The organism is Aminivibrio sp., assembly GCF_016756745.1.
Classification (GTDB): Bacteria; Synergistota; Synergistia; order Synergistales; family Aminobacteriaceae; genus Aminivibrio.
This window is the reverse complement of sequence record NZ_JAESIH010000055.1, coordinates 56,751-113,766: the sequence shown is the minus strand read 5'-3', so window position 1 is coordinate 113,766 and position 57,016 is coordinate 56,751. Positions and strand designations below refer to the sequence as shown.

Annotated in this window: 53 protein-coding genes (2 of these 53 only partly in view); 42 read left to right on the top strand and 11 right to left on the bottom strand. The window is 62.0% G+C overall.

Annotation, left to right across the window (positions count from 1 at the left end; genetic code table 11):
* On the bottom strand, positions 1–598 hold the 5' portion of the coding sequence (locus tag JMJ95_RS09200) for an amino acid racemase (protein WP_290684724.1). 107 nt of this gene lie to the left of the window's left edge; 598 of the gene's 705 nt are visible here — the first part of the coding sequence; the start codon lies at positions 596–598; the stop codon falls past the left edge of the window.
* A gap of 185 nt (positions 599–783) precedes the next feature.
* Here JMJ95_RS09200 and JMJ95_RS09195 point away from each other — a divergent pair, with 185 nt between their 5' ends.
* From JMJ95_RS09195 to JMJ95_RS09145, 11 genes are all read left to right on the top strand, one after another.
* Entirely contained in the window at positions 784–1,602 is an 819-nt protein-coding gene (locus JMJ95_RS09195; RefSeq protein ID WP_290684722.1) for a phosphate ABC transporter substrate-binding protein, read from the top strand.
* A gap of 87 nt (positions 1,603–1,689) precedes the next feature.
* Positions 1,690–2,553, top strand: coding sequence for a phosphate ABC transporter permease subunit PstC (gene pstC / locus JMJ95_RS09190; RefSeq protein WP_290684720.1), 864 nt, complete (start codon positions 1,690–1,692; stop codon positions 2,551–2,553).
* 1 nt (position 2,554) lies between these two features.
* Complete coding sequence (pstA, locus tag JMJ95_RS09185) at positions 2,555–3,409, top strand: phosphate ABC transporter permease PstA (protein WP_290684718.1); 855 nt, start codon at positions 2,555–2,557, stop codon at positions 3,407–3,409.
* A 13-nt stretch (positions 3,410–3,422) separates the two neighbouring features.
* Positions 3,423–4,181, top strand: a complete 759-nt coding sequence (pstB, locus tag JMJ95_RS09180) for a phosphate ABC transporter ATP-binding protein PstB (protein ID WP_290684716.1) — start codon at positions 3,423–3,425, stop codon at positions 4,179–4,181.
* A 23-nt stretch (positions 4,182–4,204) separates the two neighbouring features.
* Positions 4,205–4,894, top strand: coding sequence for a phosphate signaling complex protein PhoU (gene phoU / locus JMJ95_RS09175; protein ID WP_290684714.1), 690 nt, complete (start codon positions 4,205–4,207; stop codon positions 4,892–4,894).
* Between the two features lie 3 nt (positions 4,895–4,897).
* On the top strand, positions 4,898–5,590 hold the full coding sequence (locus JMJ95_RS09170; protein ID WP_290684712.1) for a response regulator transcription factor: 693 nt from the start codon (positions 4,898–4,900) through the stop codon (positions 5,588–5,590).
* Positions 5,587–7,353 carry an ATP-binding protein gene (locus tag JMJ95_RS09165; RefSeq protein ID WP_290684710.1) on the top strand — a complete coding sequence of 589 codons (1,767 nt, stop codon included), beginning with the start codon at positions 5,587–5,589 and terminating at the stop codon, positions 7,351–7,353. Before JMJ95_RS09170 ends, JMJ95_RS09165 begins: the two co-directional genes overlap by 4 nt.
* 175 nt (positions 7,354–7,528) lie before the next feature.
* Positions 7,529–8,392, top strand: a complete 864-nt coding sequence (locus JMJ95_RS09160) for an IclR family transcriptional regulator (protein ID WP_290684708.1) — start codon at positions 7,529–7,531, stop codon at positions 8,390–8,392.
* Positions 8,393–8,441: 49 nt separating this feature from the next.
* Entirely contained in the window at positions 8,442–8,681 is a 240-nt protein-coding gene (locus JMJ95_RS09155) for a hypothetical protein (RefSeq protein WP_290684706.1), read from the top strand.
* Between the two features lie 30 nt (positions 8,682–8,711).
* The gene (kduD, locus tag JMJ95_RS09150; RefSeq protein WP_290684704.1) at positions 8,712–9,473 is read left to right on the top strand and encodes a 2-dehydro-3-deoxy-D-gluconate 5-dehydrogenase KduD; all 762 of its coding nucleotides are present in this window, start codon (positions 8,712–8,714) and stop codon (positions 9,471–9,473) included.
* 11 nt (positions 9,474–9,484) lie between these two features.
* A complete protein-coding gene (locus JMJ95_RS09145; RefSeq protein ID WP_290684702.1) occupies positions 9,485–10,498 on the top strand; it encodes a Zn-dependent oxidoreductase in 1,014 nt (337 codons plus the stop codon).
* 68 nt (positions 10,499–10,566) lie between these two features.
* On the opposite strand, the gene JMJ95_RS09140 is transcribed toward JMJ95_RS09145, so the two are convergent.
* On the bottom strand, positions 10,567–11,472 hold the full coding sequence (locus tag JMJ95_RS09140; protein ID WP_290684700.1) for a DMT family transporter: 906 nt from the start codon (positions 11,470–11,472) through the stop codon (positions 10,567–10,569).
* A 239-nt stretch (positions 11,473–11,711) separates the two neighbouring features.
* Positions 11,712–11,960, bottom strand: coding sequence for a hypothetical protein (locus JMJ95_RS09135; protein WP_290684698.1), 249 nt, complete (start codon positions 11,958–11,960; stop codon positions 11,712–11,714).
* Positions 11,961–12,030: 70 nt separating this feature from the next.
* Here JMJ95_RS09135 and JMJ95_RS09130 point away from each other — a divergent pair, with 70 nt between their 5' ends.
* Positions 12,031–13,191 (top strand): iron-containing alcohol dehydrogenase, encoded by a 1,161-nt coding sequence (locus JMJ95_RS09130; RefSeq protein WP_290684696.1) that lies wholly within the window; start codon positions 12,031–12,033, stop codon positions 13,189–13,191.
* A gap of 61 nt (positions 13,192–13,252) precedes the next feature.
* Here JMJ95_RS09130 and gyrB read toward each other — a convergent pair whose 3' ends face one another.
* Complete coding sequence (gene gyrB / locus JMJ95_RS09125) at positions 13,253–15,157, bottom strand: DNA topoisomerase (ATP-hydrolyzing) subunit B (protein WP_290684755.1); 1,905 nt, start codon at positions 15,155–15,157, stop codon at positions 13,253–13,255.
* Positions 15,158–15,165: 8 nt separating this feature from the next.
* Entirely contained in the window at positions 15,166–15,378 is a 213-nt protein-coding gene (locus JMJ95_RS09120) for a hypothetical protein (protein WP_290684695.1), read from the bottom strand.
* A 518-nt stretch (positions 15,379–15,896) separates the two neighbouring features.
* Between JMJ95_RS09120 and JMJ95_RS09115 the strand changes: the two genes are divergently transcribed.
* The 3 genes from JMJ95_RS09115 to amrB all read left to right on the top strand — a co-directional run bounded on the left by JMJ95_RS09115 (position 15,897) and on the right by amrB (position 20,971).
* Entirely contained in the window at positions 15,897–16,799 is a 903-nt protein-coding gene (locus JMJ95_RS09115; protein ID WP_290684694.1) for a YitT family protein, read from the top strand.
* Positions 16,800–17,382: 583 nt separating this feature from the next.
* A complete protein-coding gene (locus tag JMJ95_RS09110; protein ID WP_290684692.1) occupies positions 17,383–20,124 on the top strand; it encodes a DUF3160 domain-containing protein in 2,742 nt (913 codons plus the stop codon).
* Entirely contained in the window at positions 20,105–20,971 is an 867-nt protein-coding gene (amrB, locus tag JMJ95_RS09105; protein WP_290684691.1) for an AmmeMemoRadiSam system protein B, read from the top strand. Before JMJ95_RS09110 ends, amrB begins: the two co-directional genes overlap by 20 nt.
* Positions 20,972–21,359: 388 nt before the next feature.
* Here amrB and JMJ95_RS09100 read toward each other — a convergent pair whose 3' ends face one another.
* Together JMJ95_RS09100 and JMJ95_RS09095 are read right to left on the bottom strand one after the other, a co-directional pair.
* Positions 21,360–24,929: an exodeoxyribonuclease V subunit beta gene (locus JMJ95_RS09100; protein ID WP_290684690.1), complete on the bottom strand. Its 3,570-nt coding sequence runs from the start codon at positions 24,927–24,929 to the stop codon at positions 21,360–21,362.
* A 3-nt stretch (positions 24,930–24,932) separates the two neighbouring features.
* Positions 24,933–27,839, bottom strand: coding sequence for a PD-(D/E)XK nuclease family protein (locus JMJ95_RS09095; RefSeq protein WP_290684754.1), 2,907 nt, complete (start codon positions 27,837–27,839; stop codon positions 24,933–24,935).
* 229 nt (positions 27,840–28,068) lie between these two features.
* Between JMJ95_RS09095 and JMJ95_RS09090 the strand changes: the two genes are divergently transcribed.
* The 12 genes from JMJ95_RS09090 to JMJ95_RS09035 all read left to right on the top strand — a co-directional run bounded on the left by JMJ95_RS09090 (position 28,069) and on the right by JMJ95_RS09035 (position 38,449).
* Entirely contained in the window at positions 28,069–28,311 is a 243-nt protein-coding gene (locus JMJ95_RS09090; protein ID WP_290684688.1) for a type II toxin-antitoxin system Phd/YefM family antitoxin, read from the top strand.
* The gene (locus JMJ95_RS09085; protein WP_290684686.1) at positions 28,304–28,570 is read left to right on the top strand and encodes a type II toxin-antitoxin system YoeB family toxin; all 267 of its coding nucleotides are present in this window, start codon (positions 28,304–28,306) and stop codon (positions 28,568–28,570) included. The genes JMJ95_RS09090 and JMJ95_RS09085 overlap by 8 nt, the downstream gene beginning before the upstream one ends.
* 163 nt (positions 28,571–28,733) lie before the next feature.
* Positions 28,734–28,913, top strand: coding sequence for a hypothetical protein (locus JMJ95_RS09080; protein WP_290684684.1), 180 nt, complete (start codon positions 28,734–28,736; stop codon positions 28,911–28,913).
* Between the two features lie 63 nt (positions 28,914–28,976).
* Positions 28,977–29,108: a hypothetical protein gene (locus JMJ95_RS09075; protein ID WP_290684682.1), complete on the top strand. Its 132-nt coding sequence runs from the start codon at positions 28,977–28,979 to the stop codon at positions 29,106–29,108.
* 22 nt (positions 29,109–29,130) lie between these two features.
* Complete coding sequence (locus JMJ95_RS09070; RefSeq protein WP_290684681.1) at positions 29,131–31,020, top strand: indolepyruvate ferredoxin oxidoreductase subunit alpha; 1,890 nt, start codon at positions 29,131–29,133, stop codon at positions 31,018–31,020.
* The gene (locus tag JMJ95_RS09065; RefSeq protein ID WP_290684680.1) at positions 31,017–31,580 is read left to right on the top strand and encodes a 2-oxoacid:acceptor oxidoreductase family protein; all 564 of its coding nucleotides are present in this window, start codon (positions 31,017–31,019) and stop codon (positions 31,578–31,580) included. Before JMJ95_RS09070 ends, JMJ95_RS09065 begins: the two co-directional genes overlap by 4 nt.
* Before the next feature lie 57 nt (positions 31,581–31,637).
* Positions 31,638–32,426 carry a tripartite tricarboxylate transporter substrate-binding protein gene (locus JMJ95_RS09060; protein WP_290684678.1) on the top strand — a complete coding sequence of 263 codons (789 nt, stop codon included), beginning with the start codon at positions 31,638–31,640 and terminating at the stop codon, positions 32,424–32,426.
* A gap of 108 nt (positions 32,427–32,534) precedes the next feature.
* On the top strand, positions 32,535–33,023 hold the full coding sequence (locus tag JMJ95_RS09055) for a tripartite tricarboxylate transporter TctB family protein (RefSeq protein ID WP_290684676.1): 489 nt from the start codon (positions 32,535–32,537) through the stop codon (positions 33,021–33,023).
* A gap of 3 nt (positions 33,024–33,026) precedes the next feature.
* Positions 33,027–34,526, top strand: coding sequence for a tripartite tricarboxylate transporter permease (locus JMJ95_RS09050; RefSeq protein WP_290684674.1), 1,500 nt, complete (start codon positions 33,027–33,029; stop codon positions 34,524–34,526).
* A 34-nt stretch (positions 34,527–34,560) separates the two neighbouring features.
* Positions 34,561–35,712, top strand: a complete 1,152-nt coding sequence (locus JMJ95_RS09045) for a hypothetical protein (RefSeq protein WP_290684672.1) — start codon at positions 34,561–34,563, stop codon at positions 35,710–35,712.
* A 284-nt stretch (positions 35,713–35,996) separates the two neighbouring features.
* Positions 35,997–36,635, top strand: a complete 639-nt coding sequence (locus JMJ95_RS09040; RefSeq protein WP_290684670.1) for an HAD family hydrolase — start codon at positions 35,997–35,999, stop codon at positions 36,633–36,635.
* On the top strand, positions 36,632–38,449 hold the full coding sequence (locus JMJ95_RS09035; protein ID WP_290684669.1) for a thioredoxin domain-containing protein: 1,818 nt from the start codon (positions 36,632–36,634) through the stop codon (positions 38,447–38,449). Before JMJ95_RS09040 ends, JMJ95_RS09035 begins: the two co-directional genes overlap by 4 nt.
* On the opposite strand, the gene JMJ95_RS09030 is transcribed toward JMJ95_RS09035, so the two are convergent.
* Positions 38,446–39,831, bottom strand: coding sequence for an MATE family efflux transporter (locus JMJ95_RS09030; RefSeq protein WP_290684668.1), 1,386 nt, complete (start codon positions 39,829–39,831; stop codon positions 38,446–38,448). The two genes, JMJ95_RS09035 and JMJ95_RS09030, sit on opposite strands and share 4 nt — an antisense overlap.
* Positions 39,832–39,962: 131 nt before the next feature.
* Here JMJ95_RS09030 and JMJ95_RS09025 point away from each other — a divergent pair, with 131 nt between their 5' ends.
* The 3 genes from JMJ95_RS09025 to rpoD all read left to right on the top strand — a co-directional run bounded on the left by JMJ95_RS09025 (position 39,963) and on the right by rpoD (position 43,051).
* Positions 39,963–40,892 (top strand): chemotaxis protein, encoded by a 930-nt coding sequence (locus JMJ95_RS09025; protein WP_290684667.1) that lies wholly within the window; start codon positions 39,963–39,965, stop codon positions 40,890–40,892.
* Positions 40,889–41,539, top strand: a complete 651-nt coding sequence (locus tag JMJ95_RS09020) for a hypothetical protein (RefSeq protein WP_290684665.1) — start codon at positions 40,889–40,891, stop codon at positions 41,537–41,539. The genes JMJ95_RS09025 and JMJ95_RS09020 overlap by 4 nt, the downstream gene beginning before the upstream one ends.
* A gap of 312 nt (positions 41,540–41,851) precedes the next feature.
* Positions 41,852–43,051: an RNA polymerase sigma factor RpoD gene (rpoD, locus tag JMJ95_RS09015; protein ID WP_290684664.1), complete on the top strand. Its 1,200-nt coding sequence runs from the start codon at positions 41,852–41,854 to the stop codon at positions 43,049–43,051.
* A gap of 43 nt (positions 43,052–43,094) precedes the next feature.
* Here rpoD and JMJ95_RS09010 read toward each other — a convergent pair whose 3' ends face one another.
* Together JMJ95_RS09010 and JMJ95_RS09005 are read right to left on the bottom strand one after the other, a co-directional pair.
* Positions 43,095–44,474, bottom strand: coding sequence for a cobyrinate a,c-diamide synthase (locus JMJ95_RS09010; RefSeq protein WP_290684662.1), 1,380 nt, complete (start codon positions 44,472–44,474; stop codon positions 43,095–43,097).
* Positions 44,471–44,989: a cob(I)yrinic acid a,c-diamide adenosyltransferase gene (locus JMJ95_RS09005; protein WP_290684660.1), complete on the bottom strand. Its 519-nt coding sequence runs from the start codon at positions 44,987–44,989 to the stop codon at positions 44,471–44,473. The genes JMJ95_RS09010 and JMJ95_RS09005 overlap by 4 nt, the downstream gene beginning before the upstream one ends.
* 204 nt (positions 44,990–45,193) lie before the next feature.
* Between JMJ95_RS09005 and JMJ95_RS09000 the strand changes: the two genes are divergently transcribed.
* From JMJ95_RS09000 to JMJ95_RS08950, 11 genes are all read left to right on the top strand, one after another.
* Positions 45,194–45,400 carry a dodecin family protein gene (locus JMJ95_RS09000; RefSeq protein WP_290684658.1) on the top strand — a complete coding sequence of 69 codons (207 nt, stop codon included), beginning with the start codon at positions 45,194–45,196 and terminating at the stop codon, positions 45,398–45,400.
* 239 nt (positions 45,401–45,639) lie between these two features.
* Entirely contained in the window at positions 45,640–47,112 is a 1,473-nt protein-coding gene (locus tag JMJ95_RS08995) for a cobyric acid synthase (protein ID WP_290684657.1), read from the top strand.
* Entirely contained in the window at positions 47,109–47,999 is an 891-nt protein-coding gene (locus JMJ95_RS08990) for a hypothetical protein (protein WP_290684655.1), read from the top strand. The genes JMJ95_RS08995 and JMJ95_RS08990 overlap by 4 nt, the downstream gene beginning before the upstream one ends.
* Positions 47,996–48,919 (top strand): adenosylcobinamide-phosphate synthase CbiB, encoded by a 924-nt coding sequence (gene cbiB / locus JMJ95_RS08985; RefSeq protein ID WP_290684654.1) that lies wholly within the window; start codon positions 47,996–47,998, stop codon positions 48,917–48,919. Before JMJ95_RS08990 ends, cbiB begins: the two co-directional genes overlap by 4 nt.
* The gene (locus JMJ95_RS08980; RefSeq protein WP_290684653.1) at positions 48,903–50,000 is read left to right on the top strand and encodes a histidinol-phosphate transaminase; all 1,098 of its coding nucleotides are present in this window, start codon (positions 48,903–48,905) and stop codon (positions 49,998–50,000) included. The genes cbiB and JMJ95_RS08980 overlap by 17 nt, the downstream gene beginning before the upstream one ends.
* Positions 50,000–50,545 (top strand): bifunctional adenosylcobinamide kinase/adenosylcobinamide-phosphate guanylyltransferase, encoded by a 546-nt coding sequence (gene cobU, locus JMJ95_RS08975; protein ID WP_290684651.1) that lies wholly within the window; start codon positions 50,000–50,002, stop codon positions 50,543–50,545. Before JMJ95_RS08980 ends, cobU begins: the two co-directional genes overlap by 1 nt.
* A gap of 68 nt (positions 50,546–50,613) precedes the next feature.
* Positions 50,614–51,696 (top strand): nicotinate-nucleotide--dimethylbenzimidazole phosphoribosyltransferase, encoded by a 1,083-nt coding sequence (gene cobT / locus JMJ95_RS08970; protein ID WP_290684649.1) that lies wholly within the window; start codon positions 50,614–50,616, stop codon positions 51,694–51,696.
* A gap of 6 nt (positions 51,697–51,702) precedes the next feature.
* A complete protein-coding gene (cobS, locus tag JMJ95_RS08965) occupies positions 51,703–52,431 on the top strand; it encodes an adenosylcobinamide-GDP ribazoletransferase (RefSeq protein WP_290684647.1) in 729 nt (242 codons plus the stop codon).
* 242 nt (positions 52,432–52,673) lie between these two features.
* Positions 52,674–54,356 (top strand): hypothetical protein, encoded by a 1,683-nt coding sequence (locus JMJ95_RS08960; RefSeq protein ID WP_290684645.1) that lies wholly within the window; start codon positions 52,674–52,676, stop codon positions 54,354–54,356.
* A 17-nt stretch (positions 54,357–54,373) separates the two neighbouring features.
* Positions 54,374–54,874 carry a hypothetical protein gene (locus tag JMJ95_RS08955; protein ID WP_290684643.1) on the top strand — a complete coding sequence of 167 codons (501 nt, stop codon included), beginning with the start codon at positions 54,374–54,376 and terminating at the stop codon, positions 54,872–54,874.
* Positions 54,875–55,022: 148 nt separating this feature from the next.
* Positions 55,023–55,373 carry a DsrE family protein gene (locus JMJ95_RS08950; protein ID WP_290684641.1) on the top strand — a complete coding sequence of 117 codons (351 nt, stop codon included), beginning with the start codon at positions 55,023–55,025 and terminating at the stop codon, positions 55,371–55,373.
* Positions 55,374–55,384: 11 nt separating this feature from the next.
* On the opposite strand, the gene JMJ95_RS08945 is transcribed toward JMJ95_RS08950, so the two are convergent.
* Positions 55,385–56,005: a histidine phosphatase family protein gene (locus tag JMJ95_RS08945; RefSeq protein WP_290684639.1), complete on the bottom strand. Its 621-nt coding sequence runs from the start codon at positions 56,003–56,005 to the stop codon at positions 55,385–55,387.
* A gap of 100 nt (positions 56,006–56,105) precedes the next feature.
* Between JMJ95_RS08945 and JMJ95_RS08940 the strand changes: the two genes are divergently transcribed.
* A protein-coding gene (locus JMJ95_RS08940; protein ID WP_290684637.1) for a 2-hydroxyacid dehydrogenase crosses the window boundary here: on the top strand, positions 56,106–57,016 show its 5' portion. 79 nt of this gene lie beyond the right edge of the window; the window shows 911 of its 990 coding nt (coding positions 1–911); the start codon lies at positions 56,106–56,108; its stop codon lies beyond the right edge, outside the window.

The following is a 57,016-nucleotide window of genomic DNA, read 5'->3' as shown; positions in this document are numbered from 1 at the left end:
AGGCCGCGCATATGGGAAGATCCCGTTCCTCCCACAGCGCCAGCACCACGCCTTTCAGCAGCTCCCCCCCCTCCGTCTTCCTGTTCGACTTTACCAGTTCGATGCTTTTCTGCACCTTCCGCTGAACTTCCATGGAGGGGACAAAGAAGGGGTAATTCCTCTTTTCCGCATATCCCTGGTAGAGCCCGCTGTCCATGGTCCCCCTCGTGGCAAGGAGCCAGGCCCCTTTAGGGCTCATCCGCTCCGCCGCGGCCACGGTCTCGTCGATGATGTGGACGAGGGGTACGGGCAGTTCGTCCCGGAAGCGGTCGATGAAGAAGTGGGCCGTGTTGCAGGGCACCGCGAGGAAATCGGCTCCCCATCCCGCGAGGGTGAGGAGGTTCTTCTTCAGCCGCTCCGTGGGGTCCTCCCCCGTGCCGAGAATGGCACTGCTCCGGTCGGGCACCTGGGGGTCGGAGAGCAGGTAGGTCACGGCGTGCTCCTGGTCCCGGGAGACGGGTGCCCGTTCCGCCAGGAGCCGGAGAAACTCCGCCGCCGCCGCCGGTCCCATGCCGCCGAGCACACCGAGAATTTTATCGGGCTGTTTCTTGTTCACCATGAAAACACCTCCGGAGAGTTTTGTCTCTACATTATATATCATGCACGGGAGGAGAGGGGCGAAGATGTTTCACAACCGTTACATTACCGTGCGGCATCTGTTACCTATCCGGCCTATACTGTCCTCATCGGTCGGGGATGGTCTCCGGCGAACAGACAGAAAAAATCAAGGAGGTTCTTTCGGCAATGAGAAAAACGGCAGCGATTCTCGCGGGAATAGCGATCCTCTCCCTTTCGGGCATGGCCTTCGGGGCTGAAATCGTCATGAACGGTTCCACCACGGTTCTCCCCATCGCCCAGGCGGCGGCGGAGAAGTACATGGCGGCCAACGAAGGCGTGAAGATCAGCGTCTCCGGTGGCGGCAGCGGCAACGGCATCAAGGCCATCATCGACGGAACCACCGACATCGCCAATTCCTCCAGGTTCATCAAGCTGGAGGAGGTCAAGACGGCGGTTGAGAAAGGGACCTATCCCGTTCCCTTCGCGGTGGCCATGGATGCCCTGCTCCCCATCATCCACCCCGACAACCCGGTCCGGGATCTTTCCATCGACCAGCTCCAGGCGATTTATTCCGGTAAGATCACCAGCTGGAAGGACGTGGGCGGAGAGGACAAACCCATCGCCGTGGTCGGACGGGACACCAGTTCCGGCACCTACGAGACCTGGCAGGAGATCGTTCTCAAGAAGGAAAGAGTGTCCCCCAGGGCCCTGATCGTGGCCTCCTCGGGAGCCATGCTCACCACCGTGGCCAAGAACAAGTACGCCATCGGCTACGACGGTATCGGCTACATCAACAACACGGTGAAGCCCCTCATGGTGAACGGAAAGAAAGGTTCAGTCGAGACTGTCCTTGACGGTTCCTACCCCATCGCCCGCTTCCTCTACATGTTCACGAAAGGTTGGCCGACCGGCGAGATCATGAAGTTCATTAACTACATGCTCGGTGACGAAGGGCAGAAAGTGGTCGCTTCCACGGGGTTCGTACCCATGAGGATCCTGAAGTAGCGGATGCCGGAATCGGAGAGCGGATCCGGCGCTCCCTCCCCCGGCCGGGGGCGGGAGCGCCGTTTTAATGATGAAAGAGGGATTGTCATGAAAGACAGGCTGCCGGGAACCATCGTGAAGGGAATTTCAAGTGCGGGGATACTTGTTATGCTCTTCATTCTGTACTTCCTTTTCCGGGAGGGGCTTCCCGTGCTCAGGAGCGTCACGCTGAAAGAACTGTTTTGGGGCGACTTGTGGTACCCCGCCGAATCCCCCCCCATATTGGGCATGTTCCCCCTCATCGCCGGCACCTTGGCTGTGACGGGGCTTTCTTCCCTCCTGGCGGTTCCTTTCAGCCTTCTCATCGCCGTTTTCGTGTCTGAAATGGCTCCCCGTCCGATCAGGGAATTTCTGAAGCCGATCCTCGAGCTTCTCGGCTTCTTTCCGTCCATCGTTCTCGGTTTCATCGGCATGGCGGCCCTTGCCCCCTGGCTGCAGGAAACCTTCGACATGCTTTCGGGACTGAACCTCCTCAACGCGTCCCTCCTGCTGGGCATTCTTACCATTCCGGTGGTGAGCTCCCTTGCCGAGGAAGCCCTGGGTGCAGTCCCCCAGGACCTTCGGGACGCTTCCTACGCCCTGGGTGCCACCCGCTGGGAGACTACCCGGAAAGTGGTCATCCCCTCGGCCCTTCCGGGAATACTGAGCGCATCCCTCCTTGGGGTCATGCGGGCGATGGGAGAGACCATGGTGGTCCTCATGGCCGCCGGCGGAGCGGCTATCATCCCCAAGTCCGTCTTCGACCCCGTCCGGCCGCTCACCTCTACCATAGCCGCTGAAATGGGGGAGACCCCGGTGGGCTCTCCCCACTACTCCGCTCTTTTCTTCGGAGGCATGATTCTCTTGGTCATGACCCTGACGGTGAACCTGCTCTCGGCCTGGATCGAGAAAAAGGGAAAGATGGTGAAGTAGTATGGATCGCCGGCAAATAGCGGACAAAATCATGACCTTCCTCTGCTGGGCCTCCGGGCTCATCCTGACAGCCTTGGTCTTTTCTATCCTGGCCTTCGTCTTCGTTCGCGGGTATTCCGTTCTTTCCCTGGACTTCCTCCTGGAGCCGCCCCGGGACAGCATGACCAAGGGAGGCATACTGACCCCCCTCGTGGGAACCATTCAGCTCGTGGCGGTGGCCATGGCTTTCGCCATTCCCGTCGGGGTGGCCACGGGACTCTACTTCGCCGAGTACGCCCGGGACGATCTGTTCACCCGCATCCTTAGGCTGGCCATCCGGTCCCTTGCCGGGGTGCCCTCGGTGGTCTTCGGGCTTTTCGGACTCTCCCTCTTCGTTATCCTGTTCCAGTTCGGGCCAAGCCTTCTTTCAGCCGCGCTGACCCTGGCATGTCTGACTCTTCCGCTCATGGTCACCGCATCGGAGCAGGCTTTTCTCGCCGTGCCCCAGGATTACCGGGACGGGTCCTACGCCCTCGGGGCCTCGAAATGGCAGACCATCCGGCGGGTGGTGCTTCCTTCGGCGGCACCGACGGTCATTACCGGGATCATCCTCAGCATCGGCCGGGTGGCTGGGGAGACGGCGCCCATCATGTTCACCGGCGCGGCCTTTTTCGCTCCCCATATCGCGAAGAGCCTCTTTTCCGAGGTGATGGCCCTGCCGTACCACATCTACGTTCTCGCCACGGCGGGAACCTTCATCGAGGAAACCCTCCCCATACAGTACGGAACGGTTCTCGTTCTTCTTCTTCTCGTCCTGGGAATCTGCTCCGTGGGGATATACATGCGGTCCCGGCTTCGCCGGAGGATGCGCCGATAAGAGGGGGAGAACAATGGAAAAAGTACAGATCAGCGCGAAAAACGTGAATCTCTATTACGGGGCCGCCCGGGTGCTGAAGGATGTCTCAGTGGACATCCTGGAAAAAAACGTGACGGCCCTCATCGGCCCTTCAGGCTGCGGGAAAAGCACCTTCCTGAGGTGCATCAACAGGATGAACGATTTCATCCCCTCCGCCCGGTTCGAGGGAGAAATCCGCATCGACGGCATCGACATCTACGACAGGGGAACGGACGTGATCGCCCTGCGGCGGAAGGTGGGCATGGTGTTCCAGAAGCCCAACCCGTTCCCCATGTCCATCTACGACAACGTGGCCTACGGTCCGCGCCTTCACGGCATCCGGAACAGGGAAAAGCTCGACGAAATCGTCCGGAGCAGCCTCGCCGGCGCCGCCCTGTGGGACGAGGTGAAGGACAAACTCAAAAGCCCCGGCACGGGCCTCTCGGGAGGGCAGCAGCAGCGGCTCTGCATCGCCCGGGCCATTGCCACGGAACCGGCCGTACTGCTCATGGATGAGCCCACGAGCGCCCTGGATCCCCTGGCGACCGCCCGCATCGAAGAGCTGGTGAGAGAGCTCAAGAAGAACTATACTGTGGTCATCGTGACCCACAACATGCAGCAGGCCGCCCGTATTTCCGACAAAACGGCATTCTTTCTTCTGGGCGACCTCGTGGAATACGACAGCACGCCGAAGATGTTCACGTCGCCCGGGGACAAGCGGACGGAAGATTATATCACCGGAAGGTTCGGCTAGGGGCCGAGGGGGAGGAAGAGGCAATGAACGAAGTCAACCTGAGAAAGCAGCTCGAAGAGGACCTCGGGGAGCTGAAACGGATGATCCTCCGGCTCGGGAGGATGGCGGAAGAAGCCATCTCCAGGGCGGTCTGGGCGCTGAAGAACCAAGATACGGACGTCGCCCGTTCTGTCATCGAAAAGGACGACGAACTCGACGAACTGGCCGAAGGAGTGGACAGCGCCTGCATGCATTTCACCGCCCGATACCAGCCCCTCGGCGAGGATCTTCGGGCCGTGACCTCCATTATGCATATGGCCATAGACCTTGAGCGGGTCGGCGACTACGGCGGCAACATCGCCAAGGTAGCCCTGGACCTGGCCGGGCAGGAACTCATCAAGCCCCTCATCGACATTCCCCGCATGGTGGATGCCCTCGCCGCCATGGTGGAAAAGGCGCTTGCCGCCTTCGATACGGAAGACGCGGAGGCCGCGAAGGCCGTATTCCCCATGGACGATCTTCTTGACGACCTGGAAAAGCAGATCATGAGGGAACTGTTGCTCCTGATGATGGAAAACCCCCAGCGAATCGGGCAGGCAACCCTGCTCCTGAACGTGGCGAGAACCCTGGAACGGGCGGGTGACCACATCACCAACGTGGCGGAACGGGTGGTGTATATTTACACCGGCAAACCCGTGAAGGCCTCCGCTTTCCGGCGGCCGAAGGAGCGGTGAGCCGTGCCGGGGCAGAGAATACTTATCGTCGAGGACGAGGAGGCCATCGTGGAGGTCGTGTCCCAGACCTTGCGGCGGCACGGCTATGAAACGGCCGCCGCCGCGGACGGAGACAGCGCCCTTGAAATGGCGTTCTCCCTGAGGCCCGACCTGGTGATCCTGGACCTTATGCTGCCGAAGATGGACGGGTGGGAGGTCTGCCGCAGGCTCAAGGCGGACCGGCAGACCGCTTCCGTCCCCGTCCTTATGCTCACCGCCCGGAGAGAAGAGCGGGACGTGGTGGAGGGACTGGAAATCGGCGCCGATGACTACATGAAAAAACCCTTCTCCCTGGCGGAGCTGGCTGCCCGGGTCAAGGCCCTTCTCCGGAGGGCCGATCCCGGCGAAGGAGGCAAAATCGTGGAGGACGGCGACCTCCGCATAGAAGTCGACGGGGAAACGGCCCTGCTCCGGGGGACGCCCCTGGACCTCAGCCCCACGGAATTCCGCCTCCTCGAAGCACTGGCCAGGAGAATGGGGCGCACCGTTCCCAGGGAGGAGCTGCTGTCGAAAATCTGGAGCTTCTACGGCGGCGACACCAGGACGGTGGACGTCCACATTTCCCGCCTCCGGAAGAAGCTTGACGACGGAAAACGCCCCGCCCTGGCGGTCAATTCCCTCCGGGGAAGAGGCTACCGCCTGGTATGGGAGGAATGACGGCCTTGCTGACCCTGAAGAAAAAAGTGATTTTCCTGGTAGCCGCCGTGGTTTTCTGTGCCTTCGGCATCAGCTGGGCCCTGCTGTACGGCGTGGTGCGGGACGGGATCGTCAGGCAGAGCGCCCTGGAGCTTTCCCGCCAGACGGCTCTGCTCTCCGTCTCCCTGTCGAAGGAGGGACTCCCCGGCTTTCTGAAGGATCTCGCCCGCTGGGAGGGGATTCTGCGGGGGAGGGTCACCCTCGTGGATGCGGGGGGCGCCGTTCTCGCCGATACGGAAAGAGACCCCTCCGGCATGGACAACCACCTTTCCCGGCCCGAGGTCAGGGAAGCCCTGTCCGGGGGCGAGGGGAAGGCCCTGCGGTACAGCGCCACCACGAACATGTACTATCTCTATTTCGCCCGGAGAGTTTCCCTTGACGGGGGGCGGACAGCGGTCATCCGGTCCGCCTACCCTCTGGAGTACCTTTCTGCGGCGTTTGCCGAGACCCGGAACAGGTTCCTTCTCTACCTCTTCGTCGCCGTGGCGCTGATCGTAGCCTTCGGCGCCGGCATGGTCCGTCTCTTTTTCCGTCCGCTCGACCGGGTCGTCGAGTCCGCGGGCAAAATTGCCCAGGGAGAGGAAGTCCGCTTCCCCATCATGGCCGAACCGGAACTGCAGCGGCTTTCCAACGCCCTGGACGGCATGTCCGCCCAGCTCAGGGGCACCATGGAGGAGCTCCGGTCCGAACGGGAGGACCTCTCCCGGATCGTCACGGCGCTCCCGGTGGGCGTTGTCCTGCTTGACGACGGCAGAAGGGTCCGGTACATGAACGGGGTCGCCACCCGGCTGCTTGCCGTGCGGGGGGACGTATCGCCCGGGACCCCGGTGGAGAGGATACTCCCTTCCGGCGAAATGTACGGACTTATCGAGGCGCCCCAGGAAGGCGGGGAGCAGAGCAGGGTGTTCGACCTGCCCGAACTTGACGGAAGATGCCTCGGAATAACCTCCAGGAAGACGGCGACGGGGGTGCTTCTCGTGGTTACGGACCTTACAGAGGAGCGGCGGATCGAGCAGTCCCGGAGGGATTTTGTCGCCGACGCCGGGCACGAGTTTCAGACACCTCTGACCGCCATCCGGGCGGCGGCCGAGTACCTTCTTGAAGCGCAGGAGGAGGAGACGGCGGAGCAGCGGAAAAAATTCCTTACCTCCATCATCACCCAGCAGGAACGAATGAGCAGGCTGGTGGACGATCTTCTTTTGCTCTCGAGGATGGAATCGGAACCGCCCCTCCGGGATGAGGAGGAGGCTGACCTTTCCCTCCTCGTCACCGGGGTGGCCGACCAGTGCCGGAGCCACCCCTTCGCATCCCTGATCGCCGTCGAAACGGATGTGCCTCCACAGGCGCCGGCTGTTGTCAGGCCGGCGGACCTGACGAGAGCCCTTTCGAATCTCGTGGAAAACAGCCTGAAGTATGTCCGGGAGAAGTTCGGGACCAGCGAGGGAGGCCGGGTGACCCTGACCCTCCGGGAGGACGGGGATTTCTGGAGTATTCTTGTTGCCGACAACGGTCCCGGCATTTCTCCGGAGACCGCCCCCGTGCTCTTCGAACGGTTCCGGCGGGGAGATGCCTCCCGGTCCAGGGGCGAGTGGGGCAAGGGAGGTTACGGCCTCGGCCTCGCCATAGCGAAGAGGATATTGATCCGGGCGGGAGGGGATCTTCTCTTCCGCCCGTCGGAGACAGGAGCCCTCTTCGAGGCCCGTGTTCCCGTGAAACACGCCTGAAAAAATCCGCAGGTGCCGATCCGGCCCGGAGCTCCATCCGGGCCGGATTTGTTTTATGGGTTGATTTTTTGTTTCATGGATTGGGAAAAATAAAGTTGACAGGTCCCGCCCCCTGTCGTAACGTAGTGGTGGTTGTTTCATCCAAAGAATCGTCATTTTGGCAGGTGGAATTTTTATGGCAAAGAAAGCAAGGACAGACGGAAACAGCACCGAAACAGCGGAAGTTTTGAACGTCGCGGTAACCTGGAAGAAGAAAGACGACGAGGCCGCCGGGAAGGAGTCCGGCGGTTCCATCCGGGTTCTCGACAGGGCGATAGGTGTCCTCGGCTTCCTGGCCGAGACCCGGAGGCAGGTCGGCATTACGGAGATCGCCGATGCCGTCGGCCTCTCCAAGGCCACGGTCCACCGCATTCTCTCCACCCTCCGGGAGTACTCGGTGGTCCTGAAGGACGATAGCGGACGGTACCAGATGGGGCCTTCCGTCCTGTTCTGGGCGGACGCGTACCGCCACCGCGCCGGTCTCGCGGAGATTTCCCGCCCGTGGCTCCGGCGCCTGTGGGAGGAGAGCCATGAAACGGTCCACCTCTTTATTTACGAGGGGGGGGAGGCTTATTACCTGGACAAACTCGACAGTCCCCATCCCGTGGGGATGCGTTCCCGCATAGGAGCCAAGCGGGACCTGTACAGCACGTCCGGAGGCAGGGCAATCCTCGCGGCCCTTCCCGAAGCGGAGGTGGACGCTTACCTCGACAGGACGGAGCTGCTTCCCCGGACGGAAAACACCGTAACGGACAAGGAGGAGATCAAGGCGCTGCTTGCGGCCGGAAGAAAAAGGGGTTTCTGCGAGGAAGTGGAGGAGAACGAGGAGGGCATCCGGTGCGTGGGCGCCGCCATTCTCGACCTCAGGGGCTGCCCTGTGGGGGCGGTGAGCATAAGCGCCCCGGCCTACCGTTTCAGCGACAGCCAGTCTCTCGCCTTCGGCGCAAAAATCCGGGAGACGGCCCTGGCCATTTCCAGGGAACTGGGATACCGGGGATAACCGGAGCAGCGAGGAAGGAAAAACAGACAAAAGGACGCAGGTGTATGCGGTGACCTGCTTTCCTTCACTTTTCCCCACCGCGAATTTATTATACGAGGAGGAACTCAAGATTGTCGGCTCCAGGATGAACTGCCGCCGGTTCCCCCAGGTCATTGAATGGTTCGAAAAGGGCCTGGTGAACCCCGACCCCCTGATCTCGGCGGTCTACCCCTTCGAGAAGATCAACACGGCCTTCAGGGATATCCTGGAGGATCCGGAAAAGTACCTCAAGGTGCTCATTACCTATTGACGGCAATATGCGAAAGGAAGGCGAAAAGAAATGATACTCGATTCGTTCAGGCTCGACGGCAAGGTGGCGGTCGTAACGGGCGCGCGGAAAGGCCTTGGCTTCGGCATTGCCGAAGGCCTCGCCGAAGCGGGGGCGGACATTGTGGGCGTGGGACCTCTTCCCATGCCGGAGACGGAAAAGGCGGTGACATCCCTCGGCAGGAAATTTCTCTACGTGGAGGCCGATCTGACCTCCCAGAAAAGGATCCCGGATATCGTGGCGGAGACCGTTGCCGGCCTCGGCTCGCTGGATATCCTTGTGAACAACGCGGGCATCATCCGCCGGGCGGACGTCCTGGAGTTTTCGGAGAAGGACTGGGACGACGTGATGAACGTGAACCTCAAGAGCCTGTTCTTTCTCTCCCAGGAGGCGGCCCGGCAGATGGAGAAACAGGGCAGGGGCGGTAAGATCGTGAACATCGCCTCCATGCTCTCCTTCCAGGGGGGCATCAGGGTTCCCTCCTACACGGCGAGCAAAAGCGCCGTTGCAGGACTGACGAAGCTCCTGGCCAACGAACTGGCGAAGCACGGGATCCAGGTGAACGCCATTGCCCCCGGCTACATGGCCACGGACAATACGGAGCCCCTCCGGAAAGATCCCGTCAGGCACGAGGAGATCCTTGCCAGGATCCCCGCGGGCAGGTGGGGTACCCCCGACGACCTCAAGGGCGCGGCGGTCTTCCTTTCGTCCGCCGCTTCCGACTACGTAACGGGCTACATCGTCGCCGTGGACGGCGGCTGGCTCTCCAGGTAGGAAAGCGGACCATGAAAGTCGTGTATGTAGCGGAGCCCCACAGTCTTGAAATCCGGGAAGTTCCCGTCCCCGAGCCGGGAAGGGGAGAAGTGCTCGTCCGGGTTCGTGCCGGGGGCATCTGCGGCTCGGACATGCATATCTACCACGGCACCAACCCTCTCGCGAAATACCCGAGGGTCATAGGCCACGAGTTTGCCGGAGAAATTGCGGCTGTAGGGGACGGTGTGACTGAATACGCCCGGGGGGATCACGTGGCGGTGGATCCTGTCGTCGGCTGCGGAACCTGCTATCCCTGCTCCATAGGCCGCCCCAACGTGTGCGAGCGGCTGGAAGTCTTCGGTGTCCACAGGGATGGGGGGTTTGCGGAATATATTGCCCTCCCCGAAAAAAACCTTCACAAAATTCCCTTCGACTGGTCCTTCGAAAAGGGGGCCCTCGTCGAGCCGTTCACCATCGCGGCGAACGTCCTCTCCAGGACGGAGTGCTCGGGAAGCGACCGGTTGCTTGTCCTGGGCGCCGGCCCCATAGGCCGGGTGATCCTGCAGGCGGCCCGGAGGCTCGGAACGGCCTGCGCCGTGGCCGACATCGTGGACGTGCGGCTTGAGAAAGCCCGCTCCCTCGGGGCGGAGCTCGCGGTCAACACCCGGGAGGCTTCCCTGGAGGATACCATGGCTGAATGGACCGGAGGGGCAGGGGTTCCGCTCATCATCGACGCCGTAGGCAACCCCGACCTGTTCCCCTCCCTTCTCCGCATGGCATCCCCTGCGGGCCGGATAGGCCTGCTCGGGTTCTCGAAGGAGCCTTCGTCTTTCGTCCAGCTCGAGGCGGTGAAGAAAGAGCTCTCCATTTTCGGCTCCCGGCTCAACCGGAACAAGTTCCCCGAGGTCATCTCGTGGTTTTCCGACGGTTCGGTACATCCGGAACTCCTCGTGTCCCACAGGTTCCCCTTCGAACAGGTCCGGGAGGTAATGAAGTTCATCGAGGAAAACCCCTCGGAGGTGTGCAAGGTCATCCTGGAGTTCTAGACGACGGGCAGGAAAAGCCGCGCCCCCGCGCGAAAAAGGCGCAGGGGCGCGGAGATTACCGAAGGGCATCAGGTGCTGACGGTAAGCACTCCCCCGAGGATGCAGAGAATGCCCGCCCACTGCACGGGCCGCATGGACTCGTGGAACAGAACCACCGCCATGCCCGCCGCGATCAGGGGGCTCGTTGCCGTGATCGGTGTTGCCACCGATACCGGGATGATCCTGATGGCCAGGGCGAAAACGTACCCACCGGCGGCGAGGCCGAAGATTCCGGCGGCGATGGCGTAAGCCCGGATTGCCCTGGGCGCCGTCAGCAGGTGGAGCCGCTTTTCAGGATTTTTTCTCGTCCGCCAGGCCCAGATGCCCCAGGACACCGCGAAGAGGAACAGGGCACGCCACAGGGTGACGGATGCGGCGGGGAGGTCGTGGACGGACAGCAGCCATTTCTGGAGCACCATGACGGCGGCCCAGCTGAAGGCGGCCGCCAGGGCGAGAAGGAAGCCCTTCCACGATGCAGTTTCCGCCCCGGCGTCGGCGGTCTTCCGGCCTCCGGATTTCAGCATCAAAAGCCCTGCGATCATGACGCCCGTGCCCAGGACGAGGGGAAGGGTAATTGACTCCCCGAGCCAGAAGAAGGAGATGGCGGCGACGAAGAGGGGATAGCAGCAGGTGGTTCCCACCGCCCTGCTCACACCGATGAGTTCGAGGGACTTGAAATAGCAGAGGTCTCCGAGAACGTTTCCCACGAGGATGTTCAGGAAGACGAAGAGAAGCAGCCGGGAAGGAAAGCGCCAGATAATGAAGGCGTTCGGGTCGAGAATACAGAAAATCAGCGAAGCCGCCACAAACCCGATGGTACGGGAGGCGGCCATTTCGGTATGGTCCAGGAAGGCGAGCCCCTTTTTCAGGAATACGGGGCCGAGAGCCCAGAAGACAGCCGCTGCGCAACAGTACAAAACTCCTGCGAGATACACTGGTATTGCCTCCCTGGTCGCATTGACCGTTATACTTCTCCGGATTTCCGGATTGAATGCAATGATAGCATACAATATCACGGCGGAGAACGGCCGATCAAAATCTGTCTTCTTCTTCAAAAGAATGTTCAGGGAAGCCCGGCTGGAAAAGGGTAAAGGGGGAAAAAAGCAGCCGGCGCAGGCACGGCGGAACCACGTTCGCCGCGCTGCCGCCCGGGAGGCTTATGCGGGAAAGGGATTTACCTGAAAAAGGGCAGCATGTTCCGCCGTTCCGATATCCAGCGGATGGCGAGGGAATCCGTCCAGTTTTTCGACGGATTGATCATGAGATCGAGGGAGACGGCGAGAAGCACTATGGTGATGCAGATGAAAACAGTGTAAAAGATGATACGGATCTGCCTGGCAAGGGGTGAGGGTTGCCCCGTTTTCCGCGGATTCTTTTTGGTTTCCGTTCCCATGGTATCATCTCCTTTGTTCTTCGCCGCCATTATACATCCTCCGGCTTCCGGGGGTACAATACTGTTCATGCCGGGAGTTCCTCGGCGAAAGGAGAAAAACATGCAGAATTTTACATTTTACGCGCCGACAAAAATCATTTTCGGCAGGGGAACCATTCCGCAGATCGGAGATGCCCTTGCGGCGGACGGGATTTCCAAGGTGGTCCTTGTGGCGGGAGGAGGTTCCATCTTCAAAAACGGCGTCCACGAGGCCGTGACGGAATCCCTGAAGAAACACGGCATCCATTATGCCGAAATGGGGGGCGTCCGGTCGAACCCCAGGCTGTCCAAGCTCCGGGACGTCGTCGCCCTGCTGAAGAGTGAGAAAGCCCAAGCCGTGCTGGCCGTGGGCGGGGGAAGCGTCTTCGACACGGCGAAGGCGGCTGCCATGGGGGCTCTCTACGACGGCGACGTCTGGGACTTCTTCTGCGGCAGGGCGGCCGTGAAGGAAGCCCTGCCCGTCTACGGCGTGCTGACCGCGTCGGGCACTTCCTCGGAGATGAACAACACCGCCGTGGTCACCAGGGAAGAGGACGAGAGCAAGTGGTCGATAGCGTCCCCCGTCCTCGTCCCAAAAGTGTCCGTCATCGACCCGTCGGTCCAGGCGAGCCTCCCGGAGGGCCAGACGGTGAGCGGCGGAATCGACGCCGTCACCCATGTCCTCGAGGCCTACGTGGTCTCCTGCCCGGGGCTCGACTTTGTCCAGGACTACTGTGAAACCCTCATCCGGGCCATGATGCGCCGGATTCCCCAGCTCGTGAAGGATCCGGCGGACTACGAGGCCCGGGCGGAACTCGCCTGGTGCTGCACCCTGGCCCACAACGGCATGAGCAACGTGGGCCGTCCCACCCGGGGGGATTTCGCCTCCCACCGCATCGAGCACTCCCTGAGCGCCATCTTTGACGTCCCCCACGGCATGGGGTTGGCCATCATCATGCCCGCCTGGATGGAATATGTGTACAGGGACGCGGAACCCGTGTTCGAACGGCTCGCCGCACATGTTTTCGGCATCAGGGACGGTGAAGACCGGGCCCTGAGAGGTATCCGCGCGCTAAGGGAGTACTTCCGCTCCCTCGGGTCTCCCGTGACTCTCCGGGAAGTCGGAGTGGCCAAGGCGGATCTGCCCAGGATCGCCGACAACGCGGCGAAGCTCGCCCCCCTCGGGGCGGTGCGGAAGATCGAGAGGGAGGACATCCTCCGGATCCTGGAGATGGCCTACTAGAGACAAGTAAAAAGGGGCCTCCGGGATTGCCGGAGGCCCCTTCGAGATGCTGATTCCGTCCCTAGATGTCCAGGTTGCGTACCTCGTGGGCGTGGGCAGCGATGAAGTCCCGCCGGGGCTCCACCTTGTCGCCCATGAGGATGCTGAAATACTCGTCGGCGCCCATGAGGTCGTCGATCTCCACTCTCTTGAGAACCCTGTTCTGGGGATCCATGGTGGTCTCCCAGAGCTGTTCAGGGTTCATTTCGCCGAGTCCCTTGTACCGCTGCACGCTGATCTTGGATGGGTCCGGGGCGTTGTCCAGGATGTTCCTGAGTTCTTTTTCGTTGTAGCAGTAAGAGACCGTCTTGCCCTTCTGAACCCGGTACAGGGGCGGCTGGGCCAGGTAAAGGTATCCTTTTTCGATGAGGGCCGGCATGTACCGGTAAAAGAAGGTCAGCAGCAGGGTGCTGATATGGGCGCCGTCCACATCGGCGTCCGTCATGATGATGATCTTGTGGTACCGCAGCTTGCCCGTGTCGAAATCGTCTCCCACGCCGGCTCCCAGGGTCTGGATCATGGTCCGGATCTCCTGGTTGGCCAGGACCTTGTCAAGCCTGGCCTTTTCAACGTTCAGGATTTTCCCCCGCAGCGGAAGGATGGCCTGGAAGCTCCTGTCCCGTCCCTGCTTGGCGCTGCCTCCGGCCGAATCTCCCTCAACAATGTAGACCTCGGTGTTTTCGGGGTTCCTGCTCGAGCAGTCCGCGAGCTTTCCCGGAAGGCTCAGGCCGGTCATCACAGACTTGCGGACCAGTTCTCTCGCCCGCTTGGCCGCCTCTCTCGCCTGCCGTGCCTTGATGGCCTTTTCCACCACGGCCTTCACGACCTGTGGGTTATCCTCGAACCAGGCAAGCAGCCCTTCGTAGACGATGGAATCCACGATTCCCTTCACATCGCTGTTTCCGAGCTTGGTCTTGGTCTGCCCCTCGAACTGGGGATTGGACAGCTTCACGGAGACCACGCAGGTAAGGCCTTCCTTCAGATCGTCTCCCGAGAGGTTCTCTTCCTTCTCCTTCAGCAGCTTGCCCCTGCGGGCAGCTTCGTTCACGCCCCTGGTGAGGGCGGTCCGCAGGCCGGAGACATGGGTGCCTCCCTCGACGGTGTGGATGAGGTTGGCGAAGCCGAAGACCCTCTCGAGATAGCCGTCGTTGTACTGGAGACCGATGTCCACCGATACGCCGTCCTTCTCGCCGGAAATGGTCACCGGCTCGGAGAAGAGCACTGTCTTGCCCCGGTTCAGGTATTCTATGAAGGATTTCATCCCGCCGTCGTAGCGGAATTCCTTGACCTTGTTCTCCCTCTTGTCGTCGAGGGTGATGGAAAGTCCCGGGTTCAGGAAGGCGAGCTCCCGGAGGCGGACGCTCAGGAGTTCGGCGGAGAACTTGACCTCCTCGAAGATGTCCTTGTCGGCGAGGAAGTGGACCATGGTCCCGTTCTTCTCCGTGGGGACGCCTTCAGAAAGCTCCGTCACGGGGATGCCCCGCTCGAACCTCTGGGTGCGGGATTCGCCGTTCCGGCATATGGTGATCTCGAGCCACTCCGACAGGGCGTTGACCACGGAGACGCCCACACCGTGGAGACCCCCGCTGACCTTGTAGGCGCCGCTGTCGAACTTGCCTCCGGCGTGGAGGGTCGTAAGCACCACTTCCGACGCGGGGCGGCCGTTGGAGGGGTGGGGGTCGGTGGGGATGCCCCGGCCGTTGTCCTCCACGGAAATGCTTTCATCGGGGTGAATGGTCACGTATATGGATGTGCAGTATCCTCCGATGGCTTCGTCCACAGAATTGTCCACCACTTCGTAGACCAGGTGGTGAAGCCCTCTCGCCGCCGTGTCGCCGATGTACATTCCCGGACGTTTCCTGACCGCCTGGAGCCCCTCCAGGACCTGAATGCTGCTGGCGGTATACTGGCGGGCCGCCGGACTCATCGTCATGTTCAGTTTCCTCCCATTCGTCTGCGAAGAGGCTCGGCGTTTTCCCTTGCCTCTTTGCTGAAAGCGTTGTATCTTTTACCCAGCGTTTCCGGGCGGAAACCCGTCGCCAGGATTGTTCCGTCGTCGAGATAGACGGCCGTTTCTTCGCCGTGGCGTATCATGGCGATAACGCGCCGGATGGAGACCACGTACTGTCCTTCAAGAGGAATAAACATGTTTTCCACTCCGCTCCATAGGTCTGCAACCAATATATTATACCAGACCGGGAGCGGGAATTCGGGCAAAGAGGGCATCCCTAAATCCGCAGGCAGCGGGGAGTGTCACCAGTGCTCGCTTGGGCCGCCGGTGCAGATTGTCGTCCTTGACAACTGCACCTGAAACCGACATCCGTGTCGGTTTCTCGGCCCGGGCGCTGTGCCCGGCGACACTCCCTCTGCCTGAAAAACCTGCGGATTTAGGGCATCCTCAATCCGCACCCCAGCGGGGCGCGTCACCGGGGAACGCCTGGGGTGCGGGTAGAGTGGGTTGTCGTCCATGACAACTGCCCGGGCGCGTCCCGCGGCTCCCTGCGTTCGCCGGTTGCCTGCCTGTGAAACCGACATCCGTGTCGGTTCCCCTGCTCCAGCGCCTCCCCGGGGAGGGCGAATTTGCCTCATGCCCGGCGACACTTCTTCTGCCTGGAAAAACTGTTGATTTGGTGCTTTGATTCGCATTTCAGAGGAGGAGAGGCAAAGTGAAATTCACGACGCTGAAAGCCGGTCTCCGTTCAGCCGCAGAGCGGTTCGCGAAGGAGGTCAGGGAAGAGTGGGGGACTTTCCTCGCCGTGACTGCGGGGGTGTCCCTCCAAGCCCTGGCGGTGGTGATTTTCGTGCTTCCGAACCGTTTCCCGGACCTTGGAGTGTCCGGAATTGCCGTGCTGTCGAATTACGTGTTCGGCATTTCTCCGGCGTGGGTTATCCTTGCCGCCAACACGCTGCTCATGATCTGGGCCTGGAAGGAGCTGTCCCCCAGGTTTGTCCTGTGGACGGCCTGGGCGGTGGTGCTTTTTTCCCTTCTGTTGAAGGCCTTCGAGTTCGTTCCGGTGCCCGTCATCGGTGACAAATTCATGGCGGCGATGGTGTCCGGGGCCATACGGGGGCTCGGTGCAGGCCTGGTCTTTCGGGTGGGGGGATCCACGGGAGGCCTCGACATCCCCGGCATGGCCATGAGAAAACGGTACGGCATCGAAATGGGGCAGTTCTCAATCTACATCAACATGGGGATCCTGGCCCTCTCCTTCTTCGTGGTGGGGCTCGATTCGGCCATCTACGGCGCCGTGGGGCTCTACGTTTTCGGCATTGTGCTGGACAACACTACCCGCTCCTTCGACCGCAGGAAGCAGGCCATCATCATCACCAACATCCCCGACGAGGTGTCAGAATACATCAACCTCACTCTTCACCGGGGAGTCACCAGGCTGGACGGCATGGGAGGATACTCCAAGCAGCCCAGGCCCGTCCTCCTCACCCTTCTTGAACCCCGACAGACCATGCAGCTGAAGAGGTTTCTCGCGGAGCGTGATCCCAGGGCCTTCATGTCCGTGGTCGAAGCGTCCGAAGTGCTGGGCAAGGGATTCAAAAGCTGGAAGAGTCTCTGACGTACCCGCTACGACCCGAAAGAACATGAAAAAGGATATGCGAAAAAAAGTCCGTTCCGAAGGCATAGCCTGCTTTCCTGAGCGCCTTCTCCCCGCGGGAATGACATTCTGAACGAAAATCCGCCCTCCCTACTGAATCCTTTCTCCGTCCGGGTAGGAAAAATCCCCCTCGGGTCCGGCCCGAAGGGGTGATTTTCCAAGCGAAACCGGAAGGGTGCTGCTGCATCGCGTCTCCGGCAGTGAGCCCGGAAACATTCTTGCGACATAGCCCCGCCGCCGTCGTGCCGCGGCGGGCGATCGGAGAGGAGTCGTGAAAAATGAAGAGGTTTCCGCTCTGTGCATCCGCGTTTTTTCTGGTCCAGGCGTTCGTGCTCACCGCTCCGGCGGCAGGGTAGGAGGGTGTTCTGCCTGACATGGTGAAATAGCCTGAAGATTTTTGACCGGAAATGCCGCCTTCATGGTATTGTTTTTAGGAAAACAGGATCCTTTGATGTTTCCCGGCGGTTTTGGAAACGGGCGCCGGGAAGAGAGCGGCGAAAGGTCCGGACAGGGCCACGCCGGCACGAAGAAGGGGGTCATAGGGATGAAGAGAAGAAAAACCATGAGAACCGGGTGGGGCGTTTCGTTGCCGGGGGTTGTTCCGCTCTGCGCCGTCCTTATTCTTGCGTTGTGCATTCTTGCCCCGGCGGCGCAGGGAAAGAGCGCTTCCGGCCCTGCGGGCGGAGACGGACTGTACGTCGTCACGGCGGATGAGGTGCCCCTGTTCGGAAAACCCGTAGCGAAAGTGCCCGCGGCGGATGACCTGTGGGATCTCCCGAATTTCTACGGAGTCGCCGTCTACGGAAATCATCTGAAACTGCGCGCCATAACGGACAGCAAGCTCAGGCAGTTCGCGGGCGAATGGTACGTCCTTCTTTCGCCGGAGGACGGGAAGGCGCTCTGCTACATCCGGAAGGAGGGCATTGAAAAAGTTCCGGAACACACAAGCTTCAAACCTCGTTCCTTCATGGTGAAAAAAGACGGCACGGAATTGCGGCTGCAGCCCGGGAAAGGCGGCTCGGCCCGAAGCCTCTCCGCCGAGGGATTTTCCCTCGCCCGGGGGGAAACGGTGACGGCGGTGGGTGAATTTTCGGAAGGAAAGGAAGGCTGGCTGCTGTTCGAGTTTTCCACCGACACCAGGTTCGGCGACGGCGGCGTGGGATCCCGGTACGCTTGGGGCAAAAAGGCCGATTTCGGCTCCCTGGAAGGCTACAGGCCCGACAATTCCAGGGTGGACAAGGGTCTTCTGCCGTCGAAGATGCGGTACTCCGCCATGTCCTCCCTTTACGGGGACGGCTTCCTGGGTGCGGACACCCCGGAAAAAATGACGGAATTCCTTCCCGTGACGAAGGACATGGCCGCCTCCCTTCTCAGGAAGGGCTTTTACATCGACGATCCGTGGACCATGGACGAATATGCCCTCCAGGTGGACGACCTGGCGGATTACTACAGGTACACTACCGATTACCAGGCGGACTTCATCACCGCGGACCTTTTCCTCCACGCCTTCCACCTGGTGTTCGACCGGATGCTGCAGAAATTCGAGCGCACCTACCTGGCCCCGGCGCTCGGGGAAAGCATGAAAACGGCCCTGGCGGTCCTCGGCGGCATTGAGGAGGCCTGCGCCTCCGCGGGAGCGGGGGAGACCTGGAAAACGGCCCGGGACATGTTCTCCGTACCGCTGGCCCTCCTGGAAGAAAAACCGGGAAAACGGATAAAACTGTCGAAGAACGCTTCCGAAGAAGTCGCCCGGATCCTGGCCGCGAAGGACGTGACGGATTCCGCAGTCACAGGGGCGAAAATAGACTACACCTCCTTCAGGCCCCGGGGGCATTACACCCTCAGGCCGGAACTGGAACGGTATTTTCGGGCCATGAGCTGGCTCGGCTCCGCTGAACTTGCTCTCTTCTCAGACGACGGCACGCCGGAGCCCGGAAACGTCGCCGCGGCGGCCCTGGTGTCCCTGGTCCTCGGAGAGCAGGAGGAACAGTGGAACGCTTTTGAAGCTCCCATCGATTTCCTGGTGGGCGCGTCGAACACGGGGGGAACCCGCATCTACCGGAAACTGGCAAAGGAGCGCGTAGGCGCCCTTTCGGGAGCCGCTCAACGGCTGACCGACGGCAAGATTCTCTCTGCCCTGGCCGGGGAGATCAAAAAGACGGTCCCCGGCCCTCTGATCCGGAGCACCCCGGGCGGGGACGACGGCACGAAGGACTTCGCCTCCCGGCTTCCGGTCTTCCGCATGTCCGGCAAGCGGTTCACCCCGGACGCCTACGTGATGAACATGCTCACCTCCCCCAGGGTGGGGACCGGCGCTAACCCACGCAACCTCCCGGAAGGGGCGGACGTCATGGCCGCCTTGGGGTCGCCGGCCGCCGACGGCCTTGCGGCGAAAAACAACCGCGTCAAGGGCTACGCCGAGGCGTTGAAGAAGCTGAAAGCCTGGATGGACGAGCACCTCGCGGGGGAGGAGACCGTCTATTCCCTGTGGATAAAAGCCTTCCATGAGGGGTTCCGGGATTCCGGCTCGGACCAGTTTTTTTATCGGTCTCCCGCGTGGAATTGGAAGAAGCTGTCCACGTTTTCCGCCTCCTGGGCCGAGCTGAAGCACGACACCGTGCTCTACGCCGAGCAGTCCGGCGCCGAGATGGGCGACGGCGGCGGCACCGAAGCGGGACCTTTCGCCCCTCCGCAGCCCAAGGGGTACGTGGAGCCCGATCCCCGGACCTTTGATATTCTTCTGTCGGCGGTCTCCCGGATGCAGTCCTTCATCCGCGAATTCGGCATGGAGCCGGAGGACGAGGAGTTCGAGAAGGAGGGTATACCCTATACCTCCAGGCTGGACACCCTGGCCGAACTGCTGACCATCGCCCGGGACATCGCGGCAAAGGAAACCGGCGGCAAGCTCCTGACGGCGGAAGACTACGGGAATATCAAGTACCTGGCCCGGGCGTTCAACGCCCGGCTGTTGCTGCCGGGAGAAATGGTGGAAAACACAGAACAGCTCAGAATGGCACTGGTCACAGATATCGCGACGGACTACTTCGAAGGCCGGGTGCTGCACATCGCCTCCGGAAGGCCCCAGAGAATCCATGTCTTCGTCAACGACGCATCGGGCGGTCCCCGGGTAACGAGAGGGTTCATTTTCTCCTACTACGAGTTCGTCCGCTCCCTGGGCGGCGGCCGCATGACCGACGAAGAGTGGAAAGCGCTGGTCTACGACCAGGCCCGGTCAGGGGAACTGAAAAAACACCATCCTGCGTGGTATGAAGAGCTTCGGAAATAAGCTCTTTCAGGCAGTGCTGCTCCTCTGCGTCATTGCGGCAGGGAGCGGTATTCTGCGGAAGGCGGAAGGCGGGGCGGGAAACGGCGGCGGGGAAAGGGAGATGCCTGCCCGCATCATCGGCGGCATCGTTCCCCACCATGATCTTGCCCTCGGCATGATAGGGCGGTTTTACGATCACCTGGGGTCGCCGGACGTCCGGCGGGTATGGCTGCTTTCCCCCGACCACTTCCGCCGGGCCCGGACCTTCGCGGTTCTGTCACCCGACGACTGGCGGACCCCGGAGCGGATTCTCAGGGCAGACCGGGAAGCCTGCGAAACGCTCCCGTCCCTGTCCGTGGCGGGGGCTGACAGGGTCCTGTTCCGGCGGGAGCACGGCATAACGATCCACATCCCCTTCATTGCCCGGCACTTTCCCAACGCATCGGTGGTTCCCCTGGTCATCGGTGCACGAACTCCGGACCTGGCACTGATCATCCTGAAGAACGCCGTCAGGGATCTGCTCCGTGACGGCGATGCCGTCATCCTGAGCATGGACCTGTCCCATTACAAAACACCGGAGCTCATGGCCGCCGAGGACCGAAAGACTCTGGAGGTCCTGGCCAATGTCCGGCCTGCCGGAACGAAGACCATCGACGTGGATGCCCGGCCTGCCGCGGCCCTCGTGCTGATGCTCTTCCGCGAGTGCGGGATCGAAAAAGGAACCGTCCTCGAGCACACCGATTCGTCGTCCATCCTTGGCCGCAGGGTGGAGTCGGGAACGAGCTACGCCGCCATCCTGTACGGGATGGCGGCGGGCTCCGGGGGGGAAGCGCCCCTGGCCCTGCTTCCGCTCGGACGAAAGAGATAGGAAACGGCCGGGGGCTGAAAGAAGGTTGTCATGCCGGGATTCGTCTCTTGGCGATTTCATTGAGTGTACTTTCTCGATCAGCAGCACAAGAATCCGTTCCACACCCTGGTCAACATCGGAAAGGAGCACGCCGATTCCCATGGTCTCGAACTCGTTTCACTCAGCCATTTTCAAGGCGTGCTCCGGGGATGCGAGCGTCTCCCTGTTTTTTTCAGGGCAGATTGCCGGCCGACTCGGGATGGCCGGGCTTCATAGAGAAGAACTCCCTCGTCGGAAATAATAGGGTTCAACCAGTGCCCACCTTTATACGGACAATGTCCGCAGGCTTGCGGCCCGGTTCGTCGAACATGGGGCAACATCGCTCTCTGAATGCCCTGAAAGAGACGTTCTATCCCCTGAAAGGGCAGTCCAGGCGGTAGAAGCACCTCCGGCACCGGTCGGTCCTGGGAGGGAAGGGGCCCTGGGCGGCCGTGAGGGCCGTGGAGCGGATGTCCTCTTCCACCGTCTGCCATGAGCCTTCCGGCACCACGGGTTCGCCTTCTTCCCCCGTCCGCAGCCGGATCAGGCGGATGTCCGTTTCCGCCTCCCCGAAGACGGCCCGGGCGGCGCAGGCGTAGAAAAGAAGCTGGGAATCGTAGAGGAACTTCCACGACGGCTCTTCCCGGGCATTCAGGCTTTCGTCACCCGCCGTGATTTTGTAGTCCCGGATGAATAGCCGGTCTCCTTCCCTCCAGAGGACGTCCATGGCGCCGGTGAGCAGCGGGCCGTCCCTGAGGGGCACCCGGAAAGGGATTTCTCGCTGCAGGCCGCCGTCGGCTGCGAGGGCGGCAAGTTTCCTGCCCGCCGCTCCTTCGGCCGTGATGGTGAGCCATTCCCGGAGGGCCGCCCGCCCGCCCTCGTCGTTCCAGGCGGCGCGAAGGCGGGGGGGAAGACGGGAAGGGATGGTCGGGCCGAGAAACCGGTCCAGGCCGGGGACCGTGAAGTTCCACCGGGCGAGGACCCAGTGGGCGAGGGAGCCGAGGTCGGCCCCGCCGAACTCCTCCGATGAAGGCAGCTCCCAGGCGAGTTCGAGACCCTGGCGGAATTTCATGCGCCACGCCGCGGGGCACCACGAGAAGAGGGCGTAGGACGTGGCGCTGAGCCGTTCGTACCGCAGGTCAGCAGCGGACGGCGACGGGATCCACCGAACGGATGGAATCTCGCCGGATGTGTCCTCTGTCTTTCTCCGGATTTTCCGGGGGTCGTCTTCAGCGGCGCATGGACCGGGGAGGAACTCTTCTCCGAGCATGGAGAGCCACGATCCTTCTTGGGGGGAGGGGGAGCCGTCTTTGTCCAGCCCGCAGGGCGAGCACAGGACCAGGCAGTCCATGGCCCGGGTGCAGGCCACGTAGAAGAGGCGCTGCCACTCTTCCTCCACTTCCGTCTTTTCGAGGAAGGAAGCCAGCTTCCCCGTGGCGGATTCGCATTCCTCTCCGCTGTCCGTCCATTCCCGGGGATAGGAAGACGCACCCGCCCCGAGAAGGGGGGACGCAACAAGAGGTTCACCCTTTCCGCCCCTTCCACCGGGGGCCTTGTTCAGGTCCACCACGGCCACGATGGGGAACTCCAGTCCCTTGGCGCTGTGGACGGTCATCACCCGCACCACGTCCTCCTCGTCCCCCGGGGGCGATGTTTCCGTCACGGTCCCCTGCCCGGACCGCAGGGAGGCGAAATAGCCGTCGCACCCGGCCGGGTCTGGTCCGAAGACGGCCTCGTACTCCCGTACCATGTCCAGGGCCTGCCGGAGGTTGGCCAGGACGTTCCGGCGGTTCCACGCAGGATAGGCGCGAAGATACGACTGGTCCCGGAGAAGGGAGCAGAGGGCGGAGAAAAGCCCGCTGTATCTCGCCTCCGCCCGGAGCGCTTCCAGCCGGTTCGCCGCCTCGGGATGCCGCACCGGGAAGTCTTCCCCTGCGGGAAGGAGGGCGTAGGCCTCCTCCAGGGAAAGACCGGAGAATGGAGTGCAGAGAAAGGCCGACAGGGCTCCCCGATCCTCCGGAAAGGCAATCGTCCGGATGGCGGCGGCAAGGTCCCCGATCTCCCCCCGGTTGAAGTATTCTTTCCCCTTCTCGAAGGCCACCGGGATGGCCGCCTCGGACCGGAACACCTTCTCCAGGGCGGGAAAGGACGTCCTGGCCGGCACGAGGACCGCCATGTCCTTCCACCGGGCGGGCCTTCGCCCGTCTTTCTTGTCCCACACGTCCATCCCGCGAAACCCGGCCAGCTTTGCCGCGAGGCCACGGGCCACCCTCACCCGCACCTCGCCCGTCGATTCCGTCTTCTTCCCTTCACCGTTCTCCAGGGGGCGGGCATACCGGATGACGGTGTCCAGGGGGGGGAGAGGGGTATTTTCCCGCAGTTTCGCCTGCTCAGGATCGCCGGGAAAGACAAGGGCCTCGTACTCCTGGGGCAGAGAGGAGGAAAGGCCGTTCCGCCAGACATGGGCGAAGATCCCGTTGATCCTTTCCAGCAGGGAGGATCGGGTGCGGAAGCTCGCCTGGAGGGGGATGTACCTGTCTCCCCCGCCCCGACGCAGAATCAGGCTGCCGAAGAGGGTGGGGTCGGCGTGGCGGAAGCGGTAGACGGACTGCTTCAGGTCCCCCACCAGGAACATCCTGCATTCCTCGCCGGCCACGGACCGGATGAGGGCGTCCTGGAGGGGGTTGGTGTCCTGGAACTCGTCAACCAGGATTTCCCGGTAGGTCCGTATCCGCCGCCCGCCTTGTCCCGCAGCCGCCGCTTCGGCGGCGAGGCGGATCATATCGTCGAAGGAGAGAAGGCCCCGTCTGCGGCGGAACTCCCGGCAGCAGCACCACAGCAGGGCCGTCAGGCTGAGGAGGCTGTTCCGAAGGCGGAAGTGAAGGGGCTCCTCCCCCACGTCGAGGAAGCCGAGTCCCTTCCAGAGGAAGGCAAACCGATCCCTGTGCTCTTTCAGGGACAGGCACCCCGCCAGTTCCGCCGCTTTCTTCGCCGCGTTTCCCGTCGCCCCTGAGAGATTCTTCAGAAGACGCCCGTAAAGCTCTGATGCGAAAGCGAGAGTTCCCTCGGCGTCAAGAGCTTCGGGAGACGCTCCTCTCCAGGAGTTCCTGAACGCGGCGAGCTTTTCTTTGTAGGCTCCTCCGCCGGGCAATTCGGCGGGCAGTCCCGGGAGGACCCGGCCGAGCCAGATTTCGGCGGTCTCCCTCGCCTGCGGAAGGCAGACGGCCTTCAGCCGTTCGATGACAGGGGCGAAATACTCCCGGTCCCCTGCCGACGCGAGCAGGCCGTCGGGATCCATGCCCCGGCTTTCCAGGATATTCGCCAGGGAAAAGGCGAATCCCGCCGTTGTGTCCGGAGTATAGGCGTTCAGCAGAGGGGGAAGATCCTCCAGGCTTTCGCCGAGAAATTCTTCAGGCGTCCGCCCCCCGGGGAGGGCGTTCCGGAACCACTGGAGGTCGAGGGCGTCCAGGGCCGCCGTGGCCCGGCCGGTAAACTGCCTTTCCTCGGGAGGGGAGATGGGGCGGGCCGACAGGCCTGAAGAAAGGAAGAGGGCCTCTTCCCTCAGGATATTCAGCGCGAAGGAGTGGATGGTGGAGACGGGAGCCTCGGACAGCTCCCCCGCCGCCCTCGCCAGCAGCGTCCCGTCGGGGTCCAGAAGGGGTCTCATGTCGTTGAAACGGGCCGCAATGCGGTCCGCCATTTCCCGGGCGGCCTTCTCGGTGAAGGTCAGGGTCAGGATGTCCCTGGGCCTCATCCCCTCCCGGAGAAGGGCCCGGAGAAAACGCCACGAAAGAGTGTGGGTCTTTCCCGTACCGGCACCTGCCCCCACCAGGGTGAGCGGGGCATCGGAGAACACCGCTTCTTCCTGGGCGGGAAGCAGGCTTCCTTTCGCCGCAATGCTGTCCCTGAGCCGTTCGGTCAGGATGTCGCCGTCCGTCATGGCCTATTCCTCCCCATCCCCGTTTTCCTCTTCTTCCTCCCGGAAGTCCCTGCGCCTGCAGAGGGAGGAGAAAGAGCAGTACCTGCACCGGTCCGAATCGTACTCCGGCGGAAAGAGCCCGGAAGCGAGGGATTCCGCCGCCCGCTTCATGATGTCCCCTGCCTGGGCCTCCAGTTCTGCGAGAGACGTTTTCCCGGCGTCCAGCCAGAGGGGTGCGCCGTCATGTCCGGCCGCCGCAGCCGAGCCGTCGCTCAGCCCAAGGAAGACCGCCGCGGAGGCGCCCTGCCGTTCCGGGCCTTCCCGGAGGGCGATGCTGTAGGCGGCGAGCTGGAGGCTTTTTTTGTATTTCCCGGCCCTGCCGCTCTTGTAGTCGAAGAGGATGACGGAGCCGTCACCGAGGATGTCCATCCGGTCGCACCGTCCACGGAATACCGCTCCCCCGATCTCCGGCTCAGGAAGGGAAAATTCCCTCCGCTGTTCTCTCCGGGCCTCACCGAGCCCGCTCCTCTCCATGGCGTCCTGAAGCGCCCCGAGGCGGCGGTTCTTCTCCCGCTGGTCCGCCCTGTGGCGCGCCAGCCTGGGATCCGAGAGCAGCCTGGGGTACCCGTCCCTGTAAGCGTCGTCGAAGAAGCGATCCGCCAATTCCTCAAGGTTTCCCCCGGAGGAGAGGTATTCCTTCCACGCCAGCTCCCAGAGACGATGGAATCCGTTTCCCGCCAGATCGCGGCGGAACAGCTCCTCTCTTGCAGGTTCGAGGCCCATCCTCCGGCAGTAGTAAAAGAAGGGGCAGGCAGCGTAATCGTCCAGGCCGCTCAGGCGGAAGACCCTCTCGGGCAGAGGGAGAGGGGTGGTCCGGGGATCACCACGGGAAAGGCCGTTCAGGGGGCTGCTTTCGGCAGGAATCTCCACCCTCCTGACAAAGATTGTTCCTCTGGCGGCCGGGGGGAGAAGATCCCCCAGGGACCGTTCATAGGAAGTCTTCGCCGGGATAAGCCAGGGGGAGGGGCCGGCCTCCGCCTCAGTCACGAAGGGGGACGGCGGTAAAGGTCGGCCCCCGCCGTCGGCCAGGGGACGAACGAAAAGGCACAGCTCCCGGGCGCAGGCGGCAAGCCTCCGGAAGAGGGCTTCCCGCTGCTTCCGCTTCTCCGGCACCAGGGGAAGGTGGCTCCGCCCCAGGCCGAGGCTGTCGTGGAGGATGCCTTTGCGGTCGTCGTTCAGCAGCGCGGACTCCCGCACCTGCCCCGGCCACCGGGAGGCTGCGGCGCCGAGGAAGACCCACACCGCCGCCGAGGTCAGCACCGGGGGCGTCCCCTGGTAAACCGCCATGGCGGGGGAGATCGGCGGCGAGGTCCTCGTGGAGGCGCTCTCGGCCCACCGGGCCAGGAACGCTGCGGCCTCCCCGCCCCGAAGAACTGCCCTGCCCGATTCCCCGAGGTCCCGGGCCAGGTCGCGGAGAGCCCGTTCCTTTTCTCCGGCCTCCAGCACGGCCACGTTCACCGTCCTGAGCATCCCGTCCAGGAAAGGAAAATTCCGGGCTCCCGTTATGAGCCCCTTCATCTCCTCCCGGTCGGGGGCCAGTTTTTCAAGGGCAGAAAGCAAGTCTTCCGGACGGCCTCCCGCAGTTACTGCGTCGGTGAAGGCGAGAGCCCTCCGGAACGCGCGCAGCGGGGCATTCCGGGACGGGCTTTTTATCGCCGCTTCCCCGAGGAAGTCCAGCCACCCCTTCCTCCCGCAGGGCAGGGCGGCGGCGAAGTCATCCCGGGGAAAGTCGAAGGGCGAGAAGAGAAGACCGGACAGGAAATCCGCCGTCTCTCCTGCCGGCCACCCCTCGGAGGCCAGGTCCAGGGCCCTGAGGGCGTTTTTCCAGAGGATCGTCTCCGAGACCAGCACCCCGTCTTTCAGCGAGAAGGGCAGTCCGTACCGGGAAAAACTCTCCGCTGCGGAGGCTGTCTCCTCCCCGTCGCCGCAGACGCCGATGGACGACCACCCCGGAAAGGGCAGCCCCGTGGATTCCGCGATCTTTCCCTCACCTGCGGACCAGAGAAGAAGCTCCCTGGCCAGGGTATCCGATGCCAGGCGGAGGTCTCCTCCCGACATGGAGAAGGACAGGGCCGGGCCGCTTCCCTCCACCTGTGTTTTCGAGGCCTCGGGGAACTGGTCCGCCGCCGTGTAAAAATCGCCCGGGCCGCACCAGGGGACGAAAAACTCCATCTCAGCCCCGGCCTCGAGGAGCTGCCGCAGAAAACGGAGCTGTCCGGAGGCGAAGCTCAGGAAGCCCACGGCGGTGATCCGGAAAGAATTTGCCCGTTCCCGGGCAGTCTCCGAGGCCGCAAGAAGGTCCCGCCCGAGGGACGGGATCTGGGCGCTGTCCGCCAGGTTCAGATCGTCCAGGAGGGTTGTGTAGTCCCGGTAAATCCGGCAGAGAATTCCCGACTCGTCGTCCAGCCGGGAGCATCCCCCGTCCCGAGGACACCCCGCGCACCCCAGCGAACCGGCCAGGGTCTCCGGGGACACGTCCTCCCGCAGAAGCTCCCGGACCGCCCCCCCGGCGATGTCGAGGAATCCTTCCGAAAAGACTCCCGGCGGCAGAGATTCAGCAAATCGCTCCCGGAGGGACTTCACGATGTTCCGCAGCAGGAGCCGGTGGTCCGGAGGGTCGATCTGCGCTCGGGGCTTCTCTCCCGCACCCGCCTCAAGAAGAGCTCGATAGAGGTCATCCCAGATCCAGACGTTCCGTTCCCGGACCCTGCTTCCGAAGAGCCCCTCCGGAGGGGAATCCCCTTCGGCCGAAAGCATGTCCAGAAGTAGGGACCTGTCGCGGTTTGACGGTACAAGAAAAACCCGTTCGGGATCCCCGGTCCGTCCGGCCAGATGACGGGAAATATCCGCAGGATTGCGGTAGGTGTGCATCAACAAGGCAATCGCCTCCTCACTTTACGGAAGAAGTGTAGCACATTTCGACCGGGGTACGGCTTCGGAGGAAGGGCTGGCCAATCGCCGGCGGAGCCGCACCAACGGGGGATCATCAGAAATCCCGGAAAACGGATCATCCCTGCGCCCAAGGAGAGGAATGGAGGGAGTACGCGCTTGACTCGTACGATATGACGTACTATGATGAATGCGTCAGGGAGGTGATGTCGTGATCATCACGGCGAGCAAGGCGCGGGCAAATCTGTACAGGCTGATAGAGCACGTCACGGAGACGGAAGAACCGGTCTACATCACCGGGAAGCGGGGTAATGTAGTGGTCCTGTCGGAGGACGACTACCGGGACATCCAGGAGACCCTTGCTATTGCGGCGGTACCCGGAATGCGGGATAAAATTATCTCAGGCATGGCCGCTCCCCTGTCCGAGTGTGTCGAAATAGACGAAGATGCATGACGGGCCGTGGCGGGTCTTCTACACGAAGGAGGCCCTGAAGGACAGAGAGAGGGTCATCGAACGGGGCTGGGGCGAAAAGATCCGGTCCATCGAGCGTGCCCTCCGGGAGAATTCATACGCGCCTCCCAGGAAGAAACTGGTGGGAGAGTTTAAGGGGGCCTACTCGAAGAGGATTAACCGGCAGCATCGGGTGGTCTATCAGATACTTGAGGAAGACCGGGCGGTCAAGGTGGTCGGCGCCTGGAGTCATTACGAATAGCGGAAATAACGATGGAAAAGCCGCATCCCTTGGGATGCAGCTTTTTTGATGGCCTCCGGAAGGCAGGGCCGGCTGGTTTCCTATCCGCCGAAGGACTGAATGCGGGTTCTTCCGGTCATGGTACAATGCAGAAATCACCATGATACCTTGAGGAGGCATGACCATGAGAAAAGGAAGAATCGCGCTGTTTCTGTCCGTCCTGGCTTTAGTGCTCACATTTTCGGCCCTCCCCGGAACGGCCGCCGACGTTCTCGTCCTGAAACCGGCCCCGGGAGTGGCGGAAAAGCTGGAGGCCCTGGGGCCGGAACTGTCCCTCGACTGGGGCGTCTACAAGAACACCTGAGGGGAAGAACCCTCGGCTCTCGTTGAGAGCGGCAGGCTTCTCGGGCTGGAGCACTATGTCCCGGTGACGGATGAAACAGGCAAGGTGACCATTCTCGTCAACAAGACCATAGCCTTCAAGGACAACATCATCCTCGTGGAGCACTTCACCTACCGCGGAAGGGATATTTTCATCTGCCGGACGGCGAAGTACTGATTACCCGAAAGGAGGCAGGATAATGAAAAATCTCGGCGAAATGCTGCTTCGGCAGGATTCTTTTTCCGAGATCGTCCTGGGAAACACGGCCCTGGCCCGGGCCATGATAGAGTCGGGGACGGAGGTCGTCACGTCGTACCCCGGATCGCCCACTCCTGAAATCGCATCCGCGCTTCTCTCCGTTCCCGGGGAGAAGCGCCCGTTTTATTTCGAGTTTTCAACAAACGAAAAAGTGGCCACGGAGGTGGCTTGCGGAGCCTCCCTCAACGGGCACCCCTCCTGTGTCTTCTTCAAGAGCGTGGGGCTCAACGTGGCCGCCGACTCCTTCGTGCAGCTTTCCCTCCTGGAACTGGAGGGAGGTCTCGTGGCCGTACTGGGCGACGACCCCGGGGCCAACTCGTCCCAAAACGAGCAGGACAACCGCCATTTCGCCCGGATGGCCTACATCCCGGTGCTGGAGCCGTCCTCGCCTTCGGAGGCCTACCGGTACTACCTCGAGGCCATGGCCCTCTCACGGCGGAAGAAGATGCCCGTGATCCTCCGGATGACCACCCACGTGTGCCACGGCAAGGAGAAGGTCGCCTTCGGGGCGTGGAAGGGCGGCGCCGTAAGTACTGAATCCCGTTTCGACACGTCGGGCGGCCCCATGGTGCCCCTGACGGCCGCCGCGCTGGAGATGAAGCGGCGGGCCCTGGCCAGACTCTCCCTCGCGGGGTGCGAGATGGATTCCCCCGCATTCTGCGAGGTCAGGAAGGGGACGGACTCCTCGAGAGGCGTCATCACGGCGGGGCTGCCGTTCCGGTCCCTCCTGGACGTGCTGGAGGATTCACGCCGGACCCCGGACATCCTGAAGCTGGGAGTTGTGTACCCACTGCCGGAGAAGGCCGTGGAGGAGTTTCTCCGCGCCCACGACCAAGTGAAAATTCTCGAGGAACTTGACGACGTGCTTGAAAAGGACATCAAGGCCCTGGCATTCGACAGGGGCATCCGGGTCACCATCGTCGGGAAGGCGGACGACGACGACCGGATCGGGGAGTACACCCCCGACAAAGTGGCGGAAGTGCTGGCCAAAACATGGCCCGACATGGTTCCTCTGAGGGGAGCCAAGCGGCAGCCGTCCCTGGCCCCAAGACCGCCCCAGATGTGCCCTGGATGCGGCCACCGCTCGGCGTTCCACGCCATCCGGCAGGCCCTGTCCAAAGAGGACATCACCGTGGCGGACATCGGATGCCATGTCCTTGGCTACCTGCCCCCCTACGAGATGGGGGAGGTGCTGCTGTCCATGGGGCACTCCACCGGAACGGGAGCCGGGCTCTCCCTGTTCAACGGCGCGAGGAAGGTGGTCAGCTTCATCGGGGATTCCACCTTCTTTCACGCGGGCCTTCCGGGCATCGTGAACGCAGTGTTCAACAACCACAACCTGACCCTCATCGTCATGGAGAACGGCACCACGGCCATGACGGGCCACCAGGACCACCCCGGCGCGGGGCGAAACGCCAACGGACCGTCGGAGGCCATTCCCGTCAGGGGGGTGCTCGAGGGGCTGGGGGTGAAGAGCATCCGGGAGGTGGACGCCTACAGCCAGGGCAAGCTTATTGAACTTGTGAAGGAAGCCATGGCCGAGGAGGGGTTTTCCGTGGTGATCGCCCGGCACCCCTGCATGCTCAAGTACACCCGGGAGCAGCAGCGGAACCCGGACTACGTGCGGAAATCGGTGGAAGTCAACCAGGAGACGTGCGACCGCCTCCACGTGTGCGTTGAGTCCTTCGGGTGCCCGTCCTTCCAGAGGGATGAGGACGGGGGGGTGAACGTGAGCCGGGAACTGTGCATCGGCGACGGGTCCTGCGTCCAGACCTGCCCGGTGAAGGCCATCGGCCTTCGGAAAGAGAACAGGGGAGGGGAGAAGGCATGAAGCGGTTCGATATCTACATGTCCGGCGTGGGGGGCCAGGGGATCGGCCTCCTGAGCGAGGCGGTCATAAGGGCCGCGGATCATGCGGGACTTTCCGTCTGCGGTGTGGACACCCACGGCCTTGCCCAGAGGGGCGGCATGGTGGAGTCCTTCGTCCGGATCGGCGGGGAAGTGACCACACCGCTCGTGCGAAAAGGTTCCGCGTCCCTGATCCTCGCCCTGGAGCGCACCGAGGCCCTGCGCGCAGTGGAGGCCTATGCAGCCTCCGGAGGGGTTCTGCTCTATTTCGACACCCTTTGGCAGCCCCTGGACGTACGGCTCGGGAAGGCCGATGCCGTCTCCGCCGAAGACGTGGAAGAGGTCTGCCGCCGGCTGAACGTCCGGCATATGGCGGAAAAAAGGGACCTTCCCGATGTGCGGATGCAGAACGTGGCCCTGCTGTCGAGGGCGGCGAAGGAGGGACTCATTCCCGGCGTGGAAATGGAACACTACCGGAAGGCCCTTGAGGACCTGCTGCCCGAAAGGGTGCTGGCGGAAAACCTGGAGGTGCTGGAGGGGTAGACGAACGGGAGGCCGGGAACGGCCTCCCGTTTTTTCAGGGGTAGGTTCGGAGGTGGAATGCGAAGCCGGACACCTGCAGGTCGATATACACCCTTCTCATGGTTCCGTCGTCGTTCCACCGCTCCGTTCCGGGCAGGGAAGAAACACCGTTCAGGGACTGCCGAAGAAGAGCATGGCCAAACGGATTTCAAGTTCCCCGACGACTTTGTCTATTTCGCCTGCATGGATTCCGATCCGGCGGTGCTCTGGGTTCGGAAGGACGGGCCGTTCCAGACCATACAGGATCTCGTGGAAGAGGGGAAGAAACGGCCTGTGACCATCGCCACCAGCCGGTTCCCCCATCCTTCAACCCTGGCGGTCCTGCTGCTCGGCGAAGCCACAGGAGCACAGTTCAATATCATACCCTACGGGGGCGGCAATCCTGCCCGTACAGCCGGTTTGACCGGAGAGGTGGACGCAGTGACCACCTTCCTGTCCTCCTCTCTCGATTTTGCTTCCGATGTGAGATTTATCGTGATGTTCCAGAACGAAAACAAATGGAAGGACATCTCCCAGAACGCTCCCACGCCGAAGGAAGCTCTTGGAGTCGAGATGCCTGAGTTAGGAGGCAACAGGGCATGGGCTGTATCCCGGCAATTCAGGGATAAGAATCCCGCCGATTATGAAAAGCTCGTGGAGTCTTTCAAAAAGGCTTTCGAGGACCCCCGACTCAGGGAAGAATGGAAAAAAGTCGGCATGGACCCTCAGTTCCTCGAGTTCAAGGACGAGGCTGAAAGCATGAAGATGGCCCAGGACATGATAGAAACAGCCACGAAATACAAGGAAATTCTCAAGGGGAAAAAATAGCACGGAAACCGGGAGCGGAAGGCTCCGGGGTACAGAGGGTGACGAACCGCCTTTCCGGCTCCGGAGCCTTTTTAGGTGCTCTTTGCATGGAAGAAAGAAGGAGATTGAATGGCAAATAAAGGAATGCGGTGGTCACCGGGGGATCTTTTCATTCCCGGCCTCGGCATGGCCCTGGCGATCTACTACCTTTACACCGTTTGGGGCCTCGCGCCTCCGGCGCAGCTCTACGGAGGTTCCCTGAGCATCCTGTGCATCCTTCTGTTTCTCGCGGCCGCAGTGATGGTCTTCCGCCACAGGGACGCGGGGAGGGAGCCGGTTTCCGGCAGGCTGAAGGCCCTTGGGGTGAAGTACTCCAGGTTTGTTGTCATGGCGGTTTTCACGGGACTGTTTATCGTGATCATTCCGCTGACCGGCTATCCTTTGGCGAGCGTTCTCTTCGTGGCTGCCACGGCTGCCTTCTTGCATTACGGAAGTCTGCCCCGGATTCTCAAGGTGAGCGTCATCGTGACCCTGGTGGGTTTCGTTCTTTTCATTCTGTTTCTCAAGGTGGATCTGCCCCTTGATGCAGTTTCGGAAAAGATAAAGGGGGTTCTCTGAGCCATGTGGGAAATGACGCTTGTCTCTCTGAACGAAATCATGGGGTACTGGTGGCTCATTCCGCTCGGCGTGGGACTGGGGATTTTTGTCGGCGCCGTGCCGGGCTTCAGTTCAACCAACGTGCTGATCATCCTCCTTCCCTTCACCCTCGGCATGGAGTCCGGTGCCGGTATGGCCTTCATGGCCAGTCTCTATTCCGGATCCCACATGGGAGGTTCCATTCCGGCGATTCTCTTCAACGTGCCGGGAACGGGCTCTGCTGCGGCCACCTGCTTCGACGGTTATCCAATGACGCAGCAGGGGAGGGGGCAGGAGGCCCTGGCCATAGCCTTTGTCGCTTCGGCCATAGGCGGCCTCTTCACCACCCTTATCACCCTCGGGGCTCTTCCCTATCTCTCAAAGATGGTCTACTACTTCGGAAGCATCGAGAATTTCGTCATCATCCTCTTTGGTATCGTCCTCATCGGGCAAATAGCCGGCGGAAGCGTTCTGAAGGGCCTGATCGCCGGGATGTTCGGGCTGCTTCTCGGCGCCATAGGCTATGACCATGTCTACAGCGTCCCCAGGGCCACCTTCGGCCTGGTGTACCTCTTCGACGGCATGCCCCGGGTTCCGGCCATAGTGGGTCTCTTCGCCATCTCTGAAGCCTTCAGCATGATCGAGAAGAACACCATCATCGATCCGTCACAGCTTGCCTCAGCCCTCAAGGAAGGGTGGCAGGGAACGGTCAGGGGAATTGTGGTCTCCTTCAGGAAGATCGGCGCTGTCATCCGCTCCGCCCTCATCGGGTTCGTGGTCGGAATTATACCCGGCGCCGGAGCGACTATCGGGAGCTTTGTCAGTTACCAGCAGGCCATGACCTTCTCGAAGAACAAAGACCAGTTCGGGAAGGGAGAGCCGGAAGGAGTCATCGCCTCGGAAGCGGCGAACAACGGACTCACGAGCGGCAGCCTCATACCCCTGCTCACTCTCGGAATTCCGGGGGGAGGTACGGCGGCGGTCATGATGGTGGTTCTCCAGGCCCACGGAGTGCCCATCGGCCCGAGGCTGTTCCAGGTCATGCCTCAGCTCGCCTACGGCGTGGTGGTTGCCATGCTCTTGGCGTATATCGTCATGATATTTATAGGGGTTCCACTGGCGAAGTCCCTGGCGAAAATGTCCTTTTTCCCCACGAAGATCCTCGCCCCCACCATCATCTCCTTTACCCTCATCGGCTCCTTCGTGGCCCGGGGCTACCTCTTCGACATGTGGATCGCCCTTTTCTTCGGGGTCATCGGATATATCCTCAAGAGGACGGGGTACTCTCCCCACGCGGTGCTCCTCGGGGTCATTCTCGGCCCCTTGGCGGAACAGTACTTCCTGAGAGCCCTTCTCCTGGGGAACGGCAATCCGGCCATCCTTTTCTCCCGCCCTCTCGGGAACTTCCTCTGGATCCTTCTCGCGGTCTCCATCGTTCTGCCGGGCATCGTGGCCCATTTCAGGAAAAAGGGGGCGGCCCTGTAGGCCGTCATCAGAAACCATTTTCGGAGGTAAAAACATGTTGCCCAGCGACCACAAAGAACACAGGAAGAATATACGGGTCATCAGCAGAACCCGCATTTCGGAAGCAGGAGCGGGACAGATCCTGGTGGACAAAGGTACCGCTTTCGTGGCCCATCTTTTCGGCGACGGGGTCACCCTCGTCGATGTGAAGAATCCCTATGCCCCGAAGGTGATCAGCAAAACCCCCGTGCCCCTCAAAGGTCACTCCCACAAGGTCCAGGTCAGCGGGGACATCATGATCGTGAACAACGAGCGGTACAGGAAGTACGAGCCGTGGCTGTCGGGAGTGAGGGTCTATGACATCTCTTCCCCGGAGAACCCCAGGGAGATCGGGTTTTTCGAGACCCCGGGAAAGGGAGTTCACCGCATGTGGTTCGTTGACGGCGAGTTCGCCCACATCACTCCCACGGTCGAAGGGTACACGGATCAGATCTACATGGTCCTCGACATGAGAAACCCAGCAAAACCGGTGGAGTATTCCCGGTGGTGGTATCCCGGAATGTGGACGGCGGGCGGAGAAACACCCACGTGGCCTGAGGGGGCCAGGGTCAGGGCCCACGGGCCGGCTTACGTGCAGAGCGGCAGGGCCTACATAGGCTGGACGGACGGGGGGCTGACCATCCTGGACATTTCCGATCTGAAGAAGCCCAGCCTGGTCTCGAAGTTCAACTGCTATCCTCCCTACGGCGGCCTGACTCACACCGTTCTTCCTCTTCCCCGGAGGAACCTTCTTGTGGTCACCGACGAAGCTCATGCAGACTTCTGCGAGGAACCGGAAAAGTTCGTCTGGATTTTCGATGTCAGGAACGAGAAGAACCCCATTCCCATCTCCACCGTCCAGGCGGAATCTGCGGGCTTCTGCCAAAAGGGAGGGCGCTTCGGACCCCACAACATCCACGAAAACAGGCCCGGCAGCCTCATCGACGACCAACTCGTGTACATCGCATACTTCAACGGCGGTCTCCGGATTGCCGATATTTCCAATCCCTACCGGCCAGAGGAAGTTGGGTACTTTGTTCCCGAGAAACCCGAAGGGCAGGCGGCTGTCCAGACCAATGACGTTTTCGTCGATGCCGACGGGCTCATCTACATCGTGGATCGTTTCGACGGCACGATGTATGTGCTTGAGTACACGGGACCGAGATAAGGCTTCCCGGGAAACCCCCCGTCAATTTTCCGGACCGCCCCCCGCCTAAATCCGCTAATTTTTCAGGCAGAGGGAGTGTCGCCGGGCACAGCGCCCGGGCCGAGAAACCGACACGGATGTCGGTTTCAGGTGCAGTTGTCAAGGACGACAATCTGCACCCCCCGCCCAAGCGAGCACCGGTGACGCTCCCCGCTGCCTGCGGATTTAGGCCCCGGGGTGGTCCTTTTCTTTTTCCCGGCCGCAGGGTACCATTGAACGGAGAAGTGAGAAAGAGGTGGTTTTGAGTGTTTCGATGCGTGATATTCGACTTTGACATGACGCTCGTGGACAGCAGCTACGCCATCATGGACACCATGAACATGGTGGCGGAGCGGCAGGGGCTTCCTCTCGTGACCCGGGAGCAGGTGTTGTCCGTTATCGGGCTTCCCATCCGGGAATCATGGATGAAGATATGGAACCGTTTTGATGAGGAGTGGCTCACCGAATTCCGGGCCCTGTTCCTCGAGCAGGAGTTTGCGGGCATTTTTCCCTTCCCCGGAACCGTATCCGTTCTCGAGGCTCTCACGGAAAAAAGAGTGGCCCTGGGAATAGCCTCCAACCGCCAGTCGCCGGTCAATCCGCTGAAGGCCGTCGGGCTCTCCGGGTATTTCCGCTCCGTGGTGGGTATGGGCGATGTGGAGAACGCCAAGCCGGCCCCGGACATGATACTGAAGAGTATGGCCGAGCTGGGATTCGGGAAGGACGACACCCTCTTCGTGGGGGACACGGCGGACGACATGACGGCTGCGGCTGCGGCAGGGGTCCGGTCCGTAGGGCTCACCACCGGGAATTTCCCCCCGGAGGGCCTTTTCGGAGCTGGAGCCTGGAAAGTGATGGGCACCATCGAGGAACTGCTCCCCCTGTGGGACGGGGCCGTATCATGACAGGGCACAGAAACCTGCTCGCCGGAGAGAAATCGCCCTACCTGCTGCAGCACGCCGACAACCCTGTGAACTGGCATCCCTGGGGCGACGAGGCCTTCCGGAAGGCCAGGGAGGAGGACAAGCCCCTCTTCGTCTCCATAGGCTACGCCACGTGCCACTGGTGCCACGTCATGGAAAGGGAATCCTTCAGCGACAGCGAGGTGGCGAACCTCCTGAACGATGCCTGCGTGCCGGTGAAGGTGGACCGGGAGGAGCGCCCCGACATCGACGGAAACTTCATGGCGGTCTGCCGGATGATGAACGGCAGCGGGGGGTGGCCCCTGAACGTCTTTCTCACCCCCGAAGGACTGCCCTTTTTCGCCGCCACCTACCTGCCCAAGAGGGGAGCGGCGGGAAGGCCCGGGATAGTTGACATGGTCCCCAGGGTGAAGTGGCTCTGGAAGACCCGGAGGGAGCAGGTAATGCAGTCCGCCGGGAGCATTCGGGAGACCCTGCTGAAAGAGGCCCTTCCCGCGGCGGGACCATGCCCCGGGCAGGCCCAGGCGAAGGCCGCCTTCGACGAGCTGTCCCGGGGGTACGATTCCGAGTGGGGCGGCTTCTCGAAGGAGCCGAAATTCCCCATGCCCTCGTGGCTCCTCTTTCTGTTCCGGTACTGGAAGCGCTTCGGCGAAGGGAGGGCGTTCTCCATGGCCCGCAATACCCTGGCTCACATCTGGGCCGGGGGCATACACGATCACCTGGGGGGAGGAATCGCCCGGTACGCCACGGACCGCCGGTGGATTCTGCCCCACTTCGAGAAAATGCTCTACGACCAGGCGCTGCTTCTCTACACCCTGGCGGAATTCCACAAGGAGAAGCCGGACCCCCTGTTCGAAGTCTTCGCCGAAGACCTCGCCGGGTTTGTACTCCGGGAGATGACCTCGCCGGAGGGGGGCTTCTATTCCGCCTTTGACGCCGACAGCGAGGGGGAGGAGGGGAAATACTACCTCTGGACGGAGGAGCAGATCCGGAACGTTCTCACCAGGGAAGAGGCAGGCGTGTTTCTTCACTCCTACGGCGTTCTCCGGGGAGGCAACTTCAAAAACGAAGTTACAGGACGCATCCTGGGGGACAACGTGCTCTACGGGGCCGTTCCTCCCGCCGAGGCGGCGGCACGGTTCTCCCTGGAGCCGGAGGAGCTGGACGGACTGCTCGCCTCCTGCAGGGAAAAACTGCTCGCCGAACGCCGGAATCGCCCAGCGCCCCTGCTGGACGACAAGATCCTCACCGACTGGAACGGCCTCATGATCGCCGGCCTGGCCCTGGCGGGGACCGTGTTCGGCCGGAAGGAATGGGTAACGGCGGCAGAGAAGGCGGCCCGGTTCATCGACCTCAAGCTCAGGGAGAAGACCGGCAGACTGCTCCACAGGTACCGGGACAGGGACGCCGCCATTCCCGGATTCCTTGACGATTACGCCTTTCTTGCCTGGGGAGAGTCGGAGCTCGGTGCCGCAACCGGGAAGAAAGAGCATTACCTTTCAGCGGTGAAACTCATGGACATCCTCCTGGAGGACTTTGCCGACGGGAAGAAGGGGGGCTTCTTTCTCAACGGAGAGCAGGACGCCAATCTCTTCCTCCGGAGGAAGGAAGCCTACGATGGGGCCATACTCTCCGGAAACGCCGTGGCAATGGCAAATTTCATCCGTCTCGCGGATCCGGCGGGGAGGAAGGACTTCCCGGACCACGCCCGGCGTACCGGGGGAGCATTCTCGGGGCACGTTTCAAAATATCCCCTCTCCCACGCCCACCTTCTCACGGCCGCCCTGATGTTCTAGCTTCCGGCCGTTCCCGCTGGGAAATCGTCACCGCCGTCTTCGCAGCTTTGCCGGAGGCGGCGCATTTCTTTCCGGTACATCATCCAGGTCACCAGGGCGGCAGAGAGGTCCGCCGCGGGAAAGGAGCCCCACACCCCCGCCGTGCCGAAAACGGGAGCGAGGACCGTCACCAGGGGGACGAGAAAGATGACCTGCCGAAGCAGGGAGAGAACGAGAGAGGGACGGACCTTCCCGATGGCCTGGAAAAGGCCCGACGCCATGATCTGGAAGCCCGTGAGGGGCATTCCGAGGGCGAGCATCCGGGCCGCATCGGCTCCGAGGGCCGTGACCGCTGGGGAGGATGTGAACAGCCCCGCCATTTTCTCCGGAACGGTGAAAAACAGCACGGCCCCGGCAGCGCAGAGAACCGTAGAAGCCCCTATGGAGATGCGGAGGGCGGACGCCACCCGGCAGTACTGTTTTGCCCCGTAGTTGAACCCCACCACGGGGAGGAGTCCCTGGACTATGCCGAAGACCGGCATGACGGCAAAGAGAAGGACCCGGTTGACAATGCCGTAGGCCGCCACGGCGTCGGCCCCTCCCGCGGAGGCCAGGGCCAGGTTCACCGCCAGCAGGGAGATGCTGGCGGCCCCCTGCCGGGCGAAGGCTGCCGCCCCCACGGAAAGGCATTCGGCGAGGATGGAGGGCCGGAACAGAAAGTGTTTCCATCGGAAGGTCACCAGGCTGCGCCCTGCCAGGTAATACCACCCCAGCCAGAGGGCGGTTCCCCCCTGGGAGATGACCGTGGCCCAGGCGGCGCCCCGCACCCCCCACCCGAACCCGAGGATGAACAGGGGGTCGAGGAGAGTGTTTATTCCGGCGGAAATGATCATGGTCATCATGGCGAAGGAGGCGTTCCCCTCCGCCCGGACGAAGTTGTTGGCGGTGATGGAAAAGGCGAAGAAGGGGGCTCCGAGGAAGAGCACGGCGGCGTATTCCTCCGCCAGGGGGAGGATGTCCCCGCTGGTCCCGATGAGCCTGAGGAGGAAGGGGGCAAGGAGAATCCAGATGACCGAGAGCAGCAGCCCCGCGGCCCAGGTGACGAAAAAGATGGTCCCCGCGGTTTTTTCCGCCCGTTTTCTCCTGCCCGCGCCGAGGCTCCTGGAGATGATGGAGGCACCGCCGACACCCCCTACCTGGGCCACCGCCATGATGATCATCTGGAGGGGAAAGGTCATGGAGACGGCGGCTATTCCGGCGGGACCCACTCCCTGACCCACGAAGAAGGCGTCCACGAGGCTGTAGGATGCCTGGACGGCCATCCCGAGGGCCGCCGGGAGGGACAGGCGGAAGAGCAGGGCCCCCATGGGGCCGGAGCGCAGTGCTTCGGTGTTGTCTGCCATGTCGCATCTCCCTTCCCCATTTCTTTTCAGAAGTATATCAGAAAGGGATGGTGCGGGGCTTGTGGGAGGGCAGTCCTTCCGCTATAGTAGTTTCAGGTGAACCATCCGGAAGACCGGAGGAGGGAGATCCAATGCAGGAAGTCAAAAAAGTTATAACTGAAGTGGGGACCAACGAATGGCAGGTGGTGGTCTTTTACCTGGGGGACCAGACCTTCGCCATCAACGTGGACAAAACCCGTGAAATCCTCCGGTGGCCCGGCTGCCGAACCATCCCCGAATCCCACCCGTCCATGATCGGCATTACCTCGGTGAGGGGAGAGGTGCTTCCCCTGCTCGACCTGAGGGTGCACCTCGGCATTCCCGGCAAAATAGACCTCGAGCACAGCAAGGTGATCATCGCCGAGTTCAACGACGTCAAGCTCGGATTCGTGGTGGACGGCGTGGAGCGGATATACCGCATCAACTCCGAAGAGCTGGACTCCACCCTCACGGGGACCTTTCTCGGCGAGTATGTCCTCTACGTTATCAAGAGGGACAGCCGGAACGTGCTGCTGCTCGACTACGAGGCTATCGTGCAGAAGGTAAACCCCACCCTGTCGGAGCGGTACACCATAGACCCGGTCCGGACGAAGGCCATGACCGCCCCCTTGGGCAACCTTGATGACTACAGAATTCTCGTCGCCGAGGACTCGCCCCTCATCCGGAAGCAGATCGCGGACGTGCTCGGCCAGGGAGGCTTTCATAACGTGGTCCTCACCGTCGACGGCAAGGAGGCATGGGACAGGCTCTCCACCCCGGGCGAGACATACGACCTTCTCATCACCGACGTGGAGATGCCCCGGCTGGACGGCCTGGCCCTCACGCGGCGGGTGAAGGAGCACGGGGAATTCCGTAATATACCCATTATCGTCTTTTCGTCCATCATGGCCAAGGATATCAAGAACAAAGCGGCGAGCGTCGGAGCCGAATCCCAGATCACAAAGCCCGAGATTCCCGAGCTGGTGGACCATGTCTGCGGCCTTCTCGGCAGGAAAAAGGAGAAGAAGGTTTCAGTCGGATGACATCCCTTCCCTACTGGGACTCCAATGTCGACATGCAGATCGCCCCGTGGTTTCCTCTCGGGGTGGATTACGAGCCTGTGTCCGTGAATTCCCACCACAGCGGTCGCCTTTCCAGGATCGCCGCCCTGTCCATGTGCCTGAGCAGCGAATTCTTCTGCCTCACGAGCCTTCAGAGCGGCTATGCCGGAACCCTGCTCCGGGACAGTATGTTCATCCCCGGGAAGCAGCGCCGGATAGATTTCGGTTTCACCATGCTCTTCGGCTACTCCGTCCCCATGGAGGAAGCGGTCGGATCTCTCATCGAAGGCCATGGAGATGTGGAAGGGGGAGTCTCCTTCTGTACTCTCTGGGACAGGGACATCATTCTCGAGAGCTTCAAGGCCATTATCCTGGTCAGCGTCAACCCTTTCTTCAGCGAGGACGACTTCCTGGACAGGCTCGGCGTCGTCCTGGAAAAGAGCGTGTCCTCCCAGGCGAACATGCCCTTCTTCGCCGAGAAGTTCGGATACAGGAGGTTCTTCATTCCCTACGAGACCGACAACCCGGTGGACCTGGAAATCAGCCGCCTGCTGTACGAGATGGAGTTCGAGGAAACCAGGAAATGGGTGGGGCCGTCGCCGGAAGTCTCCTTCCCGCCGTTTCCCTAAATCCGCAGGCAGCGGGGAGTGTCACCGGTGCTCGCTTGGGCGGGGGGTGCAGATTGTCGTCCTTGACAACTGCACCTGAAACCGACATCCGTGTCGGTTTCTCGGCCCGGGCGCTGTGCCCGGCGACATTCCCTCTGCCTGAAAAACCTGCGGATTTAGGGTTCCTTCGTCTTGATCTTGCCGTCGACTGAAGTATGGTATAATATTTGTCCGCTCAAAAAATCAGGCGGAGGAGAATTATGAAACGGCCCCGATTCCCGGAAGGGAAGTCAGGACCGTTCTTGCCGTAGTGAAAAGGGGACTGGATGCTCGATGGAGAATGACATTCTGAACGAGAAGGATATTCTGGCGGAGAAGGAAGATATCCTGGACGAGAAGGTCGTCAAGAAGGAAGAGCTGTCGCGGGAAGACATGGCCGAATACCTTGGTAAGGTGCGGGATCTCATCTCCGAAGGCCAGGGCAAGGGCTTCCTCACCCAGAAGGATATCGAGCGGCACCTCCCTCTTGAAAACTGGAGCGAGGAGATTCTCGACAACGTCATGACCAGCCTCCAGGACATGGGAATCGAAATGGTGAGCGATGAAAAGGAGGCGGCGGCAGCAGCACCCGTCGCCGTGGCGGTGGACGACGACATGCTCGCCCAGCCGACCGTCGACATGGAGATCGGAAAGCTCGACGACATCCCCCTTACCGACCCCGTTCGCATGTACCTTCGGGAGATCGGGAAGGTCCCCCTTCTGGACGCGGCGGAGGAGGTCGAGCTGGCCAAGCGGGTGGAGGCCGGAGACGAGACGGCGAAGAAGAAGATCGTGGACGCCAACCTCCGTCTCGTGGTGAGTATCGCCAAGAAATACATCGGCCGGGGGATGCTCTTCCTCGACCTCATCCAGGAGGGAAACCTGGGGCTCATCCGGGCGGTGGAGAAGTTCGACTACCGGAAGGGATTCAAGTTCAGCACCTACGCCACCTGGTGGATCCGGCAGGCCATCACGAGGGCCATCGCCGACCAGGCCCGGACGATCCGTGTTCCCGTCCACATGGTGGAGACCATCAACAAGATGGTCCGCATTTCCCGCCAGTTGGTCCAGCGTTTGGGCCGGGAGCCCACCGACGAGGAGATCGCCGGTGAAATGGAGATCGAGCCCTCCAAGGTGGAGGAGATCCGGCGCATCGCCCAGCTTCCCGTCTCCCTGGAGACTCCCATAGGCGAGGAGGAGGACAGCCAGCTCGGCGACTTCATCGAGGACAGGGATCTTCCCAGCCCCGAGGAGGCCGCCGCAGGGCACATGCTCCACGAGCAGATAGAGGAAATGTTGGACGCCCTCTCCGAGCGGGAGAGGGAAGTGCTTCACTTCCGCTTCGGCCTCGAGGACGGCCGGTCCTACACTCTCGAGGAAGTGGGAAAGCGGTTCGGCGTCACCAGGGAGCGCATCCGGCAGATCGAGGCCAAGGCCCTGAGGAAGCTCCGCCACCCCAGCAGGAGCAAGAAGCTCAAGGATTTCCTCGATTGACGAAGAAAACGAAGCCCCCGGATTTTCGGTCCGGGGGCTTTTTTTATTTTCTTCCCGCTCTCCGGGCGGCGGTCCGGAGGAACCGCTTCGCAGGGGCCGGGTTCGTGCCGAAGTGGATGTGGAGGTAGGATGCGAAGGTGTTCTTCCTCGCCAAGCCGTCCCGGAAGAGCTTCCCGTTTTTCTCGAGACGCAGGGAGAAAAGGTGGTCGTTGCCCTCGCTGTCGTACTGTGACCAGTGGAAGAGGTGCCCCTTCAGCGCCGTGCCCTTCACCCCCGGAAGGACGGCCCGCTCCAGCCTTCCGGTGTGGTAGCCCAGGGCCTGGAGGCGTTTCCCCATCCTCGTGACGCCGGGGAACACCCCCGCCATGGGGTGAACCGCTCCCTGCCGGTCCTCGAGCCGTTCCGCAAGGTACATCAGTCCGCCGCACTCCGCCAGGACGGGGACCCCCTCCTCCGCGGCCGACCGTATCCCTTCCCGAATGGAGACGTTTCCGGCCAACGGGGCCGCGAACTCCTCGGGGAAACCTCCTCCGATGTAGATCCCCTCCGTTCCCGCCGGGAGGTCTCTGTCCCGCAGGGGGCTGAAGGGAACGATCTCCGCTCCGAGGTGCTCCAGGATGTCCAGGTTGTCCTGGTAGTAGAAGTGAAAGGCCTCGTCCATGGCCACGGCGATACGCGCCTCCGCGGCCGGGGGTGAGGAGAAGAGGGAGGGCCTGAAGGCGGGTAGGTCCGGCGCCGCCGCTGCCAGGGCGATCAGGCGGTCAACATCGATATGCTCCTCGGTCAGCCTGCGGACCGTTTCCGTCAGCTCTCCGATCGCCCCGTGTTCCGCCGCCGGTGTGAGCCCGAGGTGCCGCTCGGGGAGGGCGATGGATTCGCACCGGGGAAGGTAGCCGAGGACAGGGAGGTTCGTTTCCGTCTCCACCGCTTCTCTGAGGATGCGATAATGTCCCTCGCTGCCCAGGTTGTTAAAGATCACGGCCTTCACGGCCACTCTCCGGTCGAACCCGGCGAATCCCGCCACAAGGGCGGCGGCGCTGCGGGCCATGGCTTTTCCGTTCACCACGAGCACCACCGGCGCGGCCAGAATCTTCGCCAGGTGGGCGGTGCTCCCCCGCTCGTCCAGGGCGCCCGCCCCGTCGAAAAGGCCCATCACCCCCTCGATGACGGCCATGTCGGCCGCGGCTGCGCTCCGGGAGAAGAGCTCCAGGAGCCGCCCCCGGGGCAGGAGCATGGTATCCAGGTTTCTGCAGGGGCGTCCCGCCGCGGCGGAATGAAACCCGGGATCGATATAGTCCGGCCCGGCCTTGAAGGGCTGCACCGTCAGTCCTCTGGCGGAGAGAGCGGCCGCAAGCCCCATGGTGACGGTGGTCTTGCCCGAGCCGCTGTTTGTCCCTGCAAGAACGATCCTCGGGCAGATCATTTTTCAATCCCCTTCCTGGCGGGAACGCCCCGGGAAAAATAATGGCGCAGCTCCTTCATCTCGGTGACCAGGTCGGCCCTCTCCAGGATTTTCGGGAAGGCGTACCTGCCCGTGAGCACGAGTTCCGTGGAAGTGTGGCGCACCTCCAGGAGATACAGCACGTCCGTTTCGGCGAGGAGGCCGAGATGAACGGCCACGAAAATCTCGTCGGCGATGACCGCTCCCCAGTTTCCGGACGAGACCACGTCCCGGAGGCGCTCCAGTCCCCGGCGGGCAAGGACGGAGTCCTGTTCCGTCGGCGGCGTCCCTACTCCGCGCTCCCCGCCGAAGGTTTCAACAGTCACCCCGGGAAGCAGGGCAAGGGCAGCGTGCTCGCTGTATACCCCCCGCTTGAGGAACTGGCCGAGAAAGACCGTCATGCCCGCCCCGGAGGCCCTGAGGAGAAGCCCCAGGGCCGCGGTTGTTTTCCCCTTCCCGTTTCCGGTGTACACGTGAACATATCCCTGATAATCCATGGCAGACTCCCCTGTGGTTTTTTCTTCATTATAGGGGCAACAGCCGGCGGAAAACCTGTTTTCACGTCCTGAAATAATGTATAATAATTCTGTCATGTCAGCCGGGCCGTCGCCCGGCAGGGAGGCGGATCCCCGAACGTCCGGGGATAGTAGAGAGGCCGGGAAGGACCGTTTTCCCGGGGAGCCGGAAAAGGAGGCGACGGAATGGAAAGCGTTTATAAGGTAATCGAGCTCGTGGGAACCAGCACCGAGTCCTGGGAGAAAGCCGCGGCGGCGGCTGTGGAGAGGGCTTCCCAGTCCCTGAGGGATCTCCGGGTGGCGGAAGTGGCAGCGCTGGACATGCACATGGAGAACGGCATGATCAAGGCCTACCGGGCGAAGGTGAGGGTCTCCTTCAAGTATGAAAACTAGCGGCCGTTCCTGATGTAGAGGCTGCAGAGGGTTCTGTCCGTGCCCGCTGCCCCGAGCCTGTATGAAAAAACAGCAGAAAAGGCACCCCGAACTTCCCGACGGAGGAACGGGGCGCCCTTTTTTCTGTCGGGATATTCAGGCTCTTTTCTCCGCTTGCAAAAAAGAGGCTCCGTAGGTAGCATGGAACCGGTCCAGAATAGACACGATCGGGGGAATGGCCTATCCGCGCCCGGACACTGATGATCCAGGGAACATCCTCATCCGTGGGGAAGAGCGTCCTCACGGCGGCCTTGTGCCGCATTTTCGTCCGCAGGGGTCTTCGGGTGGCTCCCTTCAAGGCCCAGAACATGGCCCTGAATTCCTTCGTCACCCCGGGAGGAGAGGAGATGGGACGGGCCCAGGCTGTGCAGGCCCACGCCGCCGGGCGAGAACCCGAGGTGGAGATGAACCCCGTTCTCCTGAAGCCGGAGGGAAACTCCCGCTCCCAGGTCATCCTGATGGGGCGGCCGTGGAAGACCCTGTCGGCCGGGGATTATTACGCCTGCAGGGAGACCCTGTGGGCATCGGTGGCCGCATCCTTCGAAAAGCTCGCCGGGGAAAACGACCTCCTTCTCGTGGAGGGAGCCGGCAGCCCGGCGGAGATCAATCTCAAAAAGAGCGAGATCGTGAACATGCGGGTCGCCCGGACCTTTGGCTGCCCGGTGCTCCTCGCCGGAGACATCGACAGGGGCGGCGTCTTCGCTTCCCTCACGGGAACCCTGGCCCTCCTGGACGACGAGGAAAAAGCCCTGGTGAAGGGGTTCCTCATCAACAAGTTCCGGGGGGACGTGAAACTCCTCGAGCCGGGGCTCGAAATGCTTTCCGGCCTGACGGGCGGACGCCCCGTCCTGGGGGTGATCCCCTGGCTGAACAACCTCGCCGTGGCCCAGGAGGATTCGGTCTACCTGGAGGATAACCGGTCCGCCGGGGCTCCGGGGGGAGTGGATATAGCCGTGATCAAGTTCCCCCGCATTTCCAACTACGACGACTTTGACCCCCTTGCTCTCGAGGAAGGCGTTTCCCTCCGGTTCGTGGACAGGCCCGAAGACTTTGGAAAGCCCACCGCCGTAATCCTCCCCGGAAGCAAGACAACCATGGAAGATCTCGCATGGCTCCGCCGGTCGGGCTTCGACGGTCTCCTGGCGGCCCTTGTCCTATCAGGCGCCTCTCTCGCGGGTATCTGCGGGGGCTACCAGATGCTCGGACGCCGGATCTCCGATCCCCTGGGGGTGGAAGGACCCTCCGGCGGCGGGGATGGGCTCGGCTTCCTCCCCGGCGAAACTCTTTTCGAGCCCTCCAAGGAGACCACAAGGGTAACCGGCACCACCGTCCCCGGGGAGGGGTTCCCGGGCTCACGGCCTCTTGCCGTGGAAGGATACCAGATCCACATGGGAAGGACGATCCTGCCCAAAGGGGCCAAGCCGCTCCTGTCCCTTCCCGGGGGAAGAACCGACGGCGCCGTTACCGCCGGTGGGCGGATCTGGGGTACCTACCTCCATGGCATCTTCGACAACGGGGAGTTCAGGGAGGAGTGGCTCCGCTCTCTGGGCCGGCGGGGAACCGGGACGGCCCTTCCCTTCCGGGAGGTCCGGGAGCAGGCCTTCAACCGCCTCGCCGACGAGGTGGAGGCGGCTCTCGACATGAAGGCGCTGGAGCGGATCATCGGCCTATGACCACCGTCACCGCCGCATGTCCGGGAACCTGCGGGGAGTTTTTCCAGGGCACGCTGGACGGAGTGCCCTGCCTGGTGTCCTGTCCCATCGACAAGTACGCCCGGATTCGGGTCACCGCCCGTCCCGGAGCGGGGGTGTCCCTTCCCGGGGAGATGAGCAAGACCCGGAGGGCCCTGGAGACGTTTCTGGAACGCCGGTCCCTTGCGGGGAAGAATATTGTGGTGGAACGGCTCGAGGCCCTTCCTGAAGGCAAGGGATACGCCAGCAGCACCGCCGATATCCTCTCGGCCTTGGCATGCACGGCGTCCCTTGCGGGGATACCCCTCCCGCCGGAAGAAGCGTCCTCCATCGCCCTGGCCGTGGAGCCCACCGACAGCATCGCCTGGCCTGGACTGGCCCTTCTCGATCATCGGGGCGGGAGGATCATGAGGTTCCTCGGGCCCCCTCCGCCCCTCTCGGTGCTCCTCCTCGACTGGGGCGGCACCGTGGACACCGAGGAGTTCAACAGCAGGGACAGCCGTCCCGTTCTGGAGCCCCTCGTCCCCCTTCACCGGGAGGCCTTCTCCCTGGTCCTCAGGGGGGTGGAGCATGGAGACCCGGAGGCCCTGGGCAGAGGGGCGTCCCTGAGCGCCCGGGCGGCTGTCCGGCTTCTGGAAAAACCTCACCTCGACGAATGCTTCGCCCTCTGCTCCCTGCTGGGGGGATACGGAGTCTGCGTGGCCCACAGCGGCACCCTCTACGGCATCCTTCTGCCCTCCGGAGCGGCGGACAGGGAGGGTGACATTCTGGAAACGGCCGTTCGGCGGCTCTCTCCCGGGTGGGGGGGAAGAATGCATTCTGTCGTTCCCGGCGGGCCGAGAACGGAAGAAAGGAAGAAAAGGCCATGACACTTGTTTTTATCCTCCTGGGGGCGACGGTGTGGGACCTCCTCATCGGTGAGCCCCCGTCGAGATACCATCCCGTGGTCTACATGGGAAAATACATCACCGCCTTCTGGAAGTACCGCCCCTCGGGGCGGGAGCGGGCGCTGCTCTGTTTCGGCGGAGCCCTGGTCCTTTCCGGCGGCTTTCTCTTTTCGTGGCCGGCCAGGATTCTCGGTATGTTTCCCGACTTTCTCTTTGCCATTCTCGCCGTCCCGCTGCTCAAGACCACCTTCTCCCTTTCCGGCCTTCTCGAGGCGGGGAAAGGGGTCCTCGACTCCCTCGAGCGGAACGACCTTCCGGGAGCCCGGAAAAAGCTCTCCCGGGATTTGGTGAGCAGGGAGACTGAAGACCTCTCGAAAGAGGAAGTGACGGGAGCGGCCGTGGAATCGCTGGCGGAAAACCTCACCGACAGCCTGGCGTCCCCCCTCTTCTTCTTCGGTGTCTTCGGGCTGCCGGGAGCCTTCTTTTACCGGTTCTGCAACACCTGCGACTCCATGATCGGCTACCGGGGCGGCGACATGGAATGGGGCGGAAAGTTCGCCGCCAGGTGCGACGACGTGCTCAACCTGATCCCCGCCCGGGTCTCTGCCTTCCTGCTGCTGGCGGCCGGGGCCATCGCCGGCGAGGATGTCCTCTCCGGGATCGAGGTCCTGAAACGGGACCGTCTGTCCACGTCCAGCCCGAACGCCGGGTGGACCATGTCCGTCATGGCAGGCCTGCTCGGGGTGACTCTGGAGAAGCGGGGTGTCTATATCCTTTCCGGCGGGACCGGGACGCTGGACGAGGATGTCCTCCGAAGAGCCCTCCGGGTGGTCCGGATAGCCTCGGGGCTCGTGATTGCCGCGGCGGCTGTTCTTGGAGGCCTTCATGGACTGTTTCGTTAGGCAGGAGGTGCTCGCCGGACGGCCCGCCCGGCACGGGGGCCTCGACTACGCACGGCTTCGGCAGGAGGGAGTCTCTCCCGAGGAGGTCCTCGACTTCAGTGTCTCCACCAATCCCTTCCCTCCCTGCCCGGAAATCGCAGAAGCCGTGGCCGGAGCCGCTCTCACCCGCTACCCCGATTCCACCTCCGGAGAGCTCCGTTCCTCCCTGGCGGAACTTCACGGTGTGCCCCCTGAATCCGTCCTGGTGACCAACGGCCTCGCCCAGGCCATCTTCCTCTGCGCCTTTGCCTTCGCCGACCGGGGGAAAACAGTCCTCATCACTTCCCCGACCTTCGGGGAATACCGTTCGGCCTCGGAGTTCGCCGGTGCGGATGTCCTTGATGTTCCGGCTCGGGAGAAGGACGGATTCGCCTTTCCCCTGCTCGGTCTGGAAGGCCGTGTCCGGACGGTGCGCCACTCTCTGGTCTGGGTGTGTTCCCCCAATAACCCCACAGGGATCCTTCCCTCGAAAGAGGAACTTCTCCGCCTGCTCTCCGCCTGCGACGACCAGGGTACCCTGCTCGTTCTCGACGAGGCCTACGTGAACTTCGCCCCCCCGGGATCGTCGGCCCTGCCGCTCCTGAGGCCGGGGCTTCTTCTTCTCCGGTCCATGACCAAGGACTACGGCCTGACGGGGCTGCGCCTGGGCTATGTCCTGGGAGACCCGCGGCATGTGGGACTTCTCGCATCCCTGCAGCCTCCCTGGAGCGTGAACGCCTGCGCCCAGGCCGCCGGCCGTGCGGCGCTGCGCGCTAGGGGGTACTATGAGGCCCAGTGGGCCGGCATCAGGAAGCTTGCCGCCGGCCTGGCCCTGGACCTGGCGGAGGCCGGTTTTCCCCCTCTTCCGTCCGCGGGAAACTTTCTTCTCTTCCGGGCCGGAGATGTCGAAAAGCTCCAGGCGTTTCTCTGGGAACGGCGCATCCTGGTGAGGGACTGCTCCTCCTTCGGCCTCTCCGGATTTGTCCGGGTGGGCGTGAAGAGCGGGGAGGAGAACCGGCGGCTCGTGGAGTGCCTGGCTCAGTATCGGAAGGAGGCATCCTGATGGGTAGGCTGACCCTTGTCCTCGGCGGAAGCAGAAGCGGCAAGAGCGAATTTGCCGAGAACCTGGTCCGGGAGGCCGCGTGTGCGGGGAAAAAAGCGGTTTACATCGCCACCTGCGAATCCCGGCCCGAAGACCTGGAGATGGCGGACCGGATCGACCGGCACAGGAAGCGGCGGCCTTCCTCGTGGAGGACCGAGGAGGAACCCCTGGCCCTCGAAGAGGCCGTCCTGAAGCTGGAAGGCGATACCGTCGCCCTGGTGGACTGCCTCGGCCTCTGGGTTTCGAACCTTCTCTTTTCTCTGAGGGAACAGCAGAGAGGGGAAGAGAAGGAGATCCTCCGGAGGGTGAGGGCGTTCTGCCGGGCCGTATCCGTTTCCGCCGCCGACGTGGTGGCCGTCTCGGACGAAACGGGAATGGGGGTGGTTCCCCCCACCCCTCTCGGAAGGCTCTACCGGGACCTCCTGGGACTGACCAACCAGGAGGCAGCCCGCTCGGCGGAAGAAGCCTGGCTCGTAGTGGCCGGGCTGCCCCTGAAACTGAAATAGCGAAAAAAGTAACAGACGGTCCACGGCGACCGTTCATCCAGCCCTGCATCGGGAAAACAGGAGGCATCATGACGACACTAGAACAGGCAATCGCCCGGATCCGCCCGCTGTGCGCCCGCTCCATGGAAGAGGCGAGACGGCGGCAGGATTCTCTTACCAAGCCGAGGGGGAGCCTCGGGAAGCTCGAGGACCTTTCGGTGCAGCTCGCGGGAATCCGGCGCACCGCCCGCCCCACCATCCGGCACAAGGTCATCATTACCATGGCGGGGGATCACGGGGTGGTGGACGAGGGAGTGGCCCTCTATCCCCGGGAGGTCACCGTGCAGCAGGTGCTCAACTTCCTGGGCGGCGGCGGAGGGGTGAACGTTCTGGCTCGACACGTGGGCGCAAGGGTCGTCCTGGTGGACATGGGGGTGGCCCACGACTTCGAGCCCCGGGAAGGGCTCCAGGTGCGGAAGATCGCCAGGGGAACGGCGAACCTGTACCGCGGCCCTGCCATGACCAGGGAGCAGGCTATTCGTTCTCTGGAAGAGGGTATCGCCGCCGTGGAGGAGGAAGCCGCGAAGGGCATGGACATTCTCGGCACCGGGGAGATGGGCATCGGCAACACCACTCCGTCCACGGCCATCGCCTGTGTCGTCACCGGGGTACCCGTCCCGCTGGCCACGGGCCGGGGGGCGGGACTCACCGACGAAGGGCTGAGGCGGAAGATCGCCGTCATCGAAGGGGCCCTGGCCCTCCATTCCCCCGATCCCCGGGACGGGATAGACATCCTGTCAAAAGTGGGCGGGTTCGAGATCGGGGGCATCGCCGGCGCGATCATCGGTGCGGCGTCCCTGGGCATTCCCGTGGCGGTGGATGGTTTCATCTCCACGGCCGCTGCGGTGATTGCCGACCTGGTGTGCCCTGCTTGCCGTGACTACATGATCTGTTCCCACAAATCGGTGGAAATAGGCCACGAGCACCTGCTTCGTTTCCTCGAGGCGGAGCCGCTGCTCGACCTGGACATGCGTCTCGGGGAGGGAACCGGAGCCGCTCTGGCTATGTCCCTTGCCGAGGCAGCCGCGAAGGTGCTCAATGAAATGGCCACCTTCGAAAGCGCCGGCGTCTCCGGGCCGGTCGAACCCGGAACGGGCGCCCCGGGAGCGTAAACAAAAGTGGATTTTCTCCGCGCCCTGGGCTTTCTGACGATCCTGCCCTCCCCCCGTCTTGAGAGCACCCCGGAGGACCTCGGAAGGTCCTCCGGGTGGTTTCCCTTTGCCGGGGCCCTGCTGGGTTCCCTGTTGGCAGCCGCTCATGCCGGGCTTGCTCTTCTTCTCCCTGCCACGGCGGCGGCGGCCTTTTCGGCGGTTCTCTGGGCGTTTCTCACCCGGGGGCTGCACCTGGATGGCCTCGCCGACACCTTCGACGGCATCGGGGGGGGATACGGCCGGGAATCCCGGCTGGCCATCATGAAGGACAGCCGTCTCGGCGCCTTCGGGGGAATCGCCGTGGCCTCCGCCCTTGTACTGAAAACGTCTCTCCTCGCCGGAGCAGGCAGAACGGAAGGACTGCAGGCCCTCTTCCTCGCCCCTGTCCTGGGACGGTGGGCCATCCTCTTCGCCATGCGCCTCTTCCCTTCCGCCCGCCCGGGCGGCATGGGAGACCTGTTCCGGAAAGGCTGCACGAACCGCTGCCTTCTTCTCGGCACCGTCGTGACAGTCCTTTTCGCCACCGCGGCCGGAGGGATGACGGGTCTCCTCCTCCTTGCTCTCGTCCCCCTCTTCACGCTGCTCTTTTCCCGGTGGCTGGCCTCCCTCCTGGGGGGGCTCACCGGCGATTCCTACGGGGCGGTGTGCGAGCTTTCGGAGATCCTCTCCCTCTGCCTTTTCGCCGCCCTCCGGTAACGGCCCCTTCCTGCGGGACAGCTCCGGGACATTGCCCAAGGGAAGCCCGTCCCCGCGAGGACCAAAGAGGTTGTATGAAATCGATGAGGAGAAACAGAACGGCCCCGTGGTGATTGACACCTATGGCATGTTTCTTTATACTGAAAAGAACGACAAATCCGATATTTTTATGAGGATGCCGGTTTTTACCGCTGTCGGCCGGGTGGTAATCCTTCCCCCGGGGAAGGAGGCGTTTTAGCGAAGTGAGAAGATTTCCGTTCAGGAGAAAGGCTGCTTTCCTGGTTCTTGCCGGTATTCTTTTTTCCCCGGGAAAAGGAGAACCATGGGGAGCGATTCAGGGATTGGCTGAGACACACCAGTATATTCTCACGGAGGCGATGAAACAGGCCGCTTCCGACCCGGCTTTTGTGCAGAAATTTCCTTCTGCGGAGGAACTGGTAAAACATGATTTTGTTGTCGTGACGTTCCTTGGAAAGTCCGGCCCCGGGCCTGACATGGACGGATCTTCACCCTATTCGTGGCATTATTTCAACCCCCTGACCGGGAAAGGCCTCGCCCCGAAGAAAGTGGCGGATTTTTTCAACGTGATGATGCACAAAAGGGTGAGGGGTGAGCCCCAGGCCAGGGAAGCCGCCTGGGCCGCTCATTTCCTCTCCGATATGTTCGTTCCGTACCATGTGGCGGGAATGCCGGAGGAGGAGGCATGGCAGTTCTTCATGGGGGGAACGCCGCTGGGGGAAAAGGAGACGGGGCCGAAGGAACTGTATTCGATGACGAGTTCCCCGCCGGCGGGATGGGGAGAAGGAGGAGACTTTTCTTCAGCCCTGGAGCTGCTTTTCAACGAATATCCCCCTGGAAACGAAGACGGAGTGGACTGGTTCGACCCGTGGTATTTCAACGGATGGGGCGGAGCGACTGCTCCCGGTATCGCGACGGGCAGCCACGGATTCTGGGAATACCAGGTATGGGAAAGGTTCAGAATTCGCCATATAGCACAAAAAAACCTGCCTCCCCAGGGCTACGACCCGTTGTGGAAAAACCGGAAATCCGAAATGGGGACAGTTTTCTGGAGGGCCCAGGCTGCCGCTGCGGCAGAATACGCAGCGGCCTGCGCCGCAGGGACCCGGCAGAATATACACGTCGTTTTGGCCAATCCGGACCAGGGAATACTGAATGCCGTCCGTGCCGTGTATACTCTTTACAGGGCTTCCATGACATCCCTCCGGGCGTCCTGGCGGCAGGAAGATCTCACTGGGGGAGGATACAGGGTTTTCTGCACGGTGCGCAATACGAATCCCCGGGAAGAATGTGCGGGTGTCGAGGCGCGGCTGTTGTACAGAAAAGACGGACGATGGCTTGTGAGAGAGACGGTTACGCTTCCCCGTCCTGTACCGCCTCAGGGAGCCGGGGAGTTTTTCTGGGATTTTCCTGCGGGGGATTCTTTTCAGTGCATTGCTGAGGTTGCGGGTATGTTCCGGCAGACTCCCGATTTGGGGTATGTGAACATTCCCTTCACGGCCGGGAGAGACACTCCGGAAAGGGAGCATGGAAGAACCTTCGCAGGGAAGATGAATTTCTCCATGGCAAATTATCCCGAAGGAACCAGGATCAATCAACTGTCTCTTTCTATTTCCCCGTTCGACGGGAATGTCAGGGGAACCGCCGGACTCAGGTTTATTCCTGAAGTGTCCGGAGGAATGAAGCCCATGGGACTGGAACTTTTCCTTGAGGGATCATGCGACGGGACGAGTCTGTCGGGAACCTGCAGGGGAACGCAGGAGAATTTTTTCTGGACCGGCAGCGGCGGAGCAGCCGGAAGGTGGAGCGCCAATCTCTCGGGAGAGCAGGTGAAAGGATCGATTGTCCTTGAGAAAGACGGAAAAACGTTCAGTCTCCGGTTCTATGGGAATGAGCTGGTGCGGTAACCCGGAAGGGGGAGAAGATGAGAAAAATTATCGTTTTGATTCTTCTGTTCCTGCTCATTGGACGTGAAGCTTTCTCCGAAGGTTTGCCGTGGCCGGCGGTGATACTGGACAGGCTGTACCTGCCCTTTGCCCTGGAATGGTTCGCTGACGGGGACCACTCGAGAAACAGCGTTCAGGGATATGGAGAACCTGTTCTTGCAGACTCTCATGCTTTCTGGATGTATTCTTTTCCTGAGGGAACAGCGTTTTTCGAGCAGGTCTACCATCAGGATTCCCTGGTCGGTTTCAGGATGGAGTATATTCTTGTGAAGGAACCCGGTCTCATGTATAAAGAAAAAGTCAAAAACCTGAGGGAATCGATGAGAGCGTGGGCCTTCAATGATCTCCGCTTTTTTCCGGAAGGCTTGGGGATGATGATCGACGAATTCTCCGCCGAGAACAAAGACTCCAGGGTTCACGTCAAATGGCGGGAAGGAGAGTATTCCGTCTTCATTACGATTGAGATGCAGGCAAAATAGCGAGGGAAGAAGGCGGAGCTTACGCAAATGACTGTCGATGGAAACTCCCGGTGGGATGGGTATTGGCGAGGGGAGAGACAATAATTGCCTCTCCCCCCTGAAAAAAAGATACAAGCTCAGTTTCTCGAAGAGGAAAAGGAGGGATAGCGTGGGAGATCGTGCCGGGAAAAAACTGGTTGTCCTGTGGACGAGCGGAGAGAAGATGACGGCGATGAACATGGTCATGCTCTACTGCCTGAACTCGAAGCTGAAGGGATGGTGGGATGATGTTACGCTGCTCGTATGGGGAGCCTCGACAGGGCTCCTTGCGGAAGACGGCGAAGTTCAGGCGTACCTCCGCACCCTTCAGGAAGCGGGGGTGGAGGTAATTGCATGCAAAAAATGCGCCGAAAACCTCGGTGCGGTGGAGAAGCTTGAGAGCCTCGGTGTGAAGGTTTTTTACACGGGGCAATACCTTACGGAAACACTCCAGTCGGGCCATAAGATTCTCTCGGTGTGAAGAGCCTGTTCCTACGGGGTTATCCCGCCCATTTGAGGCGTCCAGTTCAGCTGCCTTACTGTCAGGCGGCCGTCGAACCTGGTGATGACGTGCACTCCGCAGTAGTCCTGCCGCAGGGAAAAGAGCCTCTGCCAGGGAATGTCCAGCAGCGTGAAGATGATCGTCTTGAAGACTCCGGCGTGGGCGGCAATGAGAAGATTGCCCTCCCACCGGTCTAAAAGGTCGGTGAAGGCGGGCCAGACCCGTTTTTGAACGTCGAGGAAGTTCTCGCCGCCCGGCGGGCGGAAACCGGCGAAATCCCGTCCCCGGGCCTCGAAGACTTCGGGATCGGACTCCATGATCTCCTTCATGGACCGGACCTCCCAATCACCGAAGGCAATCTCCTGGAATTCCGGAACGACGCTGAAGGGGATGTTCCTTTCCCCTGCGATGATGCAGGCTGTCTCAGCGGCCCGCTTGAGCCCGCTGTGGAAGACCCTGTCGAGACGGATCCCCTCGAAGAGCCGTTTCAGGGCAATGGCCTGCTCTTTCCCTTCGAGAGCGAGAGGCAGGTCCGTTCTTCCGAGAAAGCGCATTTCGTAGTCCGGCAGGGCAGGCCGTCCGTGGCGGACCAGGTAGATGGTTGATTCCATGATGCTCCTCCTTACCGGGAAAGTATTCCCTGTTTGTCCGGAACGTTTCATAGGGTACAATACAATGCAGGGAAATACCAGTGAAAGGAGAACAGCCGACATGAAAAAAAATATCGTGGTGACCTGCTCCGCTCCCGCAGCCGTACGGACCGCCGTGGAGGAGGGCCTTGACGGATACGCCGACATTTTCTACCTGGAGGACGCCGCCCCGGAAAAAAGGGCGGAGATCCTTTCCTCCGCCCACGGGCTTCTGTCCTTCTTCTTCAACAGGGAGATCCGGGAGGAAGAATATCCTCTGCTGGAAAACCTGGAACTCTTCCAGACCATCTCCACGGGGCTCGACTATCTCCCCTTCGACAAAATGCCCAAAAAGCCTGTCATTGCCTGCAACGCCGGAGGATGGGCCCCCCAGATCGCCGAGCACACCATTGCCCTTCTGCTTGCCCTCACACGAAGGATCGTCCCCCTTCACAACGACCTCAGGAAAGGCGTTTTCAACCGTAACGGCTATTCTCCCATGAGCCTTCGGGGGAAAATACTCACCGTAGCGGGTTACGGCGGCATCGGCCGCATGACCGCAGACCTCGCCCGGGGATTCGGCATGAAGATCAGGGCGCTGAACACCAGCGGAAGGACCGACGGAGACGTGAACTTCATGGGAACCCTGAAGGACCTTGAAACGGTCCTCCCGGATACGGACGTGCTGCTTCTCTCCCTGCCCCTGAACAGGCACACCAGGGGCGTCATAGGGAAGAAGGAGCTTTCCCTCATGAAAAAGAACGCCATTCTGCTCAACGTGGCCCGGGCTCCCCTTGTGGTGGAGGAGGATCTCTACCTTCACCTGAAGGAAAACCCCGATTTCCAGGTCGGCCTGGATGTCTGGTGGAAGGAACCCACGTGGGGAGGGGGGGATTTTGACCTCGACTTCCCGTTCCTCGAGCTCCCCAACGTGGTCGGTTCGCCCCACAATTCGAACCGGTGCGAAAGAGACTTGGAAGTCGCGGCAAGGGC

Coding starts and splice junctions, on each gene's coding strand:
- JMJ95_RS09195 (WP_290684722.1), top strand. CDS start 784: ATGAGAAAAACGGCAGCGATTCTCGCGGGAATAGCGATCCTCTCCCTT.
- pstC (WP_290684720.1), top strand. CDS start 1,690: ATGAAAGACAGGCTGCCGGGAACCATCGTGAAGGGAATTTCAAGTGCG.
- pstA (WP_290684718.1), top strand. CDS start 2,555: ATGGATCGCCGGCAAATAGCGGACAAAATCATGACCTTCCTCTGCTGG.
- pstB (WP_290684716.1), top strand. CDS start 3,423: ATGGAAAAAGTACAGATCAGCGCGAAAAACGTGAATCTCTATTACGGG.
- phoU (WP_290684714.1), top strand. CDS start 4,205: ATGAACGAAGTCAACCTGAGAAAGCAGCTCGAAGAGGACCTCGGGGAG.
- JMJ95_RS09165 (WP_290684710.1), top strand. CDS start 5,587: ATGACGGCCTTGCTGACCCTGAAGAAAAAAGTGATTTTCCTGGTAGCC.
- JMJ95_RS09160 (WP_290684708.1), top strand. CDS start 7,529: ATGGCAAAGAAAGCAAGGACAGACGGAAACAGCACCGAAACAGCGGAA.
- kduD (WP_290684704.1), top strand. CDS start 8,712: ATGATACTCGATTCGTTCAGGCTCGACGGCAAGGTGGCGGTCGTAACG.
- JMJ95_RS09145 (WP_290684702.1), top strand. CDS start 9,485: ATGAAAGTCGTGTATGTAGCGGAGCCCCACAGTCTTGAAATCCGGGAA.
- JMJ95_RS09135 (WP_290684698.1), bottom strand. CDS start 11,960: ATGGCGGCGAAGAACAAAGGAGATGATACCATGGGAACGGAAACCAAA.
- JMJ95_RS09130 (WP_290684696.1), top strand. CDS start 12,031: ATGCAGAATTTTACATTTTACGCGCCGACAAAAATCATTTTCGGCAGG.
- gyrB (WP_290684755.1), bottom strand. CDS start 15,157: ATGAGTCCGGCGGCCCGCCAGTATACCGCCAGCAGCATTCAGGTCCTG.
- JMJ95_RS09120 (WP_290684695.1), bottom strand. CDS start 15,378: ATGTTTATTCCTCTTGAAGGACAGTACGTGGTCTCCATCCGGCGCGTT.
- JMJ95_RS09110 (WP_290684692.1), top strand. CDS start 17,383: ATGAAGAGAAGAAAAACCATGAGAACCGGGTGGGGCGTTTCGTTGCCG.
- amrB (WP_290684691.1), top strand. CDS start 20,105: ATGAAGAGCTTCGGAAATAAGCTCTTTCAGGCAGTGCTGCTCCTCTGC.
- JMJ95_RS09100 (WP_290684690.1), bottom strand. CDS start 24,929: ATGACGGACGGCGACATCCTGACCGAACGGCTCAGGGACAGCATTGCG.
- JMJ95_RS09095 (WP_290684754.1), bottom strand. CDS start 27,839: ATGCACACCTACCGCAATCCTGCGGATATTTCCCGTCATCTGGCCGGA.
- JMJ95_RS09085 (WP_290684686.1), top strand. CDS start 28,304: ATGCATGACGGGCCGTGGCGGGTCTTCTACACGAAGGAGGCCCTGAAG.
- JMJ95_RS09080 (WP_290684684.1), top strand. CDS start 28,734: ATGAGAAAAGGAAGAATCGCGCTGTTTCTGTCCGTCCTGGCTTTAGTG.
- JMJ95_RS09070 (WP_290684681.1), top strand. CDS start 29,131: ATGAAAAATCTCGGCGAAATGCTGCTTCGGCAGGATTCTTTTTCCGAG.
- JMJ95_RS09065 (WP_290684680.1), top strand. CDS start 31,017: ATGAAGCGGTTCGATATCTACATGTCCGGCGTGGGGGGCCAGGGGATC.
- JMJ95_RS09060 (WP_290684678.1), top strand. CDS start 31,638: ATGCGAAGCCGGACACCTGCAGGTCGATATACACCCTTCTCATGGTTC.
- JMJ95_RS09055 (WP_290684676.1), top strand. CDS start 32,535: ATGGCAAATAAAGGAATGCGGTGGTCACCGGGGGATCTTTTCATTCCC.
- JMJ95_RS09050 (WP_290684674.1), top strand. CDS start 33,027: ATGTGGGAAATGACGCTTGTCTCTCTGAACGAAATCATGGGGTACTGG.
- JMJ95_RS09045 (WP_290684672.1), top strand. CDS start 34,561: ATGTTGCCCAGCGACCACAAAGAACACAGGAAGAATATACGGGTCATC.
- JMJ95_RS09035 (WP_290684669.1), top strand. CDS start 36,632: ATGACAGGGCACAGAAACCTGCTCGCCGGAGAGAAATCGCCCTACCTG.
- JMJ95_RS09030 (WP_290684668.1), bottom strand. CDS start 39,831: ATGGCAGACAACACCGAAGCACTGCGCTCCGGCCCCATGGGGGCCCTG.
- JMJ95_RS09025 (WP_290684667.1), top strand. CDS start 39,963: ATGCAGGAAGTCAAAAAAGTTATAACTGAAGTGGGGACCAACGAATGG.
- JMJ95_RS09020 (WP_290684665.1), top strand. CDS start 40,889: ATGACATCCCTTCCCTACTGGGACTCCAATGTCGACATGCAGATCGCC.
- rpoD (WP_290684664.1), top strand. CDS start 41,852: ATGGAGAATGACATTCTGAACGAGAAGGATATTCTGGCGGAGAAGGAA.
- JMJ95_RS09010 (WP_290684662.1), bottom strand. CDS start 44,474: ATGATCTGCCCGAGGATCGTTCTTGCAGGGACAAACAGCGGCTCGGGC.
- JMJ95_RS09005 (WP_290684660.1), bottom strand. CDS start 44,989: ATGGATTATCAGGGATATGTTCACGTGTACACCGGAAACGGGAAGGGG.
- JMJ95_RS09000 (WP_290684658.1), top strand. CDS start 45,194: ATGGAAAGCGTTTATAAGGTAATCGAGCTCGTGGGAACCAGCACCGAG.
- JMJ95_RS08995 (WP_290684657.1), top strand. CDS start 45,640: ATGATCCAGGGAACATCCTCATCCGTGGGGAAGAGCGTCCTCACGGCG.
- JMJ95_RS08990 (WP_290684655.1), top strand. CDS start 47,109: ATGACCACCGTCACCGCCGCATGTCCGGGAACCTGCGGGGAGTTTTTC.
- cbiB (WP_290684654.1), top strand. CDS start 47,996: ATGACACTTGTTTTTATCCTCCTGGGGGCGACGGTGTGGGACCTCCTC.
- JMJ95_RS08980 (WP_290684653.1), top strand. CDS start 48,903: ATGGACTGTTTCGTTAGGCAGGAGGTGCTCGCCGGACGGCCCGCCCGG.
- cobU (WP_290684651.1), top strand. CDS start 50,000: ATGGGTAGGCTGACCCTTGTCCTCGGCGGAAGCAGAAGCGGCAAGAGC.
- cobT (WP_290684649.1), top strand. CDS start 50,614: ATGACGACACTAGAACAGGCAATCGCCCGGATCCGCCCGCTGTGCGCC.
- JMJ95_RS08955 (WP_290684643.1), top strand. CDS start 54,374: ATGAGAAAAATTATCGTTTTGATTCTTCTGTTCCTGCTCATTGGACGT.
- JMJ95_RS08945 (WP_290684639.1), bottom strand. CDS start 56,005: ATGGAATCAACCATCTACCTGGTCCGCCACGGACGGCCTGCCCTGCCG.